Raw genomic sequence first — 57,671 nt, forward strand, 5'->3', positions numbered from 1 at the left:
CTTCCATTACCGAAGCCAAAAAGCAGGTAGGTATCCGTTTAGGGGAGGCATTGAACAACCCAGGTTCTGTATATAATTTACTGTTAGAAGAAGGGGATGTAATTAAAGTACCCAAACAATTGCAAACCGTACAATCCTTTGGTGGGGTATATGTATCTCAGAAAGTGGTATATACCAAGGGGTTGACGTTTAGAAAAGTCATTGACCAATCGGGGGGCTTTCAGCAATATGCTTCCCGTAAACGGAGCTATGTTATTTATCCCAATGGGGAAATAAGAAGTACCAAACACTTTTTGTTCTTTAAAACCTATCCGGAAATAAAACCCGGTACAGAAGTGTACGTGCCTATTAAAAAGCGTACACCGGCTAATGAAATAGCCAGTACCGGTGCAGCCTTTGCTTCTATAGCAGGATTAATTGTTTCATTGGTATATTTAATTAAAAAATAAGCAAGCCGTAAAGGTGTATGACACAAACAACCGAACCACAGGAAGAATATTATAGTCTGGCCGATATACTGCAACAGGTAAAAGCTTTTCTGCGCTACCTGCGGCAGCAATGGGTATGGCTGTTAATAGCTGCTGTATTGGGCATTGGCGGTGGTGTATTGTATTATTACCTGCAAAAACCGGCTTATCAGGCAGAAGAAACCTTTATTTTAGAAGAAAAAACACCCGGTGGTGGGGGATTAGCCGGACTGGCCTCTCAATTTGGATTTGATGTGGGTAGTTTAACCGGTAGCAGTAGCATTTTTTCAGGCGATAATATTTTAGATATTTTAAACTCCCGCCGCATTGTTGAACATGTTTTGTTGAGTAAGGTGGATAGTAGTCAAACCAATGGGCCTACTTTGGCTGATGTATTTTTAGATTTTAGTAAACTAAAAAAAGCCTGGCGCCATAAGCCCGGGTTGGATACCATGAATTTTTATCGAGTAAATGGCCGAAATAGCCTTAGTTTGTTGCAGGATAGTATTTTGCATGAAGTTTATAAACAGGTAACCAAAAAATACGTATCTGTAAGCCGATTAAATAAAAAAGGAACCATTATTACCGTAACGGCTACATCTATCAATCCCGATTTTTCTTTGTTATTGGCTCGCCGAATGGTGAAGGAAGCCAGTGATTTGTATATTGATATCAAAACCTCGGTATCTGCTTCCAACGTTAACCGTTTACAGCAAAAGGCCGATTCGTTATTGGCCTTATTAAATAACAAAAGCTATCAGGTAGCCGGCATGCAAATCAACGATGCCAATCCGGCTTTAAAATCGGTGTTAGTTCCCACCGAATTAGCTTCCCGCGATCGTACCGTATTGGCAACATTGTATACAGAAGTAGTAAAAAATTTGGAAACCGTACGTACTACTTTAATGCTGCAAACTCCGGTGATTGAAGTGTTAGATATGCCGCATGCACCTTTGGAAGATGGGAAAAAGAAGCTAAGTTTTACAATGATTATAGGGTTTATTATAGGTGTACTAATTGGCGTAGGATATGTTTTCATACGTTATTTGCAACAGCATTGGACAATAGAGGCAGCAAAAAATACTCCTTCATTGTCTTAGTGCGGTGAAAAGAGAAGTGAATTGTGTGAATGGAAAAATAATTTTATGGGATACCGCACAGCCGGAATGGGAGTGAGGTAAGCGAAGCTTTGAATAATATTAAATTATATATCAAAACCTAAGACTTTAATATAATAAATACAAGCTAATTTATATTTTTCAGAATAGTTCAAATAAGGGTTTTGATTAAAGCATTTAAGAGTTATCGATTATTAAATTATAAAAATACAATAAGTTTGTTATTTAATCTAATCTTATATATTATTATTGTTAATATTAATCACCTTTGAGTATATCTAAAAATTTTATGTATTTTAAAAATAGTGCGTTAGTTTTTACTTTTATTAATCGTGTAATAGGCTTAGGTTCTGCGTTTATTTCAATGTTAATGGTGACAACTTATTTTTCTATTGATTTGCAAGGATATTATTACATTTTCAATAATTTACTTCTTTTGAATTTTTTGTTAGATATTGGATTTGGTGTCGTTTTAGTTCAATTTATCAGTCACGAATGGGCACATTTGTATTTTAAAGAGAGTAATACAATCCACGGGGATAAAATTGCAATGGCAAGATTGGCTGGTCTTATACGAATTAGTTTAAAATGGTATATTGGTGTGGCTTTATTCTTTTTATTATTTGTAGGAATAGGTGGTTACTTTTTTATGGGATTATCAAATAAGCCGTTCCATCTTTATGATCTTCCATGGATTTTACTGACAATAAGTGTTTCGTTTTCAATAATTTTATCACCATTTAAGTCTCTTCTTGAAGGGACTAATCAAATTGCTAAAAACCAATTAATTTCATTATTTGCAACTATTTTTGGTGCTATTTGTATGTGGGCGGGTATTTATTTTGGAATGGGATTATATTCATTATCGGCCAATGTTTTTGGAGCATCAATAGTGACTTTTTATTTAATGCGTAAACATGCTATGATGTTTCTCAAATTTCGTCAAATTAAAGGTATCGATGATAAGTATCTCTGGCGAAATGAATTTTGGGGTCAACAATGGAAAATTGGTCTAAGTTGGTTATTGGGTTACTTTATGATGCAGTCTTTTGTGCCACTTTCTTTTAAATTATTGAGTACCCAAGAAGCTGGTAAAATAGGTGCTACAATGCAATTATTTAATGTTGTTAATATGGTAGGATTTGTTTGGATTAGTTCAACTGCTCCTAAGTTTGGAATACTTGGTGCAAAACAAAAATTTTTACAAATCAAAAAAATGGTCAATTTTACGATTGTTAAAAGCTTATTATTTTCCTCATTAGTGTTTGTTTTTTTTATTATTTTAATATACATAGGAAAAACAATGCACGTTAAACAATTTAATCGATTTACTGAAATGCCAGTAATAATTTTAATTCTACTTACTGGGGTATTCATGCAATTTTCAAACGTTTTTACTAGCGCAGTAAGATTTCAAAAAAAAGAACCATTTTTAATTCCAACCTTTGTATGCACAGTTTTAGAAATTACTTTGATTATATGCACTGTAAAATGGCTTGGGGTATATGCTTTCGGTATCGTATTTTTTGTTGTAGTCTCATTAATACTTGTACCTTGGACTTACTTTATTTACAGAAATGAATTTCGATTATCGAATAAAATTGCTTAGAATATCAAAAATTTCAGATTCATGATTCAGATACTTTATTATTTTAAATAGCTATTATAATTTATAAAATTTTATTTTTTACTTATAAAATTGCTTTCATTTTAAATACATAATTATTTTATGAATTTATTTAATTTATTTAAAATTGTTTTGAAAGTCCCAAATTTCTTATTTATAAAGAAAATTTTAAGACACGAAATACCTATTGAAGACTTTGATTACTCTATTTCAAAAAAGCAATTATATCTGAAAAGGTTAAAAGTTTCAGTACATAAGGATAAAAATTTATTTGTCTTGAATGGTTATAATTTAATCATTAATTTAATTGAGAAGTGCAATGCACAAATAATTTCTAGCGATGATGGGTTATTAATTAAAATTGACAACCTGAAATTTAATATAAATTACTGGGATGAATTAAATATTTTAAAAGAAGTTTTTGTAGATGGTATTTATAATTATGTAATTAATGAAAATATGAGTTTGATTGACATTGGGATGAATGTAGCAATAACTAGTTTATTCTTTGCTAAAAATGATAAGATAGAAAAAATATATGCTTTTGAGCCATTTCCTAAAACGTTTAATTATGCTATTAAAAATATTGAACTAAATAATCATTTGGCTCATAAAATTATTCCTCGAAATTATGGGTTAGATAAAGAAAATCAGTTTTTAGATGTTAAATATATTGTTGAGAATAAAGGGAGTGTAGGTGTTAAAGGTATACCTAAAGATTTATTAGCTACATATAAGAGTAATATTCAAATTGAACGAATAGAACTTAGATCTGGGCTAAATGAAATAAAAACCATTTTGAATGAAAATCCTTATTCAAACTTTATCGCTAAAATTGATTGCGAAGGATCAGAATATGTTATTATTGATGAACTACATGAAAAAAAAGTTCTTAGAAGGATAAAAGTATTCATAATTGAATGGCATGAGAAAGGGCCGAGTCAAATTATTAAAACCTTAAATGTAAATGGGTTTGATGTATTTTCTTTTGGCGATTGTAATAAAGACGTTGGAATGATATATGCATTTCGTAAATAAAATGAAATAAAATCGGAAATAGCCAATGAAAAAAAAAGTTTTATTTTTTAGTCCTCATGCTGTCCACGACAGAAGTGCTATGGCTGGTCATCAAACTTTTAATTTTTATCTCAAATCATTTGCTAATGATTCTGATTTTGAAATTTCTTATGTGATTCTTCACAAAAATGACTTTGATTATAAAACTATGCATCTACAATTTAATGGGTGCAAAGATTTTTCTATACGAATTCCTTTATTTATTCGGATATACAATTTTTTTCACTACAATAAAGGGCTAAAAAATCTATTAAGTTGGTATAATCCCATTTATTATTTTGTCAGTCCATTATTGCTTTTAAATTTTATTTATGCTGCAAAAAAAATTAAAAATCACTATACACCAGATGTTATAGTATTAGAATGGACTGAAATGCTATTTATCTATCCACAGCTTCGCAAAATCTTCCCTAATTCCAAATTTGTAAGTTCAGAGCATGACGTTACATTTATAGCTATAGAAAGAAAAGCTAGTCTAAGAATGGTAAAATTTGCTATGGCAAAAAAATTTAAGGATCTTGAATTGTCGTTACTTAAAAATATGAATTTAGTTTTACTACATAATTATTTGGATGCTGAAAGATTAAAGCAATTTGATATTCAAAGTGAAAAATTATTGGTTATCTCACCATTTTATTCAAATCATTTAGCAATTTATAAACAGAAAAAGTATACAAACAATATTTTATTTTATGGTGCTATGGGTCGTCCTGAAAATATTCAGGCAGTGTCTTGGTTTATAAGCAATGTTTTTGAACCCTATCAATTGTACGATAAATTTACTTTTACAGTAGTAGGTGCTAAAGGTGAACTTTTGAAAAACCGATATAATTATATACCTAACCTTCATTTTACTGGTTTTGTAGAAGATCCATCAAATTATTTTGAAGAATCATTGTGTATGGTTGCTCCGATTTTTCAAGGAGCCGGCATTAAGGTAAAAGTTATTGAAGGTATGCGGGCTGCTTTACCTGTTCTTACTACAAAAATTGGCATGGAAGGTATTAGTGCAACTAATGGCATTTCTTTTTTTTTGTGTGATGAGCCTTATCAATACTATAATGTTTTGTTAGCTTTATTATTAAATGTTAATCTGGCTAAAAGTGTTGGTTCTAATGCGATGAAACTTATAAATCAAGATTTTTCTTTCGAAAATTCATATAAAGAATATAAACAAAAAATTCTAAGCTTAATAAACTCACACTAAAAAGTAAAATTTGCTAGAAAATTAATTAGAATTTTCTAATCTTTAAATTAAAGCAAGCTTTAATTGAGACTAAATAGATATTCTGTATTAAAAAAAAACATAATAATTATATGACATTATTCATTATTTTGTTTGAGTACAATTCGGTTTGTTAATTATAATCTAATTTTTTCCACAATACAAGTGCACATACTGATTTGAAATAAGTTAAGAAAAAATTTAAATATGAAACTCCAATTTTAAATTATGTATTAAAACTTTGCAATGGAATTAGATACTAACATATGTTTTATGTAAAATAAGTTTTATGGCTTGTATTACGATTAAGTTGAGCCAAGTACTCGGGTTAGAATGGCATTAAAAGATTTCTATTTCTAAGGTGCGCAATCTATTTAAAGTTTAATTAAAATACTTTTATTATTAATCTATAAATATAAAATTAATATGAATGTTTGTTCTGATGAATCTTTATAATATTTGTTTCTCAAGACTTTTAGAAGACTTTTATTATACCGTTATTGAAATATATAATTTATAAATATATGAAGCGTCATAATAAGTTAAAGTCAATTTTCTCAAAATTATATCAAAACTAAAATAATTAATAATTACTAATAATAATCCAATTTTCGATCTTAAAAAAATAAATTTATCGAAATTGGTTTCGATTTATTTTAAATTATGTTAATCCGAATCCCTTTCCTGGTTTAAATATGATAGAATTATAACATTAAAAAATTATTTAGCATAACTGTGTATTTTCAATCTGTATTATTAATTTTAATAGTGTTATTATCAATAAGGTTAAAAGTTGAAGATGCTATATTATTAGTCATGTCCATTTTGCCTTTTCAATTTTTGATAAAGCATATCTTTATAATATTGGAAGGATCCGATAAAATTATTTCTTTATGGAAGGAAACAATTATTATTGTTTCTTTTTTTAAAATTTTAAAATTGCAAATATTTAATCATTATTTATTTTCAAAAAAATTCCCTTTCATATTATTTTCCCTTATAATTTTTGTTGAACTTTTTATGTTAATTTTTGCGCCAGAAAAAAATGATGCATTAGTCTCCTTTAAAGTATATTGTTTTCCTCTAATTACTGCATATTGTACTTCTAATATGAAAATGAGTGAATCATTTTTAAATAAGTTATTAAAAAATCTCATATTTTCATCCTTTTTTGTTTTTTTAATTTCACATTTACAATTATATTTTTTTAGTAATCAATTCGCATTGCTTATGGGGATTGCAGATTATATTGCTTCTTCTGGTGAAATTGTTTTTAAATATACAGCATCTGTTATAATGGGTCATCAGCGGATGTATGGTCCATTTGCAGGCCCCAATGAACTAGGGTTGTATACTTCTTTGATTATTTGTTTTTTTTCATTTGTTTTATTTAAATATAAATTATCAAAAGTCAATAAAATATTTATCACTTTTATTCTATTGATCGCATTAGCAACACTTATTCAAACTTTTTCTAGAATATCTTGGTTATTTACTGGCCTGTTTTTTTTTATTTCATTCAGAAAAATTACTTTCAAGAAAGAAGTTTTGTTTTCATTATTAATGTTGTTTTCTATTTTACTTTTTTTATATTTTACTACCGACTTTGGTAATATTTTTCTTTCGAGTATAAAATTTGAAGAAGCTAGTGCAGAAGGAAGGCCCGATAGCTTTTTCGATGGTTTAAAAATGATTATAAATCACCCAATGGGACTTGGGATTGGCACAGTTCAGTATAGTGCAACTAAACAACTTTGGCAGACTGAGATATTTTGGTGGTTAGTTTTAGTTGAGAACGGTGTTTTTATCGGGTTATTAATTTTTTATTCTTATTTAATTACATTTATCAATTTAAATATAAAAAAAAGTCTTTTTGCTCAGTTTGCAAAAAACTCGCTTATAATAACAATTGTTGTTGGATTTTTGTCTGTAATTGTTTTTGAACCAACGTTTATTACTTTTTTATGGATTTTTGTTGGGTTGGGATTCAATAAATTAAAGATTATATATGAATGACCCTTTTGTTTTTATTGTTATATTAAATTGGAATGGCTATCTAATTACTTTGGAGTGTTTAAAAAGTTTATTAGGGATTAATTATAATAATTATGAAATTCTTCTTGTAGACAATGGTTCAACAGATGAATCTTTAAATATCCTTAGAAATTACTGTGATAAGAAATCTAAGGTTTCTATTTTAGCACTTGATAAAAATTATGGATTTACTGGAGGTAATAATCAAGCTGTTGAATATATACTCAAAATAAAAACACCTGATTTTTTCTTGTTTTTAAATAACGATACGGAAGTAGATCCCGACTTTTTATCTAAAATGGTCGATTTGGCTATGAACAATAATAAGATAGCTGTAGTAGTGCCTAAAATTTATTATTTTAATTCCCCTAATACAATCTGGTATGCCGGCGGGTATATAAATAAACTTTCGTGTGTTGGGGAGCATTTTGGTTTGGGAAAAAAAGACTCAAAAAGATATTCTAAAGTAAAGCCTATTACTTTTATGAATGGATGTGCAATGTTAGTTAAATCCCATTTTATTATCAATTATGGGTTATTTGATGAAATTTATTTTGCGAATTGCGAAGATGTTGATTTTAGTTTTAAGGTTTTGCAAAATGGCTATATAATTATGTATGAAGCTAATGCTAAGATTTGGCATAAAGTCAGTCTGTCATTTAAAATCAATAAAAATAAATGGTTAGGATTTTATCTAGTTACGAGAAATCTTGTTATTTTACAAAAAAAATATAATATTAAAAAATGGTATTTTGTTTTTTCTTTTTCTTATTTCTTAATAAGGTGGTTATTGTATTTGGAATTTAAATTTTTGTTTCAAGGCAATTTTACATTTTGCAAATATATATTGCTTGGATTTATAGATGGGTTTACAAAAAAAAATCGCTTACAAAATTAAATTTTTGATTAAAATTTATAAATCAAATTAGATTTATTATTGCCTTCAAATGAAGGATGATATTTTTATTATGTTAATGTCTACAATAAATAAACATCTCATCCGATATAAAGTGAAAAAACTAATCAAATTTTTATTTTTATTAGTAAATGATGATTTGATTGTCTAAAAAGCATTTCTTATATCTTTCGTAATACTCTATTTATTTATTTATTGTAACTGGGTAGCATTAAAAAATTTTGGGTAAAAAGCGTCAAGTAATGGTTATTTTAAATCTCTGTAACACTAGTAAAATTAAATCAGAATATTGGCATTTATACAACTTATTATATAACTAATATTGATCAGAATACTAGTTGAAAGAATATTTGGTAATTAATTTTAAAGATTATGATTCAAAATATTGTGATTAAAATAGCGATTTTTATATTTTATATAATAGGTAAAACTCAATCTCTTTCTTTAAAAAAAAGAAATATTAATTTAAATAAAGCTACATTTTTAGTTTGTCGACTAGATCATATAGGAGATGTTGTAATGACTACTCCTGCCTTTAGGTCAATTAAGGAAGCGTATCTGGGTAGTAAAGTTTTTTTACTGACAAATTCATCTTCTAGATCATTAATAGATAATAATCCATTCATAGATGAATTAATTTATTTTAATTGGCCATGGCCATACGATAAGAGGAACAATTATTGGACTTTGAAAAATTTATTAAAGTGTATAAAAACTATTAAATATATAAGGAGTAAACACATTGATTGTTTTATTGAATTTCGTGGAGATCCTCGTTTTGTTTTTTTATTTGGAATTCTTGCAAACATACCTTTGAGAATATCCTCATTAAGAAAAGGAGGTAAGTCACTGCTAACTTATGGTGTTTCATTCAATGAAGATGAACATCAAGTAGATGTTGTTGCTAAAATTCTAAATCTAATAGATGTAAAGATTGCTAATAAACGTCCTGAAATTTTTCTTAATGATATAGATAGAAAAAATATTAAGGAGATATTAAATTCGGAACAGCTACCCTTTGATTCCTTATATGCTGTCATATCGCCTTTTTCAGCTCATTCTGTTCGTGAATGGCCTTTTTATAATTGGAATATAATTGCCGAGTTTCTTAAAACTAAATTTGATATGTTTAGTATTATTGTAGGAACTAAAGAAGATTATGATATTGCTGCTTCAGATATAGCAAATAATAAGGAATATATTTTTAACCTTTGTGGAAAAACTTCTTTACGAAATGTTGCTGCCTTAATGGAAAATGCAAGAATTGTTATTGGTGTGGATACTGGAACTCAACACATTGCTTCATGTTTTGATGTACCATTAATAACTATATTTGGTCCAGCAAAGCCTCAACAAACCCGACCAATAACACCATATGGAATATATATAGATAATAACTATTGTGTTTGTGATAGGAGCAAAAGGATTATGTGTAACCATCCAGAAAATGGTTACTCTAAATGTTTAATAGAGACTTCAACAGAACAGGTTTGTGTCGCAATATCAAATATTCTTTTAAATGGTTAAGTATATAGAAAAAATTATTTCAATTCTAAAAAAAGATCGCGAATATAAAATAAATTCAGATTATAATAATATCGAGTTATTTACAGTTCTTTATATTCGGTTCATGCAAATCTGTAGAGGCATGTATTTAAAAATTTGGATTAACTCTAAGGGTATAGTTTTTTGTGGAAGGAATGTACGTATTGAGCATGGTTATCATTTATCTACAGGTAAAAATATTATTATTGAAAATAATGTTTTTTTAAGTGCTCTTTCTCAAAATGGAATAATATTAGGTAATAATGTTACAATTGGTAAGCAATCAATAATTACCTGCACTGGAGTAATTTCAAATAAAGGGGTTGGTATTTGTATTGGTAACAACTCAGCAATTGGGGCACAATCTTTTCTAGGAGGGCAAGGTGGAATTAAAATAGGTAATGATGTTATTATTGGCCCTCAAGTAAAAATCTTTTCTGAAAATCATAATTACAATAAACTGTTGGTTGAAATTCGAAAGCAGGGTGTAAATAGAAAAGGAGTCACGATACACGATAATTGTTGGATTGGCGCTGGTTCTACTATTTTAGATGGTGTAGAATTGGGTAGTGGATGTGTTATAGCTGCCGGTTCTGTGGTAACAAAGTCATTTCCTAGTAATTCTGTTATTGCTGGGGTACCTGCACGTATTTTGAAATATAGACACGAATAATATTTTCTATAATGAAACTTGCTGTTATTGGTTCTCGCGGTTATCCCTACGTTTATAGTGGTTATGAAACTTTTGTAAGTGAAGTTACACCTAAATTATGCGAAATGGGAATTGACGTACATGTATACTGTCACAGGGCTTTATTTAAAGAGAAACCTAAGCAGGTAAATGGTGTTAAACTACATTATATTTATTGTATTCAATCGAAGAGCCTAAGTCAATTGTCCAATTCTTTTTTGAGTACACTTCATGCACTTTTTTTAAATTATGATGTTATTCTTTATGTCAATTCTGCTAATGGAGTGTTTGGAATACTCACTAAATTATTTCATAAAAAGACTGTAATAAATGTAGATGGCCTTGAGTGGCTAAGGCCAAAATGGAAAGGATTAGGAGCGAAAGTATTTTACTTCACTTCTAGAATGGCAACAAAATGGATGGATGTAATAATTACTGATGCAGAGGAAATGCGAAAAATATATCTTACTGAATTTAATCGCGATTCTAAAGTTATTGCATATGGGGCTAATATACGTTATTCATCCAATACTAATTTAATTGAAAAATGGAAACTCAGAAAAGAAAATTACTATTTAATAGTTGGTAGGTTAATTCCTGATAATAATGGTTTATTAATTCTTGAGGAATTTATAAGTAGTCATTCACAAAAGCAATTAGTGGTTGTTGGAGATGTACCATATGATGATGAATATGCTCGTAAAATTAAGCTTATAAAGGATTCAAGAATTATATTTACTGGATATGTCACTGATGCAAATACACTTGCAGAACTCTATCATAATTCTTTTGCATATATCCATGGGCATGAATTTGGAGGTACTAATCCCACCCTTTTGAAAGCTTTAGCTTATGGATGTACAGTTTTAGCGTTAGATACAGTTTTTAGTCGTGAAGTACTTGTTGATGAGAATTATGGCCTCTATTTTACAAAAGGCAAAGGTTCATTGTTGCATCTAATTGAAAATATTGAGAAAGATCTAAACAAAGTTCACTTACTTAGAGAGAGAGCTCGTGAGCGTATTTTACAAAATTATTCTTGGAATAAAATTGTTAATCAGTATTATAATCTTCTTCATGAAATAAAAAGTAATATAAAATAAATAAAATATGTATAAATTTTTTTTAATATTTTTTTTTAATATTTTTTTTATAAATCTTGTGAGGGCTCAAATCAATGAGCCTCAAACCAAAGAAGTTTACAATTATTTATATAGGATGGCTGCAAAAGGGCTTATTCAATGGGATGATATTGTTTTACCTTTAGATCGATATGCCATTGCTAATGCTTTGGTTGTCTTGAAGTCTGAATCAATCAGTAAATTGTCTTATACAGAAAAGAAAGAACTAGATTTTTATATAACTGAATATTATTATGATATTCATTTGTTCAATAGTTCGTATTTGAACAATGATAAAATTCACATTTTTCAAAAGGATGAATCAGGTAGATTTAGAACCATAGCAAGCGGGAATAAACAAATGCAATTATTTGTAGATCCTATAGTAGGGTACGATTACATACATTATAATAATAATCATAATTTAACCACATATGGTGGCTTTAGAATGTGGGGCATGATTGGTAAACATTTTGGCTATAATGTTTTTTTTAGAGATGTTACTGAAAGTGGTGACTCTTTGAATGCTAATAAGTATTTTACACCTGATCAAGGAATTGTTAACACAAGCAGAAATCCCAATCAGTTAAATTACAGTAATTTAAACTTCAACCTAGGTTATCGTTGGAAAAATGGTATAGTATCTGTTGGAAAAGATAATTTGAATTGGGGATATGGTGAAAGTGGTAAAATTGTTTTATCATCGAAAGCTCCTTCTTTTTTTTATTTACGTCTGCATTATGAACCTTTTAAATGGTTAGATTTTGATTATTTTAATGGTTGGCTCAATTCAGATGTAATTGATTCAAGTCGTTCTTATGCTACTGGAACCAATACAGCAGGTGGGTATAGAGAAATTTTTCGATCAAAATATATTGCAAGTCATTCTCTAACTTTTAAAACAATTAAAGGTCTAAATTTTTCCATTGGTGAATCAATGGTTTATAGTGATAAATTGGATGTAGGTTATTTAATTCCAATCAACTTTTTCAAAGCGTATGATCAATATGTGAGTAGTTATAGCTTGAATGGCGGAAGTAATGGACAAATATTTGCACAAATTAGTTCCAGAAATCAAATTAAAAATACGCATCTATATGCCACTTTATTTATTGATGAAATTAGACTTTCAAAGATTTTTGATAGAGTACAAAACAGAAATCAAATTGCTTATACTCTCGGTGCTAATAAAACAGATGTGTTCATTAATTATTTAACAATTGGCGGTGAATATACTAGAATTCGAGGCGGTGTATATAATAACATAATACCCGCTCAAACTTATACGAATAATTCTTATTCCTTAGGTGATTGGATGGGACAGAATGCTGATAGGATATATTTATATGTAAAATATACACCTCTTCCTCGTTTAAAGACAAGTATTTGGTATCAATATTCTAGAAAAGGTTCAGATTGGACTTTAGATCAACAATACAATCAACAACCAGAACCGCCATTTTTATATAATGAACTTTTTTCAAGGCGTGATATTGGATTTAATGCCTATTATGAGATAATCCAAACTTTAAAAATTAATTTTAACATTATCCATAATACTATCTTTTACCCTCAACAAACAGTAGCGAATAATACCCTAAGTTTGGGTATATCATATGGCTTATAAAAATTTATATTTTATAACTTTTTTCCCTACATTTGCTAATCCCCCTCAATTGAAAATGTTTATTTCTCGGATATAAACGGCTAAACGTATACGTATGCTTCAAACATTTTTAAAAAGAAGGGAAACGGCAGTTGTTGCTTTGGAAAGTGATTTGAATTTTCATCCATTGCTATTAAAAGCCGAGCGTATTAATTCAAGCGGAGCTAAACGACTATTTGATGTTCTTTTTACCTCACTATTATTTCTACTTGTTTTTTCTTGGTTATTCCCCATCATTATTCTTTGTATTAAATTAACTTCTAAAGGACCGGTGTTCTTTCGCCAACAACGTAATGGAGTAAATAATTCCACCTTTACTTGTTATAAATTCAGAACCATGTATGCCCATTGCCCTAATGTAGATGATAAGGGCAATTACTTACAAGCCAAAGCCAATGACCCCAGGGTTACACCTTCGGGCAAATTTTTGCGTAAAACCAGCTTAGATGAATTACCCCAATTTTGGAATGTGTTGTTGGGCGATATGTCTATTATTGGACCCAGACCACATCCTATTGAACTTAATGAAGTATCAGAAGGGGTAATTGAAAACTATGCATTACGTTATTTAGTAAAACCTGGAGTTACCGGTTGGGCACAGGTTTGTGGTTTTCGTGGGCCCACCCAATCTGCCAATGCCATGCAGGGCAGGGTAAACCATGATATTTGGTATATACAAAATTGGAGCCTGTGGTTAGATGCTAAAATTATATTCCTAACCCTTAAAACCGCTTTTTGGGGAGATAAGAATGCGGTATAAAGGCAGCTACTTATAAAATAATTCTTCACTACCCGGCATTTGCCGGGTTTTTTGTTGGTGGCTATATGGGTGGCTTTGATGTTGCTATTGCAGCCTTTGATTTCCTTGCCTTTTAGCCATCTCAACAAAGTTCAATAAGGGCAGCATACTAGGCATATAGCCTGATTGTCAGGATTAAAAAGGTTGCCAATTTGTTCACTAAAAGAACTACCGTTTCTATCAGTATTGTTTTTTCTTGACATAGTTTATTTATTTAAAATTGTCCGTAATTCTGTTTCTATCTTCATTTTCCTTATCGTTTTTATGATACAGTTCAATGAAAGTGATTTTTTGTTTGTCAGAAAAGTGAGCATAAATCAATCTCAAACCTGAATTTACTCCTCTACCTTTTAATGCTTTACAAGCAATTTTTTTAACATTTATGATACACGTTTCCAAACCCAAATTATCAATACGAAAACTAAACGGTGGTCTTTCATCGGTTGTAATCTCCAACACTTTTTTAACCACGCCTAAATCTTCATTTAGCGTTCTATATTTTTTCAAAAGGTTTTTCAAGTCCTTTTTAAATTCAGTTAATTCATCAAAGGTCATTGTTCTTCAATTTCATCTCCGTAGTTTCTTACAGAGAAAGGAGCATCTCTATAAAAAGCTAATTCATAATTTATTTCTTCTCCTTCTTTTGAAGCCAGCCAAGGCATATCCTTATGAGAATAGTTGCTGATAGCAGCAGCAGACCAATCGCTAAACTGTTCGATAACTTTATCAATCACTTCTTTTTCTGCTCCATTTATGGTTTTCAAATCAGCTGAAACCAAAGGGATATATCGTGTTTGAATTTTATCAAAATACGGAACCTTAATTCGTTCAATTTCTCCATTTTCAATCATTTGGTTGATGATTGTATCTAACTTTTGTGGCACAGGACCAAAGGGCAACTTTCGATATTTAGCACCTGTTAAATGTTCCTCATACAATTCATAATAGTTAAAGTCGGCGAAATAAAGCAGTTTGTAAAGAACAGTTTCGCCAACATTGGGTTTACCTGCACAACGCTCAAGTATATGCAACAAAACGTTTTTAAACTTATTGACTTGTAGCGTTGGCACCGAAATACGTTCTTCTTCTTTCTTTGCCTTTTTTTCTTCTTTGACAAAAACCTCCTGACTTGCAGAGAAATCTTTAGACATAAAATCATCCAATGAGAACCCTAAAACTTGCGATAGTTTTTGCAGTTCCAGAACATCAATACTTCTGTTTCCTAACTCAATCTGAGCCAATGACGGACGGGAAATCTTGACATTTTTAGCCAAATCTTCCTGAGACAAGCCCTTCATTTTACGGAGTTCGGCTATCCTCTGACCAATTTGCTTTTGTAACAATTTTATGTTCATATCAATTATGTATGCGTTTCGTTGTTTAACGGAACAAAGATAAGCATTGTTTCATTATAAAACAAATATTTGTTCTAAATAAAAACATTTGTTTAAATTGCCAAAATGAAAACCCAACGCATTTGCAAACACATTGCCAAAGCCCCACAAGCCAACACGCAGACCAAAGCTTTGTCAAGAGCTTGCAAAGCCAACCCAACGAAAAATTGGTTTTAAAAAATTCCCCAACCCTCCAAAAAAGTAAGCCTCCCAATAGTACCATTGGTAACTGGGTAACAGCCGGTGCAGCTTTTTTAAAACCCTTGTATGAAGCCCCTAAGCAATTAGTATTAGCCGGTGGTTATTTACATGCCAATGAAACCATTCTCAAAGTATTGGATAGCGATAAAAAGAATGCTACGTACCAGGGGTATTATTGGGTGTATCAGTGTAATGCCAATAAACTGCTACTCTTTTTGATTACCGAACGGGCCGGGGCCGGGAAGGGCCTCAAAGCATTTTAAAAAACTACAAAGGCTATCTGCAAACAGATGGCTACATTGTGTATGAGGATTTTGATAACAATCCCGATATCATTGTATTTAACTGTATGGCGCATGCCAGACGCAAGTTCAGTGAGGCACTACCCAATGATAAGGCGAGGGCAGTGTATGTACTCACTGAAATACAAAAGCTCTATGCCATAGAAAAACAGCTGGCAGATAACAACATCACAGATAATGATAAATTGCAATACCGCAAAGGGCAGGCATTACCCATACTCAAAGACTTAGGTCTATGGATGCAGCAAGCTTATCCTGAAGTATTACCCGGCAGTGCCATCGGTAAAGCAATAGCCTATAGTTTAAGCAGATGGGATAAATTAAGCCTGTATGCCACTACTGATTTGCTACACATCGATAATAATGCGGTGGAGAACAGTATCAGACCTGTGGCAGTTGGAAGAAAAAATTATCTCTTTGCCGGCAGCCATGCAGCAGCACAGCGCTCAGTTATCTTCTACTCTTTATTAGCTACCTGCAAAAATTATCAGGTAAATCCAGTCGAGTGGATGCAGGATACATTAACACGTATTGCCGGGTATCCTATCAACAAAATACAAGAACTGCTTCCACAAAACTGGAAACAAAATCAAAGCAAATAAGATAGTAGCAGGGGTAACATCCCGAAATAATATTTTGCTCTGCAATAAGGGTATTAGTGGGGTGCTTACACTACTTCTACCTCAATAATGCCCTCATTTCGGGCTACATTGATGATTTCACCGTCTTTAAATTCCCTATTAGCAAATTTATAGCCTTCCTCAACAACTTTTTTAATAAATGCTTCTCTTAAATACTCAAACAGTTCTTGACCATCTTTAGTATTTAAATTCAAATAAAAAATTTCATCTACATTAATTTGAACTTTAATAATTGCATATTTATTATATAAATACTTTATTTTATGTTTATCCCATGCTTCAGCCTTTGCCCATTTTTCAGCACTGACATCGGGTGTTGGCGGTAATCCCTCAACAAAAAAGTAGGCACCATCCCCTAACCAATGTTGGTCGCCCTTAGACACTTTAAAGCCAGACTTGATAATTTCTTTCGAACTTTTTATATCAGTACCATGAAAGCCCTCTAATGTTTTATTTCCCATAGAGTAAAAATAAATAATGACTATCAACTAAAAAAACATGGCAATAGATTAGGCCGGATTGTTATTTCAAAGTTTTGGGATGTATGTATCTGCTGCGCTTGAGGTTCACTCATTTTTAGGAACGAATGACACTAATGAACACGAATAAAAAAATCTACGTGCCTATTTCATTGTGTTGCAGGCAGGTACATGGAGGGTACGCCTTATAATTTGACAGTTCCATTAAAAAAGGTAAATTTGATGTATGAAAGTTTTGACGCTACAAATACCAGACAACGTGGATTTGGATAATACGCAAGTGGCTATGCTGGTTGCCGGCCAACTTTATGAACAGGGAAAATTATCGCTTGGGCAAGCCGCTGAACTTGCAGGCCTTACAAAAAGCACTTTTGCAGAACTATTAGGCAGGTATAATGTTTCAATTTTCAATTATCCTGCCACCGACCTTCCAAGAGATGTTGCCAATGCATAGAACAATTATTGCTGACACAAGTTGTTTCATTATATTTTCCAAAATTGATGAACTTGAACTTTTGCACAAAGTTTATGGGTAAATAACCACTACTGTTGATATTGCGATGGAATATGGGGCATTGCTTCCGGAATGGGTAGAAATAGTGGAAGTGAAAGATAAATCAAAACAACAAATTTTAGAATTACAAATAGACAAAGGAGAATCCAGTGCTATAGCCTTAGCGTTGGAAATACCCGATAGTACCATTGTTTTGGATGATATTAAAGCCCGAAATATTGCAGATAAACTTGGCTTGAACTATACGGGTACAATTGGTATTGTTGTGAAAGCAAAGCTGAAGGGAATCATTCCAAGTATAAAACCCATTATGGCTAAAATAAGGCAAACAGATTTTCGATTATCTGCGGAAATTGAGTTGCAGGCATTGCTACTGGCTAATGAATAGTTACAATGGGTGGTCTTTGGGTGGTTGTGTAACGGGTGGTTGTTCTTCGGTGGTTGGTAAGCTTTCAATTTTATATGTCGCCAATGGTTCTCCAGGAGGCAACTTGTAACTGATCGGTGATCATTGTACTTTCTTCTCCTGCATAGATTAACATCTTTTGCGCATGGGGATGATGTTTATCCCAGTAATGTAAACCACGCAGCATGCCGGTATCCCATTTTTTACTTCCTTTTATTTCAATGGCCATATCAATGCCATTTTTTTCGAATACTATATCTATTTCATTGCCTGCACTATCTCTATAAAAGTGTAGGTTATCTGGGAATCCTTCATTGAGTCGGTTTTTTTTAATTTCAGATATCACCCAATTCTCCATAATAGCGCCATAGGCAGGATGTTGCTGTAACTGTGTAGCGGTTCTTATTTGTAATAAAAAGCACAAAAGCCCGGTATCATAAAAATACAGTTTAGGGCTTTTAATAATGCGTTTGCCGGTATTGTTATGCCAGGGTGGTAATAGGTATATAATAAAACTGGTTTCTAATAAACCTAACCAGGATTGAATGGTTTTGTTATCTACCCCAATAGCCGATGCAAAGGTTTCGCGGTTTAATAATTGTCCGGCATGCGCTGCACATAAATATATTAGTTTAGTAAATGCGGCTAAGTTGCCAATGTTTTTTAATAATCGCACATCTCTTTGTACGTAGGTTTGCAAATAAGAAGCCAGCCAAATATGGGGCTGCAATTGTTCATGCCATATTTCAGGATAACCACCGGTTAAAATAAGTTGTTGCAGGGTATGTTTTTTTTGTTTGAATGCATGGGTTTGTGATAACTCAGCATAGCTTAATGGCAGTAAAGTTAAATAGCCTGTTCTTCCTGCCAGCGATTGAGACATCTGTTCCTGTAATAAAAAATGATTAGAACCTGTTAGTATAAACTGGCCGCGAGACTGGTTATTGTCTAAAATTTCCTGTAAATACCTGAATAGCACAGGCAATCGTTGTACTTCATCAAAAATTGCACCGTTGGTATAATTTTGTAAAAATGCAGCCGGATTTTCTTCGGCTTTTGCCTGTGTATCGGGATTTTCAAAATTTACATAAGGCTGCTTTTTAAAAAGCATTTTGCTTAATGTTGTTTTACCGCTTTGCCGGGGCCCTGTAATGCAAACTGCTCTAAATTGTGATAAATACAATTGCGCCTGCGGTAAAATAGCCCTTGGTATCATGGATTCCATTTTTGCAAAAATATGTAAATTTGGAATTGGATTCCATTTTTGCAAAAAAATGCAAATTTGGAATTGGATCACTAATTGTTAACCACGAATAGCACAAATGAACACGTATGAAAAACCTTCGGGTATTTGTGGCACAGGTATTTTGTGGTTTTTGGGTGCTGGTTTTTGGGTATTAGTCATTGGGTGGTTGGGTTGCTGTGTTCATCCATTGTTAGCCACAATAACCCTTCGTGCATTCGTGGTAGCCAATAGTTGAATGCTAATCATTTTTAAAGATAGTTTGTCATGTCAAATAAATGCCTAATTTTATTTCCTGAAATTTTAGAATGTAAACGCAATCTATCGGCATACTTTCTGGACATAAAAATTGGTATTCTGATAAAACATGAAAAATTACATTAAAACAGATGGGTTTGACAACGTAATTGAGCTTCAGTTGAATGTGTTAGTACTTCAACAGGGTGATTACTATGTTGCATACTGCCCTTCTTTAAATCTTTCTTCTTACGGCGATACTATTGATGATGCTAAAGTTGGTTTTGATGAAGTAATGGAAGCATACCTTGAAGAATGTAAAGAAAATGGTACACTACATGATGATTTAGTTAAAAATGGATGGACTTTTAATATTCACAACCACAAAAAAGCCGAACCTCCTGCCATGGTTGAGCTAAATATTCCAGCCGGAGTATTAAGACAACAATTCAATGAAAACTGGAGCGTTCCAGTTTGTTAGAGACATGGGTGTAAAACAAATCATCGCTACTCATAAATTCATTGCATGGTTAGAAAGTTTGGGTTTGAAATATGAACGAACCAAAGCATCTCATGACCATTATAATTATCCCAAAGGCCATCCTAAGAGGTTAATAAGAACCATTACCATAAGAACAAAATATAAGGAGATTCCCATTTTGCATATTCATACAAATCTCAAAACCTTAGGTATTTCTAAAGAACAGTTTGAGAAAGAAATCCAAAATTTCTAATCCAAAATAATAATTTACTTAGCACATCAGGAATTGATAAAGTGGTACGAGCTAAGCCACTCCATTTTTAGCCAAATAGCCAAGCATCTAAAATCCTTCGTGCATTCGTGGCAACTAATAAAAGTGTTGGGTGGCACGCAAAGCCAGCAAAGGTTGCTCGCCAAGGGCGCAAAGGGGAGCATACATAGGAAGATGGGTGGGATATAGTTTTCTGAAATAAAGGTGTTTGTGGAGAAACTTCGGGTGCCCGAGTAAGAACAATACATGGGGCGTAATGCAGCTTGTTGCTTCCGCAAATGGATATCCGTTAGGCACCTATCAGGGTAATCATTAAATCCTATAAATCCTATAAATCATAGTTCAGACCCTATTCGTGCATTCGTGGCAACTAATAAAAGTGTTGGGTGGCACGCAAAGCCAGCAAAGGTTGCTCGCCAAGGGTGCAAAGGAATAGGGTAAACAGATGTTGGGTTATTCATTTCAAAATACAAAATTCGTGTATCCATGGTTACTTATAAGCTTACAGGTAGAAACTCACCCAAAAGAACCATTTTTGCTTAGGCTGTAACTTCTTTTCATTAAGCACGTTTTAATACAAAATCAATCAAACAATGGCCAAGTCGTTGCTGCAATTATTGGTATTAATGGTGATAGGCATAGCCTGTTTATGGGTTATGAAACAATGGGAAACCGGTAAGCAGTGCCCACAATGCAATATTCCTGTGCAACAACCTGCCGGTCAACCTACACCTGACCATTATTTTCGGGAGCCTGCCAATAAATTTAATATTGCCGCCTATTTTTAATATTGCCAATAGTAGGATAGATAAAACGCAAAATTTTTTTATTTACCTGTAACTTTTTTACCACCAGCACGTTTCACTTAAAAGCAGCCTATTACTGTTTATGACTGAAAAAATGTATAACCAATGTGTAAACGAATATGCAGACAATGTATATCGGTTTATATGGAAGAATTTGCGTCATGAAGCAGATGCAAAGGACATTGTTCAGTCTGCCTTCGAGAAACTATGGGTCAACAGGGCGCAGGTGCAGGAAGGAAAAGAAAAATCGTATTTGTTTACCATTGCTTACCACCAGATGATTGACCATATCCGCAAAAACAAGCGCATAGATTTACAGGAAGATTTTGGAGAAGAAGCCATAGGCAACATAAAACAACCCAATGCCATGGGGCATCAAAATTTAATGGCGGCATTGGAACAATTGAATGAATTGCAAAAAAGTTTGGTGATGCTGAAAGATTATGAAGGGTATAGTTACCAGGAAATAGGCGAGATAACCGGATTAAATGAAAGTCAGGTGAAAGTGTACCTGCACAGAGCCCGTATAACCCTGCGGAATTATTTAGTAAGCCCTGAAAATGTGATGTGATATGATGGAAATCAACCGCAATAATATTGAATCCTGGCTGATTCGCTATGTAGATGGCGAATTATCGGCCATAGAAAGACTGGCGGTAGAAAACTATCTGGTATTGAATTCGGATTTAGCAGCAGAGCTCAAAGCTTTACAACAGGCTAAATTACCACCGGAGGCAGTATTATATCCTTATAAAACTGCTTTACTGAAACGCCTGAAAACCCATTTTGAGGAAGCAGAACTATTGAATTTTATAGATGGGGAATCAGGCAGCCATACAGCCGCCGCCATTCAGGAAGCCATGTTGGATGATGCAGCATTAGCTGAACAGATAGCGGTATTACAAGCAGCAAAATTACCCGATGAAAAAATAGTGTTTGCCGCAAAAGCTGCTTTATACCGCCACGAGAAAAAACCGGTAGTGGTACTTTGGCAACGCATGATGGCCGCCGCCGTACTTTTGGCAGTAGGAATATTGCTTTGGCAAATAGCACCGCCGGTACAACAAAAAAAGTTGGAGCAGGTTAAAGAAACCGTGGCTTTGCAAAACAATAAGCCTAATGATGCAGCGCCTGTTAAAGCGGAACCTTTACAATTGGAAGTAGCCATGCCACACAAAAAAGCATTGCAGCAAAATACTGAGGTATTGGCCGCTGTAAAAGAAAAATCAACAGCACCCAAAACAAGTGCTATGCAAACTGTAACCAATAACCATACTACTGAAACGGATACCACATTAGCAGTGGAGCAGCCTTCAATGCACCATGTAAATACCGGTACCGTAAGTGCGCCGGCTACAATGGTTACCATGCCTGCCACAACAATTATTACAAACCAGGCAGTAACTACAAATGTAATGGCTGCAAAAACACCTGAAAATGATTTGGAAAGAAATACAACAGTGGCTGCACAACCAGTGGTATACAGGTTATTGGAGACAGATAATGATAACAATGGTTCGGTTTACATTAATAACATACCTATTAACAAAAATAAAGTAAACGGCATTTTACAAAAAGCAGGCGGTTTATTACATACCCTACGTTCGCAGGAAACAGGCGTTCAGGAAAAATTAACCGCAACAGCAAAATTACGTTAATAATTAAAATTGAAATGATATGAAGCAATGGATAATTGTAGCAGGTATGCTTTGCGCAGCCGGCAGTATTTCTGCCCAAAACAGGGATAGTGTAGTGGTTCAGGCAGATAGTATTCTGATAAAATCAGATACCATACAGGTAGGTAATTTTGTCATTATTCAAAAAAACAAAAATAATCGTACCCCGCAGGAGCAAGCTACTGCACGCCATAACAAAGTGGTAAGCATCAATTTTGATACCGATCGGCCAACTAATAAAAAGCGTAATGATAATGTAACAACCAATTGGGGCATATTAGATTTGGGTTTTGCCAACTTGAACGATAATACCAATTACACCACCGCCCAAAGTGCAGGTTATTTAACCACCGTAAATGGTAATCCCGTTACCAAAAACAGTTTTAACCTCAATGCCCGCAAATCATCTAATGTCAACATTTGGTTTTTTATGCAAAAACTCAATGTTACTAAGCATGTGGTTAACTTAAAATATGGATTAGGATTGGAAATGTATAACCTGCGATTCGATAATAATATCAGTTTTAGAAATACACCACAACCCATGGTATTAAATGATAGTATTCCTTTTACAAAAAATAAATTATATGTAGGCTATTTAACCGTACCCTTTATGGTAAACTTTAATTTAACACCCTCTAAAGACAATGGATTGAGTTTTAGTGCAGGCGTTAGTGCCGGTTATTTAATCAATAGCCGTAATAAACAAATTAGTGGTGAACGTGGAAAACAAAAATATAAAGGAGATTTTAATTTACAACCCTGGCGTGTAGCAGCCATTGGAGAATTGGGATTAGGCCCCATACGTTTGTATGGCAGCTACAGCCTGAATAACTTGTATAAAGAAAGTACGGGGTTAGATCAAATACCCTATGCAGTGGGTATAAGGTTCAGCAGATTTTAGTTTTTTTCTCATGTTATATGTAGTTGAACAAACACTTCTTTTCTAAGAGGTGTTTTTATTTTGGAGTTAGGCAAACGTGAATGTTTTTCTAAAATATTAAAAAGCGGTATATCGGCATAATTTTAGAAATATATTCCGTTATGAAATTTCGGCAAAACCTGCATCCCTTTGTATTGCTTGCTGCACTTGCTTTCAGCAGTGTTTCTTTTACCCGTTCGGGAGTGGATAAAGATGACTATTATGTGGTGATTAAAAAATCGGATTACACTTTAACGCTGTATAACCGCAATCAAGTATGGGTAGCTAAATATCCGGTGGTATTTGGCAGTAAAGATTTGGGGGATAAAATGATGGCCGGTGATCGGAAAACACCCGAAGGTATTTTTCATATTGTGAGCAAAAAACTACACCCTAAATGGTGCCGGTTTTTAGCATTAGATTATCCGAATGCGGAGAGTTATGAAAAGTTTAATCAACGCAAAGCCAATGGCGTTATATTGCCACATGCAGCAATAGGGGGTGGTATTGGTATACATGGTACCTGGCCGCATGAAGATTTTTCGGTAGATGGTTATCAGGCATGGACGGAAGGTTGTATCAGTACCAAAAATGAATACATTATTGAATTATACAACCTGTTACCGATTGGTACAAAAGTGATAATAGAACCTTAGTATTGTTTGTATAAAAAATCACTGACTGTTTTCCCCCATTTAGCCGGTTCATTTTGTAACAGGCTTTGGTGGTGGCTGAGGGCATATATCATCATTTCTTTATGATGTGATGCAAGGTTTTTAAAAATGGTATTGGTTTCATTTTGTGTAACCCTTTGATCCTGTAATCCCCATTGCAATAATACCGGGCAATGAATAGCAGCAGCAGCATCTTCCGGTTTTAAATTAAATGCCCAGAAACCCTGTTCAATACCACCCCAAAATGTGAGTGCGGCAGCCAGGGGTTCTGCGGGTAAATGCATGGTACGCAATTTGCCTTCGGCAGCTTTTTGTAAAGTACCAAAAGGCATTTCCAAAATTATTTTATCGGGTATTAATGCATATTGTTGCATGGCCTGTAAAATAGTAGCAGCACCCAATGAAATGCCATATAAAATAATGGGCTGTTGTGTATGGGCTTTTACATAATCGTATGCAGCTTTTACATCGGCCACCTCGCGATAACCAATGGTACAGGCAGTTCCCGTACTGTTGCCATGTGCCTGGAAATCAACCGCCAATACACGGTAACCCATAGTGTAAAAAGCCTTTTCTTCGGGAATTAAAGCACTTTTATTACTGCCGTGCCCGTGAAACAGAATAATGGTGCCGAGTGCACTGTCTTTGGGTATTAACCAGGCAGCCAGTTCCTGTCCGTCAGCGGTAGCAATGGTAATGTTTTGGTGTGGAAGATTTAAAGAATCAACTACCCGGCTTTTATAAAAAGGCATTCCTAATAGCAATGCTTTTCATTTGGCCATGCCACTCATTTGGGCAGTAGTAGCCGGTTTTTCTGTTAGCGGAAAAAAATGTGTAAAGTAGTAAGCCTGCGAGGCCATCATTACATTAAGCAGAATAAAAAATGCCAGTAAAACATAGCCGGTGCGCTTTAACCATTTAGGCATGGGTAGGTGTTTTAAAAATTTATTCAAGTGCGGCCTGCTGTTAAACCAAGGCTTCTGCACCAAAATAGCGATGCAATACTTTCGGCAATGCAATGCCGTTATAATTTTGATTATTTTCCAATAAAGCGGCAACAATTCTGGGCAACGCCAATGCGCTACCGTTTAAAGAGTGTGTCAACTGTGTTTTGCCGGTAGCATCTTTAAACCTGCATTTTAAGCGATTGGTTTGAAAGCTTTCAAAATTACTCACACTGCTTACCTCTAACCAACGTTGTTGTGCAGCGCTAAATACCTCAAAGTCGTAAGTAAGTGCAGAGGTAAAGCCCATATCGCCACCACACAAACGTAGAATGCGATAAGGCAATTCTAATAATTGCAATAATCGTTCAACATGGTTTACCATTGCATCAAGTGTTGCATAGCTGTTATCGGGGTGTACAATTTGAATAATTTCTACTTTTTCAAACTGGTGCAGTCGGTTTAATCCGCGTACATCTTTTCCAAAACTACCGGCTTCTCTTCTAAAGCAGGGTGAATAGGCTGTCATTTTAATGGGCAGTTCTTCTTCTCTCAAAATGGTATCGCGGTAAATATTGGTTACAGGAACTTCTGCGGTAGGTATTAAGTAAAAATTATCTTCCGTAGCATGATACATCTGCCCTTCTTTATCGGGTAATTGGCCTGTACCATAGGCACTGGCTTCATTCACCATAAATGGCGGTATGTATTCAGTATAACCGGCTGCGGTATTTTCATCCAAAAAATACTGAACCAGGGCTCTTTGTAGTTTGGCGCCTTTACCTTTATACAGCGGAAAGCCGCTACCCGTTATTTTGGCACCGGTTTCAAAATCAATTAAATCGTATTGTTTAATCAGTTCCCAATGTGGTAGTGCATTTTCAGGCAGTTGAGGCATGGAACCTCCGGTCTTAACAATTTCATTGTCATCGGCAGAGCGGCCGGGTGGTACGATGGCTGCAGGCAGGTTGGGTAACTGAATAATTTTTTCCTGTAATTTTTTTTCGGTTTCGGTTAAAGCATTGCTAAGTGCGCCCGCTTCTTGTTTCAGGTTGCTAACATTGGCTTTCATGGTCTCAGCGGCTTCTTTTTGCCCCTGTGCCATCAGTTTGCCAATTTCTTTTGCGGCAGCATTCGCTTGTGCCTGTACCGCATCAAACTGAGCTTGTGTTTTACGGCGCAGATCATCTAAAGCAATGATTTCATCTACTAATTCCGGTTGTTTAAACTGTTTCAGCGCTAATCTTTCTTTTACCCATTCCGGATTGTTGCGCAGCACCTGTACCTGTAACATAAATAGCAATTTGCAGCAAATATAGGCGTAGATAAAGAGATAATTTATATGGAAAGAGAAACAGTATTTACCTTTGCGGCATGTTTGTACAAGATGATTTACAACAACGCTGGTGGGCTTTAGAGGCTCGGTTAATGGAGCAGTTTGGAAAAAAACCTGATTTGGAAGCAGTTTTGTTTTTAATTGGTATGCAGGAAACGGGATTTATTCGTGATAAAATATCGAAAGAACAGAAGCAGGATTTAATGCATGTGGCGGTTTGCACGGTATTGGCACCCGGTGGATATTTTATATTAGAAGGAAAAGATGAAGATGGATGGCCGCATTTTAAACAGTTGAAAGAAATACCGGTGATGGCTTTGCCCGAACAGGAAAATTTTTTAAAAGATTATATCCTCTTGTATTTTGAACAACCATACTGGGATAAGGAATAGCTTCAAAAAACAAATTACATGAAGTATGTATTGATGATGATAGTTTTGATGCGTTTTGTATCCATGACCTATGCTCAAAAACCGGTAAAAGTAAAAGAACAATATGTATTGTTTACCACACCATACGGCAATATGGTGGCTAAATTGTACAACAATACACCCAATCATCGTGATAATTTTATTAAAAATGTAGCAGCAGGGGCATACGATAGTACCATTTTTCACAGGGTAATTGCCGGATTCATGATACAGGGAGGTGACCCGGCTACCAAAACATTAGCCGATACATCGGCCATGCAATACACATCTACGCCACCCGATCAGCAAATATTACCGGAGTTTCGGAATGATATCATACATGAACGTGGAGCTTTGGCTGCTGCAAGGGATGGAAACCCCCGAAAAGCCAGTCACGCTTACCAGTTTTATATTGTTCAGGGTAAAACTTTTGATAGTACAGCTTTGGAAACGCATTACCAGCAGCGGGTGAAGCCTGCCAATCCTAATTTTCACTATACAAAAGAACAGGCCGAACGCTATGCACGAATAGGTGGCACACCATACTTAGACCAGCAATACACGGTTTTTGGGCAGGTAATTAGTGGCTTAGAAGTAATTGATAAAATTGCTGCTCAGTCAACCAATAAGGCAAACAGACCATTAAAGAACATCAGAATAACCATTACTTTGTTGAATTAATGCAATAAAACCAATTTTTCTAACAATATTTGTAAAAAAATACACTATGAATTTTCCTGCTAATCTTCGTTACACAAAAGACCATGAATGGATACAATTAGAAGGTGATGTGGCCACCGTAGGTATTACTGATTTTGCACAAAGTGAATTAGGTGATATTGTTTATGTGGATATAGCCAATAACCAAACTTTGGATGCTGAGGCAGTTTTTGGTACTGTTGAAGCGGTTAAAACAGTGAGCGATTTGTTTTTACCCGTTGCAGGAACCATTATAGAAGTGAACGCTGCTTTGGAAAAACAACCTGAATTAGTGAATACTGACCCCTATGGAGCGGGATGGATGATTAAAATGAAAGTAAACAATCCTGCAGATGTGGCCGAATTATTAGATGCTGCTGCCTACCAACAATTGGTACACTAAAACCAAACCGGTTATTTTGCCGTATATCAGTTACCATCTGCATTAAACACCCAAAATAGCATTGCAAGAAGAAAAAAAATACAGTGAACCTGAACTGGTTATGTTGTTGAAACAACGACAAGAAGCTGCTTTTAGTTATTTGTATGATAACTATTCAGGTGCATTGTATAGCATTATTCAAAATATTGTTACCGACAGTGAGCTGGCAAACGATGTGTTACAGGAAGTGTTTGTAAAAATTTGGAAACAAATAGCACTGTATGATGAGGTGAAAGGGCGCCTGTTTACCTGGATGCTGAATATAGCCCGGAATGCTTCTATTGATATGATTAGAAGCAAAGGGTTTCAAAACAGTCAGCAAAACCGGGAACTGCAGGAAAGCGTATATGAACAAGCGGGTATCACCAGTATTGCAGTAGAGCAAATTGGTTTACGAAAAGTGGTACATCAGCTTAAACCCGAACAAAAGCAGTTGGTAGAACTGGCTTATTTTGAAGGCTATACACAGGATGAAATATCGAAAATGCTGAATATACCTTTGGGTACTGTTAAAACCAGATTGAGAACTGCATTAATACAGTTAAGGCAAATGTTAAAACACCATTGAAATTGGATATACAGGCTTACATAGAAAGTGGGGTAATTGAAAGTTACGTATTAGGTTTGGCCACCGAACAGGAAGTTGCCGAACTGGAGCAGTTGCGTAAACAATATCCCGAAATTAATCAGGCACTGGCTGCATTTGAGGCTTCGCTGGAAGCCCAGGCACTGGCCAATGCCAAGCAGCCTCCTGCACATATTAAACAACAGTTGTTTAAAACATTGCATGAGGAATTTGATGATGTGGCTATTACTGCAACCCATCAGCAGGCAACAACATCAGGTAAAGTTGTTTCATTGTTTTGGAATAAATATGCGGCGGCAGCAACTGTAATACTCATAGTGGCCAGTGCCGGTTTAAATATTTATTTCTTCAACAAAGTAGAACAACTACAAAACAAATATCTGGCATTGGTTAATGAAAGAAATTCATTGGAAGCCGGGTTGAATATTTATAAAACAAAAGCTTTAGATATTTACAACAGCATGCAGTTAATGAGCGATCCGAATATGTTGAAAGTATCTATGCCCGGTATTAAAGGGAAAGAAAACAATTTGGCAACTGTGTTTTGGGATAAACAATCTAAAGAAGTATATCTCTTACCCAATCGTTTGCCACAGGCACCCGAAAATAAACAATATCAGTTGTGGGCTTTGGTAAATGGTAAACCTGTTGATGCCGGATTACTCGGTGCCGATTGCAATGGGTTGTGTAAATTAAAAAATGTGCAAAATGCCCAGGCATTTGCCATTACGCTGGAAAATAAGGGTGGTAGTCCTACACCGCATTTAGATCAGCTCTATGTTTTTGGAAAAATCTCAGGTTAAATAGATTACTTATATTTTTTACAAGATTCATGTATAAAAGCGCATCCGTTGGTGCGCTTTTTTCGTATGTAAATGCATGAGGATAATGATTCCTGCTGATTGCTTAGCAGGGGTTTTTCAGATGGAAGGGGAGCTATTTTTATGGCTCCCTTATTTTTGTAAAAAAATAGTTTGAAACGAACTTCTTACTACATCATTGCTGCCATTATTTGGTTGCTTACTACCACATTTCTTTTATGTTTGCCCGGCAATGATTTACCCGATATTAGCTGGATAGAACAATGGCATGTAGATAAACTGATCCACATTACTTTATTTTTTGGAATGGTATTTTTATTTGCAAATACAATTGCTGATTACAGGAAAAGGCGTGTATGGATTGTGTGGATTGTTATTGCGGGTGTGGTGTATGGAATTGCCATGGAGTTTGTACAGAAATATTTTATACCGCATCGTTCATTTGATGTGGATGATATGATAGCAGATGCAGCAGGTTGTTTGCTGGCATGGTTGTGGCAAAGAAAAAAATGGTATGGGGTTAAAAAGATTGGCCCCGATGGAAATCGAGGCCGCAACCAAAACTAACTGCTTATGAGAAAATTGACTACTTGCCTAATTGTTATCTTATTTACGTTTAACGAGTTAAAAAAGTTTTCATTGCATCGTTAAAATCGTTTTTTCTTCTATTGCACTAAATTAATATTTATTCATCACATTCACAACACAAATGTCAGTAATAAAGACTGAAAGAAATGTCAATGGTTTAACAATAAAATGTTAATGATTTTAGTGACACGATATCGCATTACCTGAAGTGCTGCTAAAATAGGGGCTTAGATATGGAATTCCCAGATTCATTCCTCTGATAATCAATAAGATAGCCATTACCCCTAATGCATACGGGATGATTTTTTTGAGATAATTACGCGTATGGATATTGATGATAAACCCAAAAAAAGAAAGTAAAGCCATGAAAGGAAGGGTGCCCAAGCCAAAAGCAATCATAAAGCCCCAACCGTTTATTACAGATCCCGCTGCCAATGAACCCGCAATGGCAAAATACACCATAGCACAAGGTAACAGGCCATTTAAAATGCCTATGAATAATAAATTTTTTAGTTTTCTTTTTTGTAACAATTTGCCCAAATATTGTTGTATCCAATAGGTAAAACCATCCATCCATGCCAAGTGAAAAATATGTTTGCTGAAGTAGGGAATGCTTACATATAATAGTATGATTACCCCCATACTGATAGAAAAATATTGTTGAAATCCTGCAATGGAAATTATTCTGCCTATAAAACCAAAAACAATACCCATACTGCTATAGGTAATAATGCGGCCAGTATTGTACAGCAAAATACCGGCTATTTTTTTATACAGGTTTTGCTGCGGAAGTGGTAAAGCAAAAGCAATAGGCCCGCACATGCCTACACAATGAAAACTGCTAAGTAAACCTAAAGTTAATCCGGATATGATAAACGCCCATTGCATTATTGAATATTTACCGGCTGTTCAGAATAATAATCTTTGTTATTTGAAATCCATTTTAATTTCAAAGCATAATTTGTTTTCAATAATGGTTTTTTGGAAAGTGTCATTATATCATTTTCATCTATCTTAATTGGGAACTTTTTATCAAAATCTGCATTGGTTTTACAATAAAACCAGGCTTCTCCCTCAATGGCTGCACCTTTTAATTCTGCCGGAAAAACAATCACAATGGTACTGTCTGTTTGTATCACTTTTACTGCTGAAAGTAAATTGGCATTGTGGGTTCCATCAATTTGTTGTTGAAAGCGCAATTCTTCTTTGTAATAATCTGTGCTTACCAAATCAATTTTGGTGTGCACTGATTTGTACACCAAAAAACCAATTAAAAGCGTAAAGCTTACAAATACTGCGATAATTTTAAATCCCCAATTCATAAATAATTATTTTAATTGTTTACGGGCCCTAAAAAATTTGTTTTCAATGTTGCAATTTTTTTGTGATCAGCCATTAAATCAATTGTGATATGTGATGATCTTTCTTTGATGGCATTTTTAGGTAACGTAATAAAAAATTCACCGGAGCCCTGACCTTCTTTGTGTACCATTACATAGGGTTTCCCAATGATGTCAATTTTGCCATTACCCTGATGCAGTTGCAATTGTAATTGTACGTTTTTGGTTGTTTTATTCACTACTTTAATGTTGTATAAATTAGAGATACTATCCGTTCCTCTTTCCTGGTATAAAATGCCGGGTGTGCGAATGATGGTGGCATCTACATCCTTTCTGGTTGCCAAAATACTACCTAATATGAGTAATACAATAGCGCAAAGTGCCGTATAAAACTTCATTCTCGAGGTATACGTTAAGGCTATACCGTTAGCAATAGAGTTTTCTGAAGCATATCTTATCAATCCTTTTGGCTTGCCAATTTTATCCATTACATTGTCGCAGGCATCTATACAAGCGGTGCAACCTACACATTCCATTTGAACGCCGTTGCGGATATCAATACCTGTAGGACAAACTTTTACACATTGAAAGCAATCGATACAATCGCCTAACTGATCAGTATGTAATTTTTTAGCATTACCCCTGGGTTCACCTCTTTTATAATCGTATGCCACAATCATAGAATTTTTATCGAGCAATACGCTTTGCAGGCGGCCATAAGGACAAACCACTGTGCAGGCCTGTTCTCTGAAAAACGCATATACGCCATAAAATACAGCACTAAAAACTAGAATGGAGGCAAAGCCTACCAGATGTTCAGATACCGGTTCTGTAATAATTTTAATGAGTGCCGGCATACCAATAATATAAGCCAGAAAAAAATTGGCAATGATAAATGAAAGCAAATAAAATACAACATGCTTTAAACCAACTTTAAATATTTTTTTACCGGTCCAGGGTGCATTACTGAGTTGCCTTTGTGCAGGCGCATCACCCAGTATCAGGAATTCAATTTTACGGAACATCATTTCCATAAAATTGGTTTGTGGGCATGCCCAACCGCAGAAAAGGCGGCCGAATGCAGCCGTAAATAATACCACAAAAAATACGAAAGTAATCATGGTTAATCCGAAGATGAAAAAATCCTGAGGCCAGAAAATTTTGGTAAACAGAATAAATTTTCCTTCGGGTATATTGAACATGAATAGCGGCCTGCCATCTATCTGAATAAAAGGCGTACCAAAGAATACAATAAAATAAAAAACACTTAACCAGGTTCTGATGGAATAAAATTTTCCTTTGGGTTTATAAGCATACACCCATTTGCGTTTCCCTTCCTCATCTATTGTTGCAATTCTGTCGCGAAAACTTTCTGAAAGGGGTTCATTGATATGTTCTACATCTTTACTCATACAAATGGGTGTTTTGAATGCTTATTGAATGGCTGCTGCCGATTTTTGGGTTGAATCGGTACCCGATGCAGGCGCAGCACCCTGATCGGTGCAGAGGGTACCTTGTGGTTCTTTCGGTGTTTTTGGTTTAGTGCCGTGTAAACTTTTTACATAACTGGCAATTTGTTCAATTTGTAAGGGTGAGTAATCATCTTTCCAACTCTTCATACCTTTTTCGGGCCAACCATAGGTAATGCTTTTAAAAATATCTTTAATACTGCATCCGTGTAACCAATAATCATCTGTAAGATTAGGGCCTACTAAGCCGCCGCCATCGGCTAAATGGCAAGCTGCACAGGTGGTGGTAAAAATTTGTTTACCTGCTTCTAAATCGCTGGCATCGGTTAAATATTTAACCGTATTTTCATCTACATTTGCTTTTGATGCTTTTAAATAAGCTTGTTTCTCAGCTTCGGCTTTTGCCAACGAAATTTGTAATTCTTCTTTACTTAACGGGGCACTGTGTAACACATGGTACCGAACTAAATAAATACCGGCAAAAATAATACTGGCATAAAATCCATACAACCACCAGGGTGGAAGTCTGTTATCTAATTCCCGAATACCATCGTAATCGTGTCCTAAATCAATTTCTGCTTCTTCTTTTATGGGTTTAAAGCGGTTAATATTAGCCCACCAGGTTTTAAAGGCATTGGGTTTATGAACCAACTGTGTGGCAACTTCACTTTCGGCAATGGCTGTGCGTTGTTTGCGTAACAGAAATTTTATATTGTAAATCAGCAATAATAAAATCAGCAATTCTAATAATACCACACCCACCAGGGTAAAATATCCAATCGGTGTTAGTCCGCCGTAATTAGCGGGTGCAACGGTTGTTGTTGTTGGGTTATCAGCTCCAAAAGCATGCAGACTTAGCAGGCTCATTACCCCAATCATCATTAAAACGGAGGTATTATTATTTTTCTTTTTTTCTATGGCTTCTTTTTCTTCCTGTAATTTTATTTTAGCAGCTCCTACCAGTACATTAGCCAATAGTACAATTGCAATTAAAAGAAAGATAATAATCACTACCATCAGTTGTGTAACAGGGAATGAAAGTGAAGAAGGCTGTGGAGGGCCGGCTGCAAATGCACCAACCGGCAATAAAGCCAATATGCTTAACAGCCATTTATTGCTTCTGATTTTGTTGAAATATGCGTTCATTGTTGTTTGTTTTGTTGTTATGAACAATTTTGGCGTTATTAATAGTTGTGATCTTCCTCCAGCGGAATATTGCTAATTTGCTGCATGGTTTTTTTGTCTGCTTTCCATACCCACAATACCACTCCAATAAAAAACAGGAAGAAGATGATAAACGAGGATAATGCGTAAACATCTACGCCGATAATTTTTTCCAGATAATTGATAAATTTCATCTTACAGTTTTTTAAGGTTATTGCGCATTCATATTGGTAGATTCGCTGTTATTGGTAGCAGATTGTGCTTTAATATCAGTACCCATTCTTTGCAAATAAGCAATCAGCGCTATAATTTCAGCATTGCTGCTGATGTCAATTTTATCTTTCTTCAAAATTTCTTTGATGCTTTTTGCCTGTGCTTCCAAATCTTTATTGGCAATTTTATCATAGCCGGCCGGATAGGGAACACCTAATGTTTGCATGGCTCTTATTTTAGCAGGTGTAATAGCTGTATCAATTTTATTATCGAACAACCATCCATAAGAAGGCATAATTGAACCGGGGCTCATAGAACGGGGATCTAACATGTGGTTAAAATGCCAGCTATCGGGGTATTTGCCACCAATACGTGCTAAATCGGGTCCGGTGCGTTTACTGCCCCACTGAAAAGGATGGTCGTACACAAATTCACCGGCTTTACTATATTCGCCATAGCGGGCTACTTCATCTCTAAAAGGCCTAATCATTTGTGAGTGGCAGAGATAACAACCTTCCCGAACATAAATATCTCTTCCCTGCAATTCAAGTGGTGTATAAGGTTTTACTGAAGCAATGGTTGGAATATTGCTTTTGATTAAAAAAGTTGGAACCATTTCAATAATACCACCAATGGCAACTGCTATTAAACTGAAAATCAACATTTGAATGGGACGGGCTTCAATCCATCTGTGCCAGTATTGTTTGCCATGTGGTTCAATTATTTTTGGTAAAGCAGGTGCTTCAGCCGCTTCATTGGCTACTAATTTGCCGGCCGCAATGGTTTTCCATAAATTATACACCATTATGAAGGCACCGGTTAAGTACAATGTACCACCAATACTACGAGTAATATACATCGGTAGTATATGTGTTACGGTTTCTAAGAACTGATATTTTAAATGACCATCGGGCGTAAATTGTTTCCACATTAAAGCCTGGGTAAAGCCGGCCCAATACAATGGTACCGCATATAATACAATACCAATGGTGCCAATCCAAAAATGTGTAGTGGCTAATTTTTTAGAATACAATGGTGTATTGAAAATGCGGGGAATTAACCAATACAGTACACCAAAAGTTAAAAATCCGTTCCAACCTAATGCACCAATATGCACGTGTGCAATGGTCCAGTCGGTAAAATGTGAAATTGCATTTACACTTTTTAAACTCAGCATCGGGCCTTCAAAAGTTGCCATACCATAGCAGGTAACAGCCACCACCATGAATTTTAAAACAGGATCTTCCCGAACTTTATCCCAGGCGCCACGCAGGGTGAACAAACCATTCAGCATACCACCCCAACTGGGTAATAGCAGCATGATACTAAATACAGTGCCGAGACTTTGTGCCCAATCAGGAAGTGCGGTGTACAATAAATGGTGCGGGCCAGCCCAGATATACAAAAATATTAAAGCCCAAAAGTGAATGATAGAAAGGCGGTAGCTATAAATTGGCCGGTTGGCTGCTTTTGGCAGAAAATAATACATTATACCCAAATATGGGGTGGTTAAAAAGAAGGCAACCGCATTGTGCCCATACCACCATTGTACCAAAGCATCTTGCACACCGGCATACCAACTGTAACTTTTCATGAATGAAAATGGTAATTCAAATGAATTTACAATATGCAGCATGGCAACGGTAACCCAGGTAGCAATAAAAAACCAGATGGCTACGTACAAATGGCTTTCGCGGCGTTTAATAATGGTGCCGAACATGTTGATGCCAAAAATTACCCACACTATGGTTATGGCAATATCTAATGGCCACTCTAATTCGGCATACTCTTTACCGGAAGTATAACCCATTAACAATGTTAAAGCGCCAAATGCAATAATAAGTTGCCATCCCCAGAAGTGAAATTTACTGAGTGCATCACTAAACATTCTGGCTTTACATAAACGCTGCAATGAATAATATACCCCCATAAAAATTCCGTTGCCCACAAATGCAAATATTACTGCATTGGTGTGTACGGGGCGCACTCTTCCGAATGTGGTGTAGGGTAAGCCTAAGTTGGCGGCAGGAAAATACAGGTCGATGGCGGCCCATAATCCTGCAAGCATGCCAATAATGCCCCAGAATATGGTGGCATAGGCAAACATTTTTACAATTTTGTTATCGTAGTAAAACTTCTCTAATTGCATAAACGGCTGGTGTTTGTGTTTGAGTAAATGGTTTTATGGGATGGTTTCAATTTTTTGTTCGTTGTTGGTTTTTGTTTCGTCCTTATTTGTTGAGGTGGTTTCGGTAATTGGGGCATCATTAAAAAGGATGCGAATGGGCGGACTGGCCTCATCGTTATACTGCCCACTTTTTACGCTCCATAAGAAGGCTGCAAGAAAAAGGGCTGCAACAGAAATACTGGCGACTAATAACACAACTATTACACTCACAAGGCTTATTTTAATTTGTTTCAAAAGTATTTTGTGCCGGTTCAAGAGAATATGACTTTCATCAAGTGGCCAGATGATTTTTGTCATGTTTTAGTTGGAATGTTCATTTTTACGGTTTTTGCTGCCTTATGCATTACAGATGAAGTGATTGCGACGCAACAGACGATGCCATGAAATACAGAAGCCGGTATCATTTATTCCTCTCCTCATTTTAATCTTAATTTTTTTGCATACAGGTTACTTAAACCATAGGTAATGAAGACAATGCTGATGGTACTTGCAGGCATTAAAATGGCTGCTATCATGGGCGATAGTATACCCTGCACTGCAAAATATATTCCAATAATATTGTATATAATTGAAACTGCAAATGCGGTAATGATAATCCACTGATTGGCTTTGGCTAATTGAATAAAGGCCGGTAACCGGTGTAATTGAGCTGCATCCAAAATTACATCGCTGGCAGGCGTAAAATTGTTGCTGTTTTCTGAAACAGCAATGCCTATGTTGGCTTGCCGTAATGCGCCGGCATCATTAAGTCCATCACCCAACATCATAACGGTATGGCCCTGACTTTGCAGTTGTTCAATAAACAATAATTTATCATTCGGTTTTTGGTGAAACAGCGTAATGGCATTAAAGCCGAGTAATGATTGCAGATAATTTTTTTCGCCGGCATTATCGCCACTTAATATGGCCAGTGCGTATTTATTTTGTAATTGTTTACTTAAAGCTTGTATTCCGGGCCGGTAGCTGTTTTTGAAAATAAATTTTCCAATTACCGTTCCTTCTATGGCAATGTATACCGATGAGGCATCATCGGCATTTTCTTCCTGCTGTGAAACGAACGATTTTGCACCAATGGCTATCCATTCATCATCTATCATCCCTTCAATTCCTTTGCCGGGTATTTCGCGGTAGCCGGTTATTTTAGCACCACCGCTTACTTTTAACCATTGTACAATTGCCTTGCTTAACGGGTGGGTTGATTGTGCCGCTAATGTGGCAATTTTTCTTTTTAAGAATTCCGCAAGTGGCATACCGTTGTATATAATATTTTCATAACGGCCGGTAGTAAGTGTTCCTGTTTTGTCAAATACAATATAATCTACTTTTGCAATGGTTTCAATAGTAGCTGCATTACGCAGGTAAAAATTATTGCGGCCCAAGCGGCGTAATATGGTACCATTGGTAAAGGTATTGCTCAGTAATAACGCACATGGGCATGCAACAATTAAAACAGCAGTTACTGCCTGCCAAAGTTTTGAAACATCGTGCATGTACCAATACAAACCGGCAATGGCTGCAATGGTAAATACAATCCAGGTGAAATAACGACTGAGTGCATCAACAAAAGAATGTTTTGATTTTTGTTCAGCTTCTTTAAAAGTGCTACGGTTCCATAATTTTGTTAAATAACTTTGTGCTACTTCTTTTATAACCAACAGTTCTATATTGTTACCCAATTGTTTACCGCCGGCATATATCATTTCGCCCATTTGTTTTTCAACGGGTATGCTTTCACCGGTAACAAAACTGTAATCAATCAACGCTTTACCCTTGGTTAAAATGCCATCTGCCGGTATTAGTTCCTGGTGATGAATGAGCAACGTATCATCTAACTGAATATTGGGCAGGGTAACAATTTCTTCGTTGTTGTTTTTGATGCGTGATACTGCAATGGGGAAATACGCCGTATAATCCCGATCAAAATTGAGCTGTTCGTAGGTTTTATCCTGTAAAATACGGCCTACCAGCATAAAAAAAACAATGCCACTCATGCTGTCTAAATACCCACTGCCTGTGTGTGTAAAAATTTCTATCATGCTTCGTATAAAAGTTACCCAAATAGCCAGCACAATAGGCGTATCAATATTCAGGTATTTGTGGCGCAAACTTTTAAAAGCGCTGTTGTAAAATTCTGTTGCTGCATACAATATTACCGGCAAACTGAGTAAAACACTTATGTAACGAAACAAGCCTGCTAAATTTTTTTCTTTATCATCAATTCCCAAATATTCGGGAAAGCTTAATAGCATAATGTTGGCAAAGCAGAAACCGGCCACCCCTAATTTGTAAATTTTTGATTGATTGATACGTGGTTTCCCCTGCTGTAAATTTTGCAGGCTAATATAAGGCTCATAACCAATAGAGGTAAGTAACTCAGCCACTTTGCGTATAGAAGTTTTTGAGTGGTTGAACACAATATCGGCTTCTTTTCTGGTGAAGTTTACTTTGCTGCTAATGATATGTTCATTGAGCCGGTGCAGGTTTTCTATCAGCCAAAGGCAACTGCTGCAGTGCATGTGCGGCAAATAAAATGTTACATGTGTATGGGTATCATCTTTAAATACGGTAAGGGCTTTCTGTACGGAATCATCGTCTAAAAAAGCAAACTGGTTGTGTCGAACTTTAATTTTTTGACTGCTGCCCGGATTGTTGCTAATGGCATAATAATCGCACATGCCGGTTTTGTTCAATATTTCATAAACCGATTTGCAGCCTTCGCAACAAAAGTTTTTATCGTAAGCCTGAATGGGTTCATTGCCACAATCTTCTCCACAATGATAGCAGGCTGTAACAACGCCGGTAAATGATTTACTCATGCTTTCTGGTAGTTTTAATGAGATAGGGATATAATTTCTTTCGCTCTAATTCCATCCATGATTGAATTTTTTTCTCTAACAGAAACAGATGATTGATGTAGTTTTTTAAATCGGTATCCCAATCTTTTTTTATCATGTAGTTGTTCACTATTTTACGTTGCTGATGTAATGCTTTGGTGAACAGATCATGCTTTTCCTGCATGGTTTCTAATAAATGTGTATTTAAAATATACTCATCGCATGCAGATTCCTGATTGGATTGTTTTTTTAAATATGGAAAAAAATATTCCTGTTCGGCCCTGATGTATTGGCCAATTTCTTTGTTAATTTGAAACAATCTTCGGCTTAGTTGCGGTAAAAGGGTAGAATGGTATTTCCCGGAATGAAGTAATATTTCCAGTTGATGTTTTGATTGTTCCAGCATTTCCAATATAACCGGATGATGTTCTACCATAATTAAATTGCACGACCCTTCGAGCGTAAGTGGCCCATCTAACCATTTATTTAAAAAATTCAATCGCATCTTCTTTCCCTTTTCATTGCAAATTATTGTGCAATGCTGAGCGGGAATATGACGTTCCTCAACCGGAAATATGATAGTTATCAGTTTTTATTTCCGTTGCCTGCTGATATAGTAGAAGATTAATGCAACACCATTTGTTGAAAGGCGGCTGAGTCGCCATTAAATACATCAAAATCAACTTTTGTTTTAATGCCATTGATATGCCCTTCATTGCTGTGTTGCCAAAACTGCCAGGGTCTTTGAATACGCGGTTGTTGGGGTTCTTTATAATGAGCCACCCATAGTGGGTAATCATCAAATTCTTTACCTAAGTAACTTTCATAAAAAATGGCATAGGTGTAAATGATAGGCTTTACTTTATAAAAATTTTCTATGGTTTGTAGGTAATCTTTCAATCTTTTTTTGAGTTGGGTAGGGTTTACACCATACAATTCTTCTACATCAACCGCAGGCGGTAAATCGCCGGTTTGTAGTTGTACGGTGCGAATAAAATTTTGTGCCTGTTGTGCTCCGTTTTTAGTGGCAATAAAAAAATGATAGGCACCACGTGTAAAGCCAAATTGCTGTAAGTGCTGCCAGTTTATTTTAAATTGTTTATCGGCATCCGATAGTCCTTCGGTTGCCTTAATAAACACAAAACCAATGGCAATATGGTCTGATCTGGTATTTTTGACCATGCCCCAGCTAATATTGCTTTGATGTACACTCACATCAATGCCATGTATACTGTAGTTGTCGGGCAGTGGTATGCCAAAATCAGCATCATACGTAAATTCAATGGGGGTGGGGGTGTCTTTTTCCTGTTGAAACAAATATACCAACAGCAGCAGCAGTATCAGGAAAATGCCTGTAAGCATCCATATAACCGGCGATGTTTTTTTCTTTTTTTTCTTAGCCATCCTGCGCAGCGAAATTGAGTTACAAAAATGACATATTCATGGAATAAAAATCAAAATCATTTTTCGAATAGAGGAAGATGTTGAAGATAAACGGCATTTTACCAGGAATGAACTTATTTTTACATTCATTATGCCGTATTTTAATTTAAATGATAGTCTGAATTTAATCAGTAAGTTCACCTTCGCCCGACTGTGGAATGCCGGCAAAGTATGGAGTAGTTATCGGATTAGCCGAATGCTCGGAAAGCCTGTTCAATGGGGTTTACCCATTTCTGTTTCGTTTGAACCTACTACTTCCTGTAACCTGCGTTGCCCTGAATGTCCGAGTGGTATGCGGGAATTTACCCGGCCTACCGGCATGCTGGAAAGCAGTTTCTTTAAAAAAACAATTGATGAAATTTACAAGGAACTATTGTACCTGATTTTTTATTTTCAGGGAGAACCTTATTTGAATCCTGCTTTTTTAGAGATGGTGCAATATGCACATGATAAGGGTATTTATACTGCTACCTCTACCAATGCCCACTATTTAACCGATGAAAAAGCCAGAAAAACTGTTGAAAGCGGATTAGACAGGCTTATCATTTCTATTGATGGTACTACACAGGATGTGTATCAGCAATACAGGGTAGGAGGTAAATTAGAAAAAGTAATTGAAGGAGCCCGTAATATTGTAAAATGGAAAAAAGCGCTGAACAGTAAAACACCTTTTGTATTTTTTCAGTTTTTAGTGGTGAAGCCGAATGAACATCAGATAGAAGCCATTAAACAATTGGGAAAAGAAGTTGGGGTAGATCAGGTTCGGTTTAAAACCGCACAGGTGTATGATTTTGAAAATGATCCCAATCAGTTAATTCCATCTATTGATAAATACAGCCGTTATAAAAAAGATAAATCGGGTAAACGTGTGGTGAAAAGTGGATTAGGTAACCATTGCTGGAAATTATGGCATGCCAATGTAATTACTTGGGATGGATTGGTGGTGCCTTGTTGTTTTGATAAAGATGCGCAGCACCAGTTGGGTAATTTGGCAACGCAAAGCTTTAAGGAAACCTGGCAAAACGAAAATTATAAGCAATTTAGAAGTGCTATTATGCAAAGCAGGAAAAATATTGATATTTGTGCCAATTGCAGTGAAGGATTAAAGGTTTGGGAAGATTGATAAAGGTTAAAAATAAATTTTATTTATGGAAATTGAGCAGGAAATACCGCAGTTACATTTTCGTAACGAACATCATAAAGCCATTGTAAATATTATTTTTACAGCAAATTGGTTGCAGGAAAAAATCAGGCAGTTTCTAACGCCTGAAGATATTACCGCTCAGCAATACAATATTTTACGTATTGTGCATGCCAGTGCCGTACCCCTTTCTACCTTGCAGATAAGAGCGCAGATGTTGGATAAAATGAGTGACACCAGCAGAATGGTTGACCGCCTGGCGGCTAAAAAATTATTAGAAAAACGGATGGCAACGAATGATAAACGGAAAGTAGCCATTTATTTAACTGCTGAAGGTGTGGGTGTTTTGCACAGAATTGAAGCAAGAATTCATGAGTTGGATGCAATGGTTGCTGCTTTATCGGTGGAAGATGCTCAATTGCTCAATGGTTTATTAAATGCTATCCGGTAAAATTACCTGCATTTTTCAGATATTAATTTTTTATATATTAATATTATCTAACCGGTACATATTTATATTTCATCTACTTTAAAACAAAATGTACCAACTAACATTATCTTCGGTTTTTACAATGAATAGAATAAGCCAGTTTTGAATGGCTTGTGAATTTGTAATCTCCCAAAAATGAATCGCCTTATGTATGTAAAGCTGTTAAAGTCATTTTGTTTGCTTTTGTTTTGTTTAACAGGAAATGCACTTTCACTTTGGTCGCAAAAAGCGCCGGTATTTGAAATGCGTGGTGTTTGGGTAGCAACAGTGGTAAATATTGACTGGCCTGCAGAAAAAGGCATGTCGGTTGAAGCACAAAAAGCCGATTTTATTCGCTTGTTAGATATGCAACAACGCAATGGAATGAATGCTGTTTTTGTACAGATACGGCCTGCTGCCGATGCTTTTTATCCTTCCTCATACGAGCCTTGGAGCGAATTTTTAAATGGGAAGCAGGGTTTGCCGCCTACGCCGTATTATGATCCGCTGGAGTTTATGATTGAAGAAACCCATCAACGCGGTATGGAATTTCATGCCTGGTTAAATCCATATCGGGCTGTTTTTAACATTCACACATCCTCTGTATCACCATCTCACATTACTAAAATTCATCCTGAATGGTTTGTAACGTATGGTAATACAAAATATTTCAACCCCGGCCTGCCGGAAGTGCGGCAATTTGTTACCCGGGTAGTTAAAGATATTGTTACCCGTTATAAAGTAGATGGAATACACATGGATGATTATTTTTATCCATATAGAATTGCCGGTAAGGAATTTCCTGATGAAAAAGCATACCGACAATACGGGAATGGATTGAGTAAGGATGATTGGCGAAGAAGTAACTGCGACAGCATTATTCATGCATTGTATCAAACTATTCGTGCCGTGAATCCTTTTGTGAAATTTGGAATCAGCCCGTTTGGTGTTTGGCGAAATAAAAGTCAGGATCCTGATGGAAGTAATACCAAAGCCGGACAAACTAATTATGATGATTTATATGCAGATATTTTATTATGGTTGAAAAAAGGCTGGATTGATTATGTAGCACCACAGTTATACTGGGAGCAAGAGCATAAGTTAGCCGATTTTGATACCCTGCTGGCCTGGTGGAATGCACATACTTATGGCAGAGATTTATATATTGGCCAGGCTATTTACCGTGCCGGAACCAATGCTGCCTGGCGTAACCCTAATGAATTACCCAATCAGTTAAAAGCTATTAGAAGCTATTCTACCACACAAGGCAGTATTTTTTTTAGCAGTAAAAATTTTGAAAGTAATCCCAATGGCTGGTCTGACAGTCTTCGCTATAATTATTATGCATTGCCTGCTATAGTGCCGCCCATGCCGTGGATTGACAGCACAAAACCACCAACACCCATATTTGCAAAAAGTAATGGCAATCTGTTTACGTTACATTATTCCGGTAAACAACCCGTTAAAGCATTTGCGATATTTGCCCTGCCCGAAAATGTTACTGAAAATATAGCCTATGCCACACTGATTAAATTATTGATTGCCGATAAAGCAGTAACTTATGAAAGGTTAGCTTCACTAATACCTGCCAATAACCGTTTATTTGCTGCAGTAGTGAGTGAACATAATGTGCTCAGTAATTGGATTGAGTTGAAATAATTACATGCAATAAAGAAGTGCTATTACTGTTGCGCAAAACTAATTCGTTTTAAAGGAAGATATGTTTTGGGGGTAATTAACAGCGGCACCCTTTCAACAACGGTAGTGGCATTGTCTAAACCAAATGCTTTTTGGTCAGATTGAGCCAGGTGTTTAATGGCAAAGTAAGCATCCATAATAAAACCTTCTTTAACCGAAAGTTCATTCTCTACCGACAGGAAGGTTTCCAGAATAACATAAGTAATATCTGTATGAAAGTTGCTTGCATCTAAGTCCTCATATTTATTAATACAGCACAGCTCATTATTTTTTCTCATTTCCTGCATTACCATTTTAACCAGTAAATTAATTCGGGGCTGAATACGGAAACCAAGTTTGAAGTTTATTTTAATTACTTTATCCTGCAGTAACTCTGTAACACTATATGCCATTTCATAAGGGTTATCGGCCCTGTCAATGTGCACAAACCAATACACATCAGCACGTTTTGGTTTTCGGTTTAAAATGGAATCAATAATTCTTTTTTCTATATCTCCATCACTATCGGCCTTGGTTAAGTAAACCAAATGAGTGGCATATTTGGGTACTTCTTTATCTGCACTCAGCAATTGCAAAGGGGTTGTGTAGTCTTTTACTTTTAAGAATTGCAAATAACTGTTGGTAATTTTTCGGGCTTTAAACCAAACAAACATGATAAACATCAGGCCAAATTCAAAAAATAAAAACATCCAGCGTTGTTTTATTTTGGCAACATTGGTAATAAAGAAAGAAAATTCTACAATTAAAAAAATGGTCATAATAACGGCAATCAGCCAATGGTTCCATTTTTTTACACGGTACATAAACACAAACATGAGGCTGGTGGTCATTAACATAGCTATCACAATAGAAAAGCCATAGGCAGCTTCCATAGCAGAGCTATCTTTAAAATACAACATCATGCCTACACAACCAATCCATAATATCCAGTTAAGGCTGGGTATATAAATTTGGCCTTTTACGTTGGTAGGATATTTCACGGTAACTCTTGGCCAAAAGTTCATACTTATGGCTTCACTAATTAAAGTAAATGAGCCGCTAATTAAAGCCTGACTGGCAATAATGGTAGCAAAAGTGGCCACTATAATTCCTACCAACAAAAACCAATGGGGCATTAATGCATAAAATGGATTGGTGTTACCTAAATATGTTTCTTTTTGAGTTAATAACCAGGCTCCCTGCCCCATATAATTAAAAATTAATGCAATTTTTACAAATATCCAACTCACCTGTATATTTTTTTTACCGCAATGCCCTAAGTCGCTATACAATGCCTCAGCACCTGTTGTACATAAGAATACCGCACCCAACAGCCAGAATCCATGCGGATAATTTATTAATAATTCAATACCATAATAGGGGTTGATGGCGTTGATGATTCCGGGATGATGCCATACCTGTAAAAAACCCAATAAAAAAATCATGCTAAACCATACCAGCATAATAGGGCCAAATGCAAATCCTACCACTTTGGTTCCAAAGCGTTGAAAGAAAAATAAAAGCGAAATAATACCTACTACAATGCCAATGGTAATTGCATTTCCGGGAATGATGGTATTTTGTAAAGAATGAATGCCATTTAAGCCCTCTACAGCTGAAGCTACAGAAATGGGTGGGGTAATAATGCCATCTGCCAATAAAGTGGCTGCACCAATTATAGCTGGTATGTACAACCATTTTGCATAACGCCTTACCAAAGCAAATAATGAAAAAATGCCACCTTCACCTTTGTTATCGGCCTGAAGGGTTAATAATACATATTTGAAAGTTGTTTGCAGGGTTAATGTCCATATAATGCAGGAAATACCCCCATAAACTAATTCTTCTGAAATGGGCCTATCACCAATAATTGATCTGAAAACATATAGAGGCGAAGTGCCAATATCTCCATATATAATACCTAATGTAACCAATAATCCGGCAGCAGATAATTGGTGTAAATGCTTTGAACTGTTTGATTCAGTTTTCATGATTTGCTTTAATTGTTATCATTTGGAGGTGTAACAGCATTGCTACTGTTGCATGCGAAATGTGGCAGTTATATTTTAAGAAAACAGGAGAAAGGTGAATGATGGTAATAGCCGCGTAAAAATATTACGGACAGAAAGTGTAAAGGTTGGGTTGCCATATTGATAAGAATGTGCAAAGTTATAACACATTAATACCCACTATGGATAACAGGTAACCGTATTAAGCAGAATTTAATACGTTAGGGGTATATTTTTATGTCAAAACAACATTAGCCACTTATGTAGATGATTGATGCCATTTTCCAAACAGGGTTTCTACTGCGGTGAATCGATAATTGAAAATTTGTTGCAATTGTTTTTTTACCATAAGGCTGTTGACAATATCACCCAAAAAACTAAATGGAATTTTGTAGTGAACAATATCCGTCATCTCAACGCAACCGTTAACTGATTTAAAATGGTGTTGGTGATGCCAGAGTGTATAAGGTCCAAAGCGTTGTTCATCCACAAAATATTGTTGCGGCACTACATGTGTAATTTCGGTCATCCAGTATAATGGAATACCCAATATTGGGTTTAACGTATATTCAATAATTTGTCCGGCATACATTTCAGGGCCGTGGTGTTTGCTGATGATTTCAAATCCTAAATTGGCGGGTGTAATGGTTTTTAAATTATGGGGTTTGCTAAAAAAATCCCATGCTGTAGCAATATCTGTAGGAATATATTGAATGGTTTTGATAGAATAAACTTTTGACATCCTGTTATTTTACCGTAATAACAAAATAAAAACGGTAAGGTTCTTAGGGACGATGAAAAACCTTACCGTTATGTGTATTTCTTAAGTTACAACGCAAAGTGTCCGCGAATGCCAAATACATGCACCGGACCCCTGTCTTTATTATACCCCGGATTGTTCACAAACTGATAATCGAAGGTTAACCAAAAGTTGTTGAACAAGTAAGTATTGTAATAAGCTTCAATAATGCCTTCGTGTCCATAATTCAATGCGCCATCACCAATAATAAAACCATAACCTCCGGCAGCCAAAAAATCGCGATGTTCTTTCGAAATGCCATTCAGTACACCTGCAATACCTGCCACATCCGCCGGCCTATGCCAGCGGGTTCCTTTCACAGCCAGCCCAATACTGGCCGACTGATCAATTTCTGTGAATGCCCAGGTGGCATATTTGCCATCATTCCAACCTAATCTGGAAAAAATACCAATATCATCATTCAATGCCTGTTCTGCACTCAGGCCTAATCCAAATTTTTTACCTCCATAAGTATTATTTTCGGCTTCCCCACTAATTACACTTAATAAATAATTATTGTTGTTATTCAATGCATTGATTCCTTGTTGATAAGAAGGTGCACGGGTATAGGAATTGGTAATGATAAAACGAGCGGCACCGGGTTGACGATTGATGTTGTATTTTTTCTCAATTTCAAGTGTTTCAGAATGCGCTTTAGATAAGTGGTATTCCATTTTATGGGAATTGGCTATAGTTGGAACAGCTACACTGGATAAACGAAATGACCAGTTGTTTTGATACCATTCTGCTACAATGCCATAAGTATAGCCACGTGCGTTGGCAGGATAATCCCATGCACCGTTACCCATTAACGACCAGTTAAAAAATTGTGTTCTGGGGTCGTGACTATAAGTATTGTCATCATAAAAATCGCTGATAGCAAATTTTCCGGCAGTAATGGTGATACGATTATTAGGTACTTTATCGGTCACCTGATTTTCATCATCGGCAACGTTGGTGTATTTGCTATTACCCAGTGCAATATTTTGCTGCAAATAGGCTCTTGCTATAAATAATTGTGGTGCAACATTACCCACCCGATAGGTTTCACCGTTTAATGCGCCTGCAACACCTTGTGAATAACTCAGCCCATTACCTCCCGACATTTCAGGATTAAAATATGCTGCTGCTCCTTTCCATAATTTTCTTCCAAGAAATAAAGTTGTAGTTAAACTGGTGGCACCGGTTTCTACAGCATTGTCTAAACTGTTTTTACCACTATATGCAGCTGAAAAACCTGAATGGCTCTGTGAAATTACCGTTAGCTGAAAATGATGGCTCCAATTGCCGGAGCTATCCATCTGAAATACAGGTTGTGCATGTATTTTAACGCAGGCAAATAATAGGGTAGAAGTAAATATCCATTTCATGAGGTAAAAAAATTGAAAAATGATTGTATTCGATTCATGTTTATTTGTGTTAGTAAAATAGTTAACCTATCAGGAAAATAATCCATTCATAAACTAATAGGAAAAATATTTTTTAAACTACAATAATTGATTTAAAGCCATTGGCCAAATTTCCTGATAAACCAGACCTTGATTAATTGGGTTAATATACAGTAAGCGATTAATATTACAATAAGAAATGGGAAATATATCCAGGGCAGGGGTTGCATTTTTAGTGCATCTGCCAATGGCGAGAAGGGAATATAAATTCCAAGTATCATAATGGCCAATGTTAATGTAATAACCGGTACCGTTGCCCAACTTTGTATAAATGGTATTTTGGTTGTTCTAATCATATGAACAATCAATGTTTGTGATAATAAACCTTCTATAAACCAGCCACTTTGGAAAAATGATTGATGTGCTGGACTATTTGCTTTAAAGAAAAAGAACAATAAAGCAAATGTTGCATAATCAAAAATTGAACTGATAGGTCCAATAAAGAACATAAATCTGGCTATTCCACTTGCATCCCATTTTTTGGGTTTTTCCAAATATTCAGCATCCATTTTATCCCATGGAATGGATATTTGCGAAATATCATACAATAAATTTTGCACCAATAACTGAATGGGTAACATGGGTAGAAAAGGCAGAAATGCACTGGCGCCCAGCATACTGAACATATTGCCAAAATTGCTGCTGGCAGTCATTTTAATGTATTTAATGATATTGCCAAATGTTCTTCTTCCATAAATCACCCCTTTTCTAAGTACCATCAAATCTTTTTCCAACAGAATAATATCTGCACTTTCTTTGGCAATATCCGTAGCCGTATCAACAGAAATACCCACATCGGCATCACGAAGTGCACCGGCATCATTAATGCCATCGCCCATGAAGCCAACGGTATGCCCTTTGGCTTGCAATACTTTTACTACCCTGCTTTTTTGTAGTGGACTTAATTTGGCAAAAATGTTAATGTCGTCAATTCTTGCCATCAGTTCATCGTCAGAAATTTTCTCTAACTCATTACCCAGTAAAATATGTTGTACAGTAATGCCTACATCTTTACAAATTTTCTTAGTAACAGTTTCGTTGTCGCCGGTTAATACTTTTAAAGTAATACCTAATTTCTGTAATGCCTCAATGGAAGGTTGTGCAGAGGGTTTTGCCGGATCCAGAAAACCAATAAAACCCGTAATGGTCATGTCTTTTTCATCAGCAACAGAATAGGTAAGTGCTCTGTTATCAAATTCCTTGATGGCTACCAATAAAACCCTTAACCCTTCTTTGTTTAATTTTTTTGAAGTGTTTAAAATGGTTTTACGCATAACTTCATCAATCGGAATTACTTTATCGTTTTCAATATGTAATTCTTTGTCTTCTCCGGGATCAAAAGCATGTGTGCAAAGGTCTAAAATTTCTTCCACTGCACCTTTGCAGATGAGCAGGTGTTTGCCGTTTTTCTGTTTTAGAATAACAGACATTCTTCTGCGTTGAAAATCAAATGGAATTTCATCCACTTTTGTATATTGTTCTTCAGCTTTCAGATAATCATGTAATTCGGCATGTTCCAGTACAGCAACATCTAACAGGTTTTTTAATCCGGTTTGGTGGAAGCTGTTCAGGTAGGCCCATTTTAATACCTCATCATCATCATCTCCAAATACGTTCAAGTGGCGTTCCAACACAATTTTGTCCATGGTTAATGTGCCCGTTTTATCGGTGCATAAAATATCCATGGCGCCAATGTTTTGAATGGCATTCAGGCGTTTTACAATTACTTTCCTCTTACTCATGTTCAACGCACCTTTTGCTAAATTGGCGGTAACAATCATGGGTAGCATTTCGGGGGTTAAACCTACCGCTACAGCAATGGCAAACAGTAAGGCTTCGAGCCAGTTATGCTTTACTACACCATTTAAAATAAAAATGAGCGGAACCATAAACAGCATAAACCGAATTAATAGCCAGCTTACACTGTTTACACCTTTATCGAAACTGGTTTCTGCCCTTTTGCCGGTTAGCGATTTACTGATAGAGCCAAAATAAGTTTGGTTGCCTATGTTCACTACAATAACAGTTGCAGCACCACTTACCACATTGGTGCCCATAAAACAAATGTTCTCTAATTCCAAAGGCGATTTTTGTTCGGCATCTGTAATGCTGATGTCTCTTTTTTCAACAGGTAGCGATTCGCCGGTTAACATAGCCTGACTTACAAATAAGTCTTTAGATGCCCAAACACGGCAATCGGCAGGAATCATATCTCCTGCAGAAAGTAATACCACATCTCCAACAGTTAAATCCTTAATATCCACTTCTTTTTTTCCTTCACCATTACGCAAAACCGTTGCCGTTGTTTTAACCATGCTTTTCAGCTGCTCTGCAGCTTTATTGCTTCTAAATTCCTGCCAAAATCTTAAAAAAGAGCTGAGTAATACCATTACGCCCACAACAGTTACTGTTTTATAATCTCTTTCACCGGGTGCAGCAGTAATAATATCTGTTATAATAGAGATGGCAGCTATTATAATTAATACTCCAATAAATGGATTCAGAAATGCCTCGAGTAGTTGAAGGTACCAGGATGGTGCTTTTTCGTGTGAAACCTCATTGAGCCCAAATTCCTGTTCTCTTTCTTCTTTCTCTTCTGTTGAAAGGCCGGTTTCTTTTGTTTTTAATAAAGTAATTACTTCGGGTTTTGAAGCAGTAGCTACCTGTTTTAATTTGGTTACAGAGGCAGATTGAACGGCCTGAGCTGTATTTTCTCCTGAAAAGGAAATATGCTTCACTAATTTAGCTGCTGTTGTTTTTAACATAACGCCCGGATTTTTCCCGTTAAAATTAATTGTGTTTCATGCCGGTAGTAAACAACCCACTGTAATAGCAAAGCTTTACAATAGGTTATAGCAATGCACCACAACTTCGGCTAAAAAGTAGCGTATGACAAAAAAGTGAAAATACAATATGCATGAGTATTGTTTTTAACTGTTAACGACTATTTGCTTCCATAGCCACAGTTAAAAACGTTTGTGCAGCTTAGGAAGAGAATCTTAAATTACTATGGTCCGAACCGGTTTCCATTTGCTTCATAATTAAATTGCGTGCAAAAGTAAGGGTATATCTTATTTCAAAAGTCAATTCAAGCTGTTTTTATTTTATTAAATAAATATTAAAAAGTAGTTACTTTAAACAGGCTTTATATTGCTTGTGGTAATAAATATTTAAGTACAGTACTTGAATGCAGTACTTTTTAATAAATTTTGTAAACTTGGTTGAATCTTAAAAATTGTAAAATGAAATTATTGATCAAAAATATGGTTTGCGACAGATGTATTAAAGTTGTAGGACAATTATTGGATGATACCGATATTTCCTATAAAAATATAAAGTTGGGTGAAGTAGAAACTATGTATGTACCATCTGAAACACAATTGTCAGCCTTTAAAAAATTACTTTTCGAAAATGGTTTTGAAATATTGGATGACAAGCGCTCTGCACTGGTTGAATCTCTTAAAAACACCATTATTCAACTCATTCAGAAGAATAGTGAAGAGCTCTTTACCCATAAACTATCATCAATATTAGAAGATGCCACAGGATATGACTATCATTTTTTAAGTACATTATTTTCTTCTGTAGAAGGCGTAACCATTGAAAGATATACCATTTTACTGCGAATAGAAAAAGTGAAAGAGCTATTAACCTATGATGAAATGAATTTAAGCGATATTGCTTTTGCAATGGGGTATAGCAGTGTTGCACATTTATCTGCTCAATTTAAAAAAATGACCGGATTTACGCCTACTGAATTTAAAAAAATTGGAGGACAAAGAAAGCCGCTCGATAATATTATTTGATTCGGAATTATCATCAACCATAATAATCAATACTTTCTTAATGTAATTATTTTGTAAACTAAACTATAAATGTTGTAATACTCAGGCTTTGCTTTGTAAGGAGCTTTGTGGTATCAAACATTTATGTATGCAAACAGTTAAGAAAATATTTCCGGTAATTGGTATGAGTTGCGCATCTTGCGCAATTAGCGTAGAATCAATGTTGCAGCCTGTTAATGGTGTGGTACATGCCAATGTGAATTATGCTGCACAACAGGTAATGGTTGAGTATGATGAATCGGTTGTAACACCACAAAAATTAAAGTCTGTTGTTCAATCAATTGGATATGATTTAATGATTGATGAGAAAGGGGATATACATAAAAGTAAACAGCGCGAGGATTTACAGTTTCGTATGCTACAACAAAAAACCTTTTTTGCTTTTCTCTTTTCTATCCCCGTGGTATTAATCAGTATGGTTTTTATGCATGTACCTTATGGCAATTGGATGATGATGTTTTTATCCATTCCTGTTGTTTTTTATTTTGGACGTCAGTTTTTTATCAATGCATTGAAGCAGGCCAGGCATGGAAAAGCAAATATGGATACGTTAGTTGCACTTAGTACTTTCACTGCTTTTTTATTTAGCACTTTTACAACAATTTTTCCGTCTTTTTGGATTAGCCGCGGATTACCAGCACATGTTTATTTTGAGGCATCTGTTGTAATTATTACGTTTATTTTATTAGGGAAGTTGTTGGAAGAAAAAGCAAAATCAAATACTTCTTCCGCACTGAAAAAATTAATGCAATTGCAACCTGATACAGTAACTATTTTTGAAAATGGTGCTGAAAAGCAAATACTGACAGCTGAAGTTGCAATAGGTAATATGGTTGTTGTGAAACCAGGTGAAAAAGTGCCTGTAGATGGCATTGTTACAAAGGGAACTTCTTTTGTTGATGAGAGTATGATTAGCGGAGAGTATACACCGATTGAAAAATATGAAGGTAGCAGTGTGTATGCCGGAACAATCAATCAAAAAGGCCATTTTATATTTAGGGCCGAAAAAGTGGGTGGTGACACAGTATTGGGGCATATTATACAATTGGTGCAGGAGGCACAGGGCAGCAAAGCACCTGTGCAACGATTGGCAGATAAAGTAGCCGGTATTTTCGTTCCGGTTGTAATGGGTATTGCTTTGCTTGCTTTTGCTGTTTGGTTGCTGTTAGGCGGAAATGATGCCTTTTCACATGCTTTACTTGCTTTTGTTACGGTATTAATTATTGCCTGTCCATGTGCATTGGGTTTAGCAACACCAACCGCAATGATGGCAGGTATAGGTAAAGGAGCTGAAAATAATATCCTGATTAAAGATGCTGAAAGCCTTGAAGCAGGCTACAAAGTAAATGCCGTTGTTTTAGATAAAACAGGCACACTCACAGAAGGAAAGCCAACTGTAACAGAAATTGTTTGGAATAAAACCATTGCTGATCGTCATTTGCCTGCTAACATTTTATATGCACTTGAAGCTAAATCCGAGCATCCGCTGGCAGAGGCTGTGCTTAATTATATAAAAAAAGAACAAACTGATAATGATATTCATTTAACCGATTTTCAAAGTATTACAGGCAGGGGTATCAGAGCACTTTTTGCAAATAAATTGTGGCTGGTTGGAAACAAACGAATGATAGAGGAACATAAGCTTTCACTCAATAATGAACTACTTTCATTGGCTGATTCCTGGCAACAATCTGCTAAAACTGTGGTTTATTTTGCCAACGATTTACAGGTGCTGGCTATTATTGGAATAACGGATGAAATTAAGCCAACTGCATTAGCAGCTATACATACGCTTCATGAAATGGGTATTGCAGTGTATATGCTTACTGGCGATAATCAATCCACTGCCGCAGCAGTAGCAAAATCGGTTGGTATAACACATTATACAAGTGATGCATTGCCTGCACAAAAAGCAAAATTCATTCAGGATCTTCAGCAACAGGGGAAGATAGTAGCAATGGTAGGTGATGGGATAAATGATAGTCAGGCCTTAGCATTGGCCAATGTTAGTATAGCCATGGGTAGCGGAACCGATATTGCAATGGATGTAGCCAAAATTACCCTTATCACGAAAGATCTAACTGCGTTGCCAAAAGCTTTAGTACTATCAGCAAAAACGGTACGTATAATCCGTGAAAATCTTTTTTGGGCATTCATTTACAACATAATAGGCATTCCTATTGCTGCCGGTATTTTATATCCGGTTAATGGTTTTTTGTTAAATCCTATGATAGCCGGTGCAGCTATGGCATTTAGTTCTGTTTCAGTAGTGTTGAATAGTTTACGTTTAAAAACAATTCGCTTGTAATGTACCCCATTCACATTGCTGTTGTTTCTAAAAATATTGTAAAGTCGTTTAAAAATTTTGTAATAGTTAGAACATTTATGTTCTCTAATTTTGTTAAAAAATATAAATAATTTTATGAAATCATTAAAGTTTAAAACAAATATCCAGTGCAGCAGTTGTGTTGCCAAAGTATCTCCTGTGCTGAATAACGAAAAAAGTATTGAACATTGGGAAGTAGATACAACGAACAAAAATAAAGTTCTTACGGTACAAACCGGTTCTATGGAAGAAAAGGAGATTGTACAATTGGTTGAGAGTGCCGGATATACAGCTGAGCCACTATCTTAACTTTGGCAAATTATAATTCTATAGTATCTTTACTTATGACATTCAACGTGAATCAAACCTTCTTAAATAAAATCGGTCGTTTTTTTATAAAAATTGTCACTACTCTTTTTGTTCATAAGAAGGATTGTTGTAAGTAACAGTATATTTAAAATTGTGTTATTTTTGTTTTTTAAGATTGTAAAAATTTTTTGTTACACATAAACATTGATTTGAAAAAGTTTTTCACCATATTACTATTGTTACTGTATGGCCTGAGTGTTCAGGGTGCCACCATTCAAGTACATTATTGCATGGGTAAATGGGCAGGAATTGAGCTGGTGAAAAGTTCCGATAATACCAACTGCAGTAATTGTGGCATGCTGCTCAAAAAGAGCAGAAAAGGTAATTGCTGTAAAGATGTGCAACAAAAAATACAAGTTAGTCAAGACCAGTCTACTGCCCATTCATTTGTTTTTCAAGCTGCACAACCCGTATTTGTATTGCCAGCAAAATCGGCAATGGAAAACTTAGCGCTTTACTTTCCATCACTATTCATTCAGATTCCAGCAACACATGTACCACCTGATTTGTGCAGTGTGCAGCTTTTCATACGGAATCGTATTTTTCTGATATAGTATTATTTCCTTACTTGTAGCCCGGGCTCCTTGCCTTAGGGCTATTTTGTATGCCTTTGTGTATAGTGCATTGTATTTTCCACTCATTTTTATATTTAAAAATATTGTAGCATGATTGCAAAGATCATCAGTTGGTCGCTGCGGAATCGGTTTGTGGTATTATTGATTACCATTGGCTTAGTCATTTTGGGCATCCTCAACATTCAAAAAAATCCGGTGGATGCTATTCCTGATTTAAGTGAAAACCAGGTAATTGTTTTTACGGAATGGATGGGCCGAAGCCCGCAATTGATAGAAGACCAGATAACTTATCCATTAGTATCTAATCTGCAGGGCATCCCCCGTATCAAAAACATCAGGGGCACTTCCATGTTTGGGATGAGTTTTGTGTATGTAATATTTGATGATGACGTTGATATTTATTGGGCACGTACCCGTGTACTGGAACGATTAAACTATGCCCAACGTTTGTTACCCCAGGGTGTAACCCCTTCACTTGGCCCTGATGGAACGGGTGTTGGCCATATTTTCTGGTATCATCTTAATGCACCAAAAATGGATTTGGGTGAACAGCGGGCACTACAGGATTGGTACATTAAATTTGCTTTGCAAACCGTACCGGGCGTTGCCGAAGTAGCGTCTTTCGGAGGCTTTGAAAAACAATATCAAATTATATTGGACCCTGTAAAGATGCAATTCTACAATGTGTCTATGATGGATGTAATGAATAAAGTAAAAGCTAATAACAATGATGTGGGGGGGCGGAAATTTGAGATGAGCGATATGGCGTATATCATACGGGGATTGGGTTATATAAAAAATAAAGAAGATGTTGAGAATATATCTTTAGCTCAGTACAATGGTATCCCTGTTCGCATTAAAGATATAGGAAGCGTGCAGTTGGGTGGGGATTTGCGTCTGGGTATTTTTGACGAGAATGGCGAGGGAGAAGTGGTGGGTGGTATAGTAGTGATGCGATATGGTGAAAATGCAGATAAAGTAATAAAGGCAATAAAAGCAAAAATAAAAGATGTAGAAAAAGGTTTACCCGAAGGGGTTACATTTAAAACTTCTTATGACAGAAGTGGATTGATAGAAGCCGCCATTGAAACGGTAAAAGGAAAACTGATAGAAGAAATAATCGTGGTTTCCCTGGTAGTGCTGGTTTTTCTTTTTCACTGGCGCAGTGCACTTAGTATCATTATTCAAATTCCCATAACAATTGCCACGAGTTTTATCCTGTTGAATGCATTTGGTATGTCATCCAATTTAATGTCTTTAACGGGCATTGCATTAGCCATTGGCGTTATAGTGGATAATGGAATCATAATGTCTGAAAATAGTTATCGCCAGCTTTCCGAATGGCAAAACAGCAATCACCCTGAAAATAAGTAATAGTATGAATTTTTTAAAAAAATTAAAAGAGCGTTCCAACAAAAAAAAATCTTCTTACCGGAAAGTTCCTGAAGATATAAGAATGTCAATCATAGAGCGTGCCTGCAAACAGGTATCGAGAGGGGTATTTTTTTCTACCATTATTATTATTACTTCTTTTCTGCCGGTATTTCTTTTAACAGGGCAGGAAGGTAAATTGTTTCATCCCCTGGCTTATACAAAAACATTTATCCTTGCAGTAGATGCGATATTGGCGATAGCACTGGCGCCGGTACTCATTTCTTTTTTTATGAAGGGGAGGTTTTTACCGGACAATGCTAACCCTGTAAACCGGGTACTTGAAAGAATTTATGAACCTATTATCAGGGCCTGTATCAAAAGAAGGTGGATAACCCTTGGTGCGAATATAGTAGCGCTGGTAATCAGTATCCCTTTGGTGATGGGCCTTGGTCGGGAGTTTATGCCCCCCTTAGATGAAGGTTCACTTTTATTTATGCCCGTAATGATGCCGGATGTTTCTAACTCGGAGGCCAAACGTTTATTGCAGGTACAGGATAAAATTATTAAAAGTGTTCCGGAAGTAGCCCATGTACTGGGCAAAGCCGGCAGGGCCAATACAGCTACAGATA

General features: G+C 35.6%; 58 protein-coding genes and 1 pseudogene (1 of these 59 running past the window's edge). 38 read left to right on the top strand and 21 right to left on the bottom strand.

Annotated elements, in window-relative coordinates; all coding sequences use genetic code 11:
* The 12 genes and pseudogenes from EO766_RS08025 to EO766_RS08080 all read left to right on the top strand — a co-directional run.
* Positions 1-449, top strand: a pseudogene (locus EO766_RS08025) (hypothetical protein); the annotation flags it as partial.
* Between the two features lie 17 nt (positions 450-466).
* Positions 467-1,567 carry a GNVR domain-containing protein gene (locus EO766_RS08030; RefSeq protein WP_287100845.1) on the top strand — a complete coding sequence of 367 codons (1,101 nt, stop codon included), beginning with the start codon at positions 467-469 and terminating at the stop codon, positions 1,565-1,567.
* A gap of 286 nt (positions 1,568-1,853) precedes the next feature.
* Positions 1,854-3,194 carry a polysaccharide biosynthesis protein gene (locus EO766_RS08035; RefSeq protein WP_143439195.1) on the top strand — a complete coding sequence of 447 codons (1,341 nt, stop codon included), beginning with the start codon at positions 1,854-1,856 and terminating at the stop codon, positions 3,192-3,194.
* Between the two features lie 120 nt (positions 3,195-3,314).
* Positions 3,315-4,250, top strand: coding sequence for an FkbM family methyltransferase (locus EO766_RS08040; protein ID WP_074420301.1), 936 nt, complete (start codon positions 3,315-3,317; stop codon positions 4,248-4,250).
* A gap of 25 nt (positions 4,251-4,275) precedes the next feature.
* Positions 4,276-5,496 (top strand): glycosyltransferase, encoded by a 1,221-nt coding sequence (locus EO766_RS08045; protein WP_074419050.1) that lies wholly within the window; start codon positions 4,276-4,278, stop codon positions 5,494-5,496.
* A 786-nt stretch (positions 5,497-6,282) separates the two neighbouring features.
* Positions 6,283-7,530 carry an O-antigen ligase family protein gene (locus EO766_RS08050; RefSeq protein WP_287100846.1) on the top strand — a complete coding sequence of 416 codons (1,248 nt, stop codon included), beginning with the start codon at positions 6,283-6,285 and terminating at the stop codon, positions 7,528-7,530.
* Entirely contained in the window at positions 7,523-8,446 is a 924-nt protein-coding gene (locus EO766_RS08055; protein WP_074419053.1) for a glycosyltransferase family 2 protein, read from the top strand. The genes EO766_RS08050 and EO766_RS08055 overlap by 8 nt, the downstream gene beginning before the upstream one ends.
* Before the next feature lie 390 nt (positions 8,447-8,836).
* Positions 8,837-9,991, top strand: a complete 1,155-nt coding sequence (locus EO766_RS08060) for a glycosyltransferase family 9 protein (protein WP_074419054.1) — start codon at positions 8,837-8,839, stop codon at positions 9,989-9,991.
* The gene (locus EO766_RS08065) at positions 9,984-10,682 is read left to right on the top strand and encodes an acyltransferase (protein ID WP_074419055.1); all 699 of its coding nucleotides are present in this window, start codon (positions 9,984-9,986) and stop codon (positions 10,680-10,682) included. The genes EO766_RS08060 and EO766_RS08065 overlap by 8 nt, the downstream gene beginning before the upstream one ends.
* Positions 10,683-10,693: 11 nt before the next feature.
* Positions 10,694-11,803: a DUF1972 domain-containing protein gene (locus tag EO766_RS08070; RefSeq protein WP_074419056.1), complete on the top strand. Its 1,110-nt coding sequence runs from the start codon at positions 10,694-10,696 to the stop codon at positions 11,801-11,803.
* A 7-nt stretch (positions 11,804-11,810) separates the two neighbouring features.
* Positions 11,811-13,448 (top strand): capsule assembly Wzi family protein, encoded by a 1,638-nt coding sequence (locus tag EO766_RS08075; protein WP_074419057.1) that lies wholly within the window; start codon positions 11,811-11,813, stop codon positions 13,446-13,448.
* A 94-nt stretch (positions 13,449-13,542) separates the two neighbouring features.
* Positions 13,543-14,247 carry a sugar transferase gene (locus tag EO766_RS08080; RefSeq protein ID WP_074419058.1) on the top strand — a complete coding sequence of 235 codons (705 nt, stop codon included), beginning with the start codon at positions 13,543-13,545 and terminating at the stop codon, positions 14,245-14,247.
* Positions 14,248-14,496: 249 nt separating this feature from the next.
* Here the strand turns inward: EO766_RS08080 and EO766_RS08085 are convergent, their stop codons facing one another.
* Positions 14,497-14,841, bottom strand: coding sequence for a hypothetical protein (locus tag EO766_RS08085; RefSeq protein ID WP_074419059.1), 345 nt, complete (start codon positions 14,839-14,841; stop codon positions 14,497-14,499).
* The gene (locus tag EO766_RS08090; protein ID WP_074419060.1) at positions 14,838-15,641 is read right to left on the bottom strand and encodes a type II toxin-antitoxin system antitoxin SocA domain-containing protein; all 804 of its coding nucleotides are present in this window, start codon (positions 15,639-15,641) and stop codon (positions 14,838-14,840) included. The genes EO766_RS08085 and EO766_RS08090 overlap by 4 nt, the downstream gene beginning before the upstream one ends.
* Before the next feature lie 122 nt (positions 15,642-15,763).
* On the opposite strand from EO766_RS08090, the gene EO766_RS08095 reads away from it, so the two are divergent.
* Both EO766_RS08095 and tnpC read left to right on the top strand, forming a co-directional pair.
* The gene (locus EO766_RS08095; RefSeq protein ID WP_287100847.1) at positions 15,764-16,144 is read left to right on the top strand and encodes an IS66 family transposase; all 381 of its coding nucleotides are present in this window, start codon (positions 15,764-15,766) and stop codon (positions 16,142-16,144) included.
* Positions 16,138-16,785: an IS66 family transposase gene (gene tnpC, locus EO766_RS08100; protein ID WP_287100883.1), complete on the top strand. Its 648-nt coding sequence runs from the start codon at positions 16,138-16,140 to the stop codon at positions 16,783-16,785. The genes EO766_RS08095 and tnpC overlap by 7 nt, the downstream gene beginning before the upstream one ends.
* Positions 16,786-16,850: 65 nt before the next feature.
* Here the strand turns inward: tnpC and EO766_RS08105 are convergent, their stop codons facing one another.
* The gene (locus EO766_RS08105) at positions 16,851-17,285 is read right to left on the bottom strand and encodes a hypothetical protein (protein WP_074419063.1); all 435 of its coding nucleotides are present in this window, start codon (positions 17,283-17,285) and stop codon (positions 16,851-16,853) included.
* 244 nt (positions 17,286-17,529) lie between these two features.
* On the opposite strand from EO766_RS08105, the gene EO766_RS08110 reads away from it, so the two are divergent.
* Positions 17,530-17,757, top strand: coding sequence for a UPF0175 family protein (locus EO766_RS08110; RefSeq protein WP_074419064.1), 228 nt, complete (start codon positions 17,530-17,532; stop codon positions 17,755-17,757).
* Positions 17,758-17,863: 106 nt separating this feature from the next.
* Positions 17,864-18,205, top strand: a complete 342-nt coding sequence (locus EO766_RS08115; RefSeq protein WP_218836725.1) for a PIN domain-containing protein — start codon at positions 17,864-17,866, stop codon at positions 18,203-18,205.
* Positions 18,206-18,275: 70 nt separating this feature from the next.
* On the opposite strand, the gene EO766_RS08120 is transcribed toward EO766_RS08115, so the two are convergent.
* Complete coding sequence (locus tag EO766_RS08120; RefSeq protein WP_074419086.1) at positions 18,276-19,439, bottom strand: ATP-binding protein; 1,164 nt, start codon at positions 19,437-19,439, stop codon at positions 18,276-18,278.
* Positions 19,440-19,833: 394 nt separating this feature from the next.
* Here EO766_RS08120 and EO766_RS08125 point away from each other — a divergent pair, with 394 nt between their 5' ends.
* From EO766_RS08125 to EO766_RS08155, 7 genes are all read left to right on the top strand, one after another.
* A complete protein-coding gene (locus EO766_RS08125; RefSeq protein WP_074419065.1) occupies positions 19,834-20,184 on the top strand; it encodes a type II toxin-antitoxin system HicB family antitoxin in 351 nt (116 codons plus the stop codon).
* On the top strand, positions 20,156-20,437 hold the full coding sequence (locus tag EO766_RS08130) for a hypothetical protein (protein WP_218836726.1): 282 nt from the start codon (positions 20,156-20,158) through the stop codon (positions 20,435-20,437). The genes EO766_RS08125 and EO766_RS08130 overlap by 29 nt, the downstream gene beginning before the upstream one ends.
* 611 nt (positions 20,438-21,048) lie before the next feature.
* Positions 21,049-21,243 (top strand): hypothetical protein, encoded by a 195-nt coding sequence (locus EO766_RS08135; RefSeq protein ID WP_074418064.1) that lies wholly within the window; start codon positions 21,049-21,051, stop codon positions 21,241-21,243.
* A gap of 100 nt (positions 21,244-21,343) precedes the next feature.
* Positions 21,344-21,832: an RNA polymerase sigma factor gene (locus EO766_RS08140; RefSeq protein WP_074418063.1), complete on the top strand. Its 489-nt coding sequence runs from the start codon at positions 21,344-21,346 to the stop codon at positions 21,830-21,832.
* Position 21,833: 1 nt separating this feature from the next.
* The gene (locus EO766_RS08145; RefSeq protein ID WP_074418062.1) at positions 21,834-22,919 is read left to right on the top strand and encodes a hypothetical protein; all 1,086 of its coding nucleotides are present in this window, start codon (positions 21,834-21,836) and stop codon (positions 22,917-22,919) included.
* A 19-nt stretch (positions 22,920-22,938) separates the two neighbouring features.
* Complete coding sequence (locus EO766_RS08150) at positions 22,939-23,841, top strand: outer membrane beta-barrel protein (protein ID WP_074418061.1); 903 nt, start codon at positions 22,939-22,941, stop codon at positions 23,839-23,841.
* Positions 23,842-23,981: 140 nt separating this feature from the next.
* The gene (locus tag EO766_RS08155) at positions 23,982-24,515 is read left to right on the top strand and encodes a L,D-transpeptidase family protein (RefSeq protein ID WP_074418060.1); all 534 of its coding nucleotides are present in this window, start codon (positions 23,982-23,984) and stop codon (positions 24,513-24,515) included.
* Here the strand turns inward: EO766_RS08155 and EO766_RS08160 are convergent.
* Genes EO766_RS08160 through serS form a run of 3 tightly spaced genes read right to left on the bottom strand, consistent with a single transcriptional unit; the run spans position 24,512 to position 26,771 of the window.
* Entirely contained in the window at positions 24,512-25,297 is a 786-nt protein-coding gene (locus EO766_RS08160; protein WP_287100848.1) for an alpha/beta hydrolase, read from the bottom strand. The genes EO766_RS08155 and EO766_RS08160 overlap by 4 nt on opposite strands.
* Before the next feature lie 6 nt (positions 25,298-25,303).
* On the bottom strand, positions 25,304-25,459 hold the full coding sequence (locus EO766_RS08165; RefSeq protein ID WP_176712998.1) for a hypothetical protein: 156 nt from the start codon (positions 25,457-25,459) through the stop codon (positions 25,304-25,306).
* A gap of 40 nt (positions 25,460-25,499) precedes the next feature.
* Entirely contained in the window at positions 25,500-26,771 is a 1,272-nt protein-coding gene (serS, locus tag EO766_RS08170) for a serine--tRNA ligase (protein WP_074419068.1), read from the bottom strand.
* 80 nt (positions 26,772-26,851) lie between these two features.
* Between serS and EO766_RS08175 the strand changes: the two genes are divergently transcribed.
* The 6 genes from EO766_RS08175 (at position 26,852) to EO766_RS08200 (ending at position 30,338) form a co-directional block, all read left to right on the top strand.
* Positions 26,852-27,205, top strand: coding sequence for a hypothetical protein (locus EO766_RS08175; RefSeq protein WP_074419069.1), 354 nt, complete (start codon positions 26,852-26,854; stop codon positions 27,203-27,205).
* 18 nt (positions 27,206-27,223) lie between these two features.
* Positions 27,224-27,904: a peptidylprolyl isomerase gene (locus EO766_RS08180; protein WP_074419070.1), complete on the top strand. Its 681-nt coding sequence runs from the start codon at positions 27,224-27,226 to the stop codon at positions 27,902-27,904.
* 46 nt (positions 27,905-27,950) lie between these two features.
* On the top strand, positions 27,951-28,325 hold the full coding sequence (gcvH, locus tag EO766_RS08185; RefSeq protein WP_074419071.1) for a glycine cleavage system protein GcvH: 375 nt from the start codon (positions 27,951-27,953) through the stop codon (positions 28,323-28,325).
* 61 nt (positions 28,326-28,386) lie between these two features.
* The gene (locus EO766_RS08190) at positions 28,387-28,932 is read left to right on the top strand and encodes an RNA polymerase sigma factor (RefSeq protein ID WP_353744833.1); all 546 of its coding nucleotides are present in this window, start codon (positions 28,387-28,389) and stop codon (positions 28,930-28,932) included.
* Positions 28,929-29,753, top strand: a complete 825-nt coding sequence (locus EO766_RS08195; protein WP_074420998.1) for an anti-sigma factor — start codon at positions 28,929-28,931, stop codon at positions 29,751-29,753. Before EO766_RS08190 ends, EO766_RS08195 begins: the two co-directional genes overlap by 4 nt.
* A gap of 171 nt (positions 29,754-29,924) precedes the next feature.
* Positions 29,925-30,338 (top strand): VanZ family protein, encoded by a 414-nt coding sequence (locus EO766_RS08200; RefSeq protein ID WP_074419073.1) that lies wholly within the window; start codon positions 29,925-29,927, stop codon positions 30,336-30,338.
* Between the two features lie 201 nt (positions 30,339-30,539).
* Here the strand turns inward: EO766_RS08200 and EO766_RS08205 are convergent, their stop codons facing one another.
* From EO766_RS08205 to EO766_RS08250, 10 genes are all read right to left on the bottom strand, one after another.
* A complete protein-coding gene (locus tag EO766_RS08205; RefSeq protein ID WP_074417378.1) occupies positions 30,540-31,247 on the bottom strand; it encodes a sulfite exporter TauE/SafE family protein in 708 nt (235 codons plus the stop codon).
* A complete protein-coding gene (locus EO766_RS08210; protein WP_074419074.1) occupies positions 31,247-31,681 on the bottom strand; it encodes a FixH family protein in 435 nt (144 codons plus the stop codon). Before EO766_RS08210 ends, EO766_RS08205 begins: the two co-directional genes overlap by 1 nt.
* A gap of 11 nt (positions 31,682-31,692) precedes the next feature.
* Positions 31,693-33,018 carry a cytochrome c oxidase accessory protein CcoG gene (ccoG, locus tag EO766_RS08215; protein WP_502697233.1) on the bottom strand — a complete coding sequence of 442 codons (1,326 nt, stop codon included), beginning with the start codon at positions 33,016-33,018 and terminating at the stop codon, positions 31,693-31,695.
* A 114-nt stretch (positions 33,019-33,132) separates the two neighbouring features.
* Positions 33,133-34,314 carry a cbb3-type cytochrome c oxidase N-terminal domain-containing protein gene (locus EO766_RS08220; protein ID WP_074417381.1) on the bottom strand — a complete coding sequence of 394 codons (1,182 nt, stop codon included), beginning with the start codon at positions 34,312-34,314 and terminating at the stop codon, positions 33,133-33,135.
* A gap of 38 nt (positions 34,315-34,352) precedes the next feature.
* The gene (locus EO766_RS08225; RefSeq protein ID WP_074417382.1) at positions 34,353-34,526 is read right to left on the bottom strand and encodes a CcoQ/FixQ family Cbb3-type cytochrome c oxidase assembly chaperone; all 174 of its coding nucleotides are present in this window, start codon (positions 34,524-34,526) and stop codon (positions 34,353-34,355) included.
* A gap of 17 nt (positions 34,527-34,543) precedes the next feature.
* Positions 34,544-36,694, bottom strand: a complete 2,151-nt coding sequence (gene ccoN / locus EO766_RS08230; RefSeq protein ID WP_074417383.1) for a cytochrome-c oxidase, cbb3-type subunit I — start codon at positions 36,692-36,694, stop codon at positions 34,544-34,546.
* Positions 36,695-36,727: 33 nt separating this feature from the next.
* Positions 36,728-36,943, bottom strand: coding sequence for a cbb3-type cytochrome oxidase assembly protein CcoS (gene ccoS, locus EO766_RS08235; RefSeq protein WP_074417420.1), 216 nt, complete (start codon positions 36,941-36,943; stop codon positions 36,728-36,730).
* A gap of 206 nt (positions 36,944-37,149) precedes the next feature.
* Entirely contained in the window at positions 37,150-39,549 is a 2,400-nt protein-coding gene (locus tag EO766_RS08240) for a heavy metal translocating P-type ATPase (RefSeq protein WP_074420999.1), read from the bottom strand.
* Entirely contained in the window at positions 39,542-40,072 is a 531-nt protein-coding gene (locus EO766_RS08245; protein WP_074417385.1) for a hypothetical protein, read from the bottom strand. The genes EO766_RS08240 and EO766_RS08245 overlap by 8 nt, the downstream gene beginning before the upstream one ends.
* Before the next feature lie 119 nt (positions 40,073-40,191).
* Positions 40,192-40,971: a glycoside hydrolase family 25 protein gene (locus EO766_RS08250; protein ID WP_074421000.1), complete on the bottom strand. Its 780-nt coding sequence runs from the start codon at positions 40,969-40,971 to the stop codon at positions 40,192-40,194.
* Positions 40,972-41,101: 130 nt separating this feature from the next.
* On the opposite strand from EO766_RS08250, the gene EO766_RS08255 reads away from it, so the two are divergent.
* The 3 genes from EO766_RS08255 to EO766_RS08265 all read left to right on the top strand — a co-directional run bounded on the left by EO766_RS08255 (position 41,102) and on the right by EO766_RS08265 (position 44,279).
* Positions 41,102-42,133 (top strand): radical SAM/SPASM domain-containing protein, encoded by a 1,032-nt coding sequence (locus EO766_RS08255; RefSeq protein WP_074417387.1) that lies wholly within the window; start codon positions 41,102-41,104, stop codon positions 42,131-42,133.
* A 25-nt stretch (positions 42,134-42,158) separates the two neighbouring features.
* Positions 42,159-42,602, top strand: coding sequence for a MarR family winged helix-turn-helix transcriptional regulator (locus EO766_RS08260; protein ID WP_074417388.1), 444 nt, complete (start codon positions 42,159-42,161; stop codon positions 42,600-42,602).
* 186 nt (positions 42,603-42,788) lie between these two features.
* On the top strand, positions 42,789-44,279 hold the full coding sequence (locus tag EO766_RS08265) for a glycoside hydrolase family 10-like protein (RefSeq protein WP_074421001.1): 1,491 nt from the start codon (positions 42,789-42,791) through the stop codon (positions 44,277-44,279).
* 23 nt (positions 44,280-44,302) lie between these two features.
* Here EO766_RS08265 and EO766_RS08270 read toward each other — a convergent pair whose 3' ends face one another.
* The 4 genes from EO766_RS08270 to mgtA all read right to left on the bottom strand — a co-directional run bounded on the left by EO766_RS08270 (position 44,303) and on the right by mgtA (position 51,318).
* Positions 44,303-46,288, bottom strand: a complete 1,986-nt coding sequence (locus tag EO766_RS08270; protein WP_074419582.1) for a KUP/HAK/KT family potassium transporter — start codon at positions 46,286-46,288, stop codon at positions 44,303-44,305.
* A gap of 277 nt (positions 46,289-46,565) precedes the next feature.
* A complete protein-coding gene (locus EO766_RS08275) occupies positions 46,566-47,048 on the bottom strand; it encodes an SRPBCC family protein (RefSeq protein ID WP_074419583.1) in 483 nt (160 codons plus the stop codon).
* Positions 47,049-47,134: 86 nt separating this feature from the next.
* Positions 47,135-48,475 (bottom strand): carbohydrate porin, encoded by a 1,341-nt coding sequence (locus EO766_RS08280; RefSeq protein WP_074419584.1) that lies wholly within the window; start codon positions 48,473-48,475, stop codon positions 47,135-47,137.
* Between the two features lie 131 nt (positions 48,476-48,606).
* The gene (gene mgtA, locus EO766_RS08285; protein WP_218331427.1) at positions 48,607-51,318 is read right to left on the bottom strand and encodes a magnesium-translocating P-type ATPase; all 2,712 of its coding nucleotides are present in this window, start codon (positions 51,316-51,318) and stop codon (positions 48,607-48,609) included.
* 477 nt (positions 51,319-51,795) lie between these two features.
* Here mgtA and EO766_RS08290 point away from each other — a divergent pair, with 477 nt between their 5' ends.
* The 6 genes from EO766_RS08290 to EO766_RS08315 all read left to right on the top strand — a co-directional run.
* Positions 51,796-52,359 (top strand): helix-turn-helix domain-containing protein, encoded by a 564-nt coding sequence (locus tag EO766_RS08290; protein WP_074420908.1) that lies wholly within the window; start codon positions 51,796-51,798, stop codon positions 52,357-52,359.
* Between the two features lie 127 nt (positions 52,360-52,486).
* Positions 52,487-54,706, top strand: coding sequence for a heavy metal translocating P-type ATPase (locus EO766_RS08295; protein ID WP_287100858.1), 2,220 nt, complete (start codon positions 52,487-52,489; stop codon positions 54,704-54,706).
* Between the two features lie 114 nt (positions 54,707-54,820).
* On the top strand, positions 54,821-55,033 hold the full coding sequence (locus EO766_RS08300; RefSeq protein ID WP_074420907.1) for a heavy-metal-associated domain-containing protein: 213 nt from the start codon (positions 54,821-54,823) through the stop codon (positions 55,031-55,033).
* A gap of 209 nt (positions 55,034-55,242) precedes the next feature.
* The gene (locus tag EO766_RS08305; RefSeq protein WP_143439550.1) at positions 55,243-55,647 is read left to right on the top strand and encodes an HYC_CC_PP family protein; all 405 of its coding nucleotides are present in this window, start codon (positions 55,243-55,245) and stop codon (positions 55,645-55,647) included.
* A 111-nt stretch (positions 55,648-55,758) separates the two neighbouring features.
* A complete protein-coding gene (locus tag EO766_RS08310; RefSeq protein WP_074420905.1) occupies positions 55,759-57,042 on the top strand; it encodes an efflux RND transporter permease subunit in 1,284 nt (427 codons plus the stop codon).
* Positions 57,043-57,046: 4 nt separating this feature from the next.
* Positions 57,047-57,671, top strand: partial view of an efflux RND transporter permease subunit gene (locus EO766_RS08315; protein ID WP_074420904.1) — the start only. It continues 1,328 nt past the right edge of the window; 625 of the gene's 1,953 nt are visible here — the first part of the coding sequence; the start codon lies at positions 57,047-57,049; its stop codon lies off the right edge, out of view.

This window comes from Hydrotalea sp. AMD (assembly GCF_004100315.1).
GTDB lineage: Bacteria > Bacteroidota > Bacteroidia > Chitinophagales > Chitinophagaceae > Hydrotalea > Hydrotalea flava.

What these genes read in the sequence shown, in the direction of transcription:
- EO766_RS08030 (WP_287100845.1), top strand. Translation starts at nt 467, where the DNA reads ATGACACAAACAACCGAACCACAGGAAGAATATTATAGTCTGGCCGAT.
- EO766_RS08040 (WP_074420301.1), top strand. Translation starts at nt 3,315, where the DNA reads ATGAATTTATTTAATTTATTTAAAATTGTTTTGAAAGTCCCAAATTTC.
- EO766_RS08045 (WP_074419050.1), top strand. Translation starts at nt 4,276, where the DNA reads ATGAAAAAAAAAGTTTTATTTTTTAGTCCTCATGCTGTCCACGACAGA.
- EO766_RS08055 (WP_074419053.1), top strand. Translation starts at nt 7,523, where the DNA reads ATGAATGACCCTTTTGTTTTTATTGTTATATTAAATTGGAATGGCTAT.
- EO766_RS08060 (WP_074419054.1), top strand. Translation starts at nt 8,837, where the DNA reads ATGATTCAAAATATTGTGATTAAAATAGCGATTTTTATATTTTATATA.
- EO766_RS08065 (WP_074419055.1), top strand. Translation starts at nt 9,984, where the DNA reads ATGGTTAAGTATATAGAAAAAATTATTTCAATTCTAAAAAAAGATCGC.
- EO766_RS08070 (WP_074419056.1), top strand. Translation starts at nt 10,694, where the DNA reads ATGAAACTTGCTGTTATTGGTTCTCGCGGTTATCCCTACGTTTATAGT.
- EO766_RS08075 (WP_074419057.1), top strand. Translation starts at nt 11,811, where the DNA reads ATGTATAAATTTTTTTTAATATTTTTTTTTAATATTTTTTTTATAAAT.
- EO766_RS08080 (WP_074419058.1), top strand. Translation starts at nt 13,543, where the DNA reads ATGCTTCAAACATTTTTAAAAAGAAGGGAAACGGCAGTTGTTGCTTTG.
- EO766_RS08085 (WP_074419059.1), bottom strand. Translation starts at nt 14,841, where the DNA reads ATGACCTTTGATGAATTAACTGAATTTAAAAAGGACTTGAAAAACCTT.
- EO766_RS08090 (WP_074419060.1), bottom strand. Translation starts at nt 15,641, where the DNA reads ATGAACATAAAATTGTTACAAAAGCAAATTGGTCAGAGGATAGCCGAA.
- EO766_RS08105 (WP_074419063.1), bottom strand. Translation starts at nt 17,285, where the DNA reads ATGGGAAATAAAACATTAGAGGGCTTTCATGGTACTGATATAAAAAGT.
- EO766_RS08110 (WP_074419064.1), top strand. Translation starts at nt 17,530, where the DNA reads ATGAAAGTTTTGACGCTACAAATACCAGACAACGTGGATTTGGATAAT.
- EO766_RS08115 (WP_218836725.1), top strand. Translation starts at nt 17,864, where the DNA reads ATGGAATATGGGGCATTGCTTCCGGAATGGGTAGAAATAGTGGAAGTG.
- EO766_RS08120 (WP_074419086.1), bottom strand. Translation starts at nt 19,439, where the DNA reads ATGATACCAAGGGCTATTTTACCGCAGGCGCAATTGTATTTATCACAA.
- EO766_RS08125 (WP_074419065.1), top strand. Translation starts at nt 19,834, where the DNA reads ATGAAAAATTACATTAAAACAGATGGGTTTGACAACGTAATTGAGCTT.
- EO766_RS08130 (WP_218836726.1), top strand. Translation starts at nt 20,156, where the DNA reads ATGAAAACTGGAGCGTTCCAGTTTGTTAGAGACATGGGTGTAAAACAA.
- EO766_RS08135 (WP_074418064.1), top strand. Translation starts at nt 21,049, where the DNA reads ATGGCCAAGTCGTTGCTGCAATTATTGGTATTAATGGTGATAGGCATA.
- EO766_RS08140 (WP_074418063.1), top strand. Translation starts at nt 21,344, where the DNA reads ATGACTGAAAAAATGTATAACCAATGTGTAAACGAATATGCAGACAAT.
- EO766_RS08145 (WP_074418062.1), top strand. Translation starts at nt 21,834, where the DNA reads ATGATGGAAATCAACCGCAATAATATTGAATCCTGGCTGATTCGCTAT.
- EO766_RS08150 (WP_074418061.1), top strand. Translation starts at nt 22,939, where the DNA reads ATGAAGCAATGGATAATTGTAGCAGGTATGCTTTGCGCAGCCGGCAGT.
- EO766_RS08155 (WP_074418060.1), top strand. Translation starts at nt 23,982, where the DNA reads ATGAAATTTCGGCAAAACCTGCATCCCTTTGTATTGCTTGCTGCACTT.
- EO766_RS08165 (WP_176712998.1), bottom strand. Translation starts at nt 25,459, where the DNA reads ATGCCTAAATGGTTAAAGCGCACCGGCTATGTTTTACTGGCATTTTTT.
- serS (WP_074419068.1), bottom strand. Translation starts at nt 26,771, where the DNA reads ATGTTACAGGTACAGGTGCTGCGCAACAATCCGGAATGGGTAAAAGAA.
- EO766_RS08175 (WP_074419069.1), top strand. Translation starts at nt 26,852, where the DNA reads ATGTTTGTACAAGATGATTTACAACAACGCTGGTGGGCTTTAGAGGCT.
- EO766_RS08180 (WP_074419070.1), top strand. Translation starts at nt 27,224, where the DNA reads ATGAAGTATGTATTGATGATGATAGTTTTGATGCGTTTTGTATCCATG.
- gcvH (WP_074419071.1), top strand. Translation starts at nt 27,951, where the DNA reads ATGAATTTTCCTGCTAATCTTCGTTACACAAAAGACCATGAATGGATA.
- EO766_RS08205 (WP_074417378.1), bottom strand. Translation starts at nt 31,247, where the DNA reads ATGCAATGGGCGTTTATCATATCCGGATTAACTTTAGGTTTACTTAGC.
- EO766_RS08210 (WP_074419074.1), bottom strand. Translation starts at nt 31,681, where the DNA reads ATGAATTGGGGATTTAAAATTATCGCAGTATTTGTAAGCTTTACGCTT.
- EO766_RS08220 (WP_074417381.1), bottom strand. Translation starts at nt 34,314, where the DNA reads ATGAACGCATATTTCAACAAAATCAGAAGCAATAAATGGCTGTTAAGC.
- EO766_RS08225 (WP_074417382.1), bottom strand. Translation starts at nt 34,526, where the DNA reads ATGAAATTTATCAATTATCTGGAAAAAATTATCGGCGTAGATGTTTAC.
- ccoN (WP_074417383.1), bottom strand. Translation starts at nt 36,694, where the DNA reads ATGCAATTAGAGAAGTTTTACTACGATAACAAAATTGTAAAAATGTTT.
- EO766_RS08240 (WP_074420999.1), bottom strand. Translation starts at nt 39,549, where the DNA reads ATGAGTAAATCATTTACCGGCGTTGTTACAGCCTGCTATCATTGTGGA.
- EO766_RS08245 (WP_074417385.1), bottom strand. Translation starts at nt 40,072, where the DNA reads ATGCGATTGAATTTTTTAAATAAATGGTTAGATGGGCCACTTACGCTC.
- EO766_RS08250 (WP_074421000.1), bottom strand. Translation starts at nt 40,971, where the DNA reads ATGGCTAAGAAAAAAAAGAAAAAAACATCGCCGGTTATATGGATGCTT.
- EO766_RS08255 (WP_074417387.1), top strand. Translation starts at nt 41,102, where the DNA reads ATGCCGTATTTTAATTTAAATGATAGTCTGAATTTAATCAGTAAGTTC.
- EO766_RS08260 (WP_074417388.1), top strand. Translation starts at nt 42,159, where the DNA reads ATGGAAATTGAGCAGGAAATACCGCAGTTACATTTTCGTAACGAACAT.
- EO766_RS08265 (WP_074421001.1), top strand. Translation starts at nt 42,789, where the DNA reads ATGTATGTAAAGCTGTTAAAGTCATTTTGTTTGCTTTTGTTTTGTTTA.
- EO766_RS08270 (WP_074419582.1), bottom strand. Translation starts at nt 46,288, where the DNA reads ATGAAAACTGAATCAAACAGTTCAAAGCATTTACACCAATTATCTGCT.
- EO766_RS08275 (WP_074419583.1), bottom strand. Translation starts at nt 47,048, where the DNA reads ATGTCAAAAGTTTATTCTATCAAAACCATTCAATATATTCCTACAGAT.
- EO766_RS08280 (WP_074419584.1), bottom strand. Translation starts at nt 48,475, where the DNA reads ATGAAATGGATATTTACTTCTACCCTATTATTTGCCTGCGTTAAAATA.
- mgtA (WP_218331427.1), bottom strand. Translation starts at nt 51,318, where the DNA reads ATGTTAAAAACAACAGCAGCTAAATTAGTGAAGCATATTTCCTTTTCA.
- EO766_RS08290 (WP_074420908.1), top strand. Translation starts at nt 51,796, where the DNA reads ATGAAATTATTGATCAAAAATATGGTTTGCGACAGATGTATTAAAGTT.
- EO766_RS08295 (WP_287100858.1), top strand. Translation starts at nt 52,487, where the DNA reads ATGCAAACAGTTAAGAAAATATTTCCGGTAATTGGTATGAGTTGCGCA.
- EO766_RS08300 (WP_074420907.1), top strand. Translation starts at nt 54,821, where the DNA reads ATGAAATCATTAAAGTTTAAAACAAATATCCAGTGCAGCAGTTGTGTT.
- EO766_RS08310 (WP_074420905.1), top strand. Translation starts at nt 55,759, where the DNA reads ATGATTGCAAAGATCATCAGTTGGTCGCTGCGGAATCGGTTTGTGGTA.